Below are 52,677 nucleotides of genomic sequence, written 5' to 3'. Positions count from 1 at the left end.
GCGTCGCCCGGGCCATGGTGGAGGCGGCGCGGTGAAATTCGTCCTCGCCGCAGCAGCGGCCGGCGGGATAGCCGCAGCGGCAGCGGGCGGGTCTTCGCCGACTCCCACGCCGACGCCGACCCCCACGCCGACGCCGACCCCCACGCCGACGCCGACCCCCACGCCGACGCCGACCCCCACGCCGACGCCGACCCCCACGCCGACGCCGACCCCCACGCCGACGCCTCCCACCGGGACCGCTGCGGTGTTCACCGAGTCTGCGGCTCTTAGCGGCACGCCCGGCACCAACCTCACCGCGACGCCATCGGCCGGTCTGCACGGCGCAGTCGCGACCACGACGGTGACGGCGGATTCCACGCCTAACGGCTTTACCGGGCATACCAGCTACACGACGCCGGGTGGCGTGGTGACAGTGACGTTCGGTGGCAGCAACAATTACAATAGCAACAGCACCAGGCTCGGCCAGACCGGGGTCGTGAATGCCGATTACACGATCGCAAGCAGTACCGACCCGGCGGTTACAACGGCCGGAGGCGGGTCGTTCGAGAACTATGCCCCGGTGGTGGGGCTGCAATATTCATCCTTCGGGGTGTGGAGCCTCAACCCCTGCAACAACAATTCGAACTGCACGCCCGCTTATGCGGGCACATACGGCGGCGCCCAGCCGGGCCAGGCGCTGACCGCCACCATGCCGACGACCGGCACCGCGGCATATACTGGCGGGGCGACCGGCTATGTGATCCAGCCGGTCGCCACCAACAGCACCAACGCGGCCCAGTTTTACGGCACGTCCAGTCTGACAGCGAATTTCGCCACCGGGAACGTCACCGGGTCGATCACCGCGATCAACGCCTATAGCGTCAACAACGGTGGCTCGGGCCAGACGCTGCTCGGCACGATCAACAATATCGGCGTTTCCGGCACGATCAGCGGCTCTACCTTTGGCGGCACCGCGAGCGTGACCGGCAGCGCGGGATCGGCGTTTGACATCGCCGGCGCGACCGGGACTATGAAGGGCGGGTTCTACGGTCCGGCCGCGAACGAGGTGGCGGGCGTGTTCAACCTTTCGGGCGGCGCCAACAACACCACGCTGATGGGTTCGTTCGGCGCGAAGCAGGCGCCCTCGGATCGCCGACTGAAGGTCGATGTCGAGCCATTGGGCGCGCTGCCCAACGGGCTGAAGCTGTATGGCTGGCGCTATAGCGGCGGCGCGCATCGTTTCACGGGCGTAATGGCCCAGGATCTGCTCGCGGACGCGCGCTATGCCGATGCGGTGATCGTCGATGACTCGGGACTGATGCGCGTCGATTATGCCCGCATCGGCTATGTGCCGCCCGATTTCGCGATGATGCGCCAGGAAGGCGAGGCCGCGCTGGCGCGCTATCGTCAGTCGCGACATTGAGAATGGCGGTCGGCGGGACGCGTCCCGCCGCCGCTTCACGATGGTCGGGCGCAGCGTCATCTTGATCGTCCCTTGCCTGTTGCTGTTCACGGTGTCCGTGGCGGACGCCGCGCCGAATACCGGACCGGTCGATCCGGCCGACGCGACGTTCACCAGCAAGGTCAATGAAGCGGAGCAGATGATCGCCGCCGGACGGTTAGCGGACGCGCGGGCGCGATTGGAACAACTCGAGAAGCAACGTCCGCGCGACACGCAGACCCAGTTCCTACTGGCGCTGCTTGATCGCCAGGATAAGGATTATGAGAGCGCGATCCGACGGTTCCATCGTATCCTCGTCAATGAGCCTACCGCCGTCCGCGTGCGTCTGGAACTGGGGCGCACCTTCTTCGAGAGCGGCGATTATACCAATGCCGAGCAGCAGTTCCGGTTCGCACGGGCTGGCAAGCTGCCCGCCGCGGTGATCCACAATGTCGACAATTATCTGTTCGCGATTCGGAGCCGTAAGACCTTCACGTTCAACTTCTCGCTGGCGGTCGCGCCCGATACCAATCTCAATGCCGGTCCGGCCACCGACACGGTCTCGCTCTATGGATTACCGTTCCAGCTGTCGCAGAATGCGAAGGCGAACAGCGGGGTGGGGCTGGTCGTCGACGGCGGCGCCGAGTGGGCGCCGCGCCTGTCGAAGACGGTGAAGTTCCGGATCGGGACCCAGCTTCACCGCGCGCAATATCGCGTGACCGATTTCGACGACATGACACTGGGCTTCTATGCCGGTCCACGAGTGAATCTGCGTCGATGGGAATTCAACCTTCTCGGCAACGTCGCGCGGCGCTGGTATGGCGACCGTGTCTATACTAACATCGCAGGCGGCAATGCCGACGCAACCTATTTCCTGAACCGGCGCGTCGGAATTGGGGTCGGTCTCAATCTCTTCCATCTGCAATATGTCGCGAATCCCGACCAGAGCGGCGACGGCGGCAATGTCGCATTCAATCTCTTCTATACGCCGACGCCGGCCAGCTTCGTACGCGCCGCCGTCCAGGTCGGTCAGTTGGACGCGCGCCTGCCGGCTTATGCTAATCACTCGTACCAGCTTGGCGTCACCTATGTCCGCGAGATCGCAGGCGGGATCACGATCGGTCTCTCGCCGACCTATACGCGGATCGGCTATGACGCACCGCTCGCAGCGTTCAACGCGACCCGCATCGATCATCAATACAGCGGCCAGCTAACGCTGCTGAGTCGTCGGATCGACATTCACGGGCTCACGCCGCGCATCGCCTATACCTACACGCGCAACGACAGTTCGATTTCGCTCTACAAATTTTCCCGAAGCCGCGTCGAGATTGGGGTTACCAGCGCCTTCTGACGCGTCGCCAGCGCTCAACTAGCGCCGTCAATCAATTCGTTGATGCCAGCGGCAAGCTCATGATAGCCCTGACGTTTCATGTGGAAGCCGTCGTCAAATAGCCATCTCTCGTTGATTGCCTGGTTGACGTCAACAAATTGAACTTTCTCTATCTTGCTAGCCTGATCTGTAATCAGTTCGTTGTAACTTGCGCGGTGAAAAATCTCGTCCGGATATTTATCGAGCCTGCGGATATTTTCGAGCAGCACGATGATCTTGCACTCTTCGCTGGAATTTTCCGAGAGCCACTCCAGCGAGGCCCGCACCAAACCTTGTCGTTCCGCATGCGAATATTCCACGAAATGAAAATTGCGCACGAACCATAATGCGCGATCGCCCTGAAGGATGGATTTCACGGCGTCTTCATCGAACCTGACGATCAGACCGTCCGTGCCCCTGAAATAGTTGATCTCCATCATCCGATACAGCGACAGGATCAGTGCATCGGCGTTGCTGACAGCGGCGCGCAAGTCGGCCATGTCGGCGTGATCGAAAGCCGGAATCATCGATCGCATCGGACTCGCGCAAACCAGCTCTGGATCGTCGAGGATCAGAAACGGATCGTCCAAGCGCTTGATGATCCCGTCATTGTCCCGGTTGGTGAATTCGACGGATTGCGAGGAGCAATAAGTCGACAACTGCAACATGTCGCAGCCGCCGATCAGAACGATCCGTTGCTGGCGCAGCTTGCTGACGATCTCGTGGCTCGCGCCGATCTCGATCCAGTCGACGGCCGGATATTTATCGATCGGCGTGGCAACCGGCGGCACGACATCGATGGTCGGTCGATTGAGAAAATCATATACAAATTGCTCAATCCCCATGTTCATGATGCGGCATGAGAACACGAAGTGCTCGAGCTTATACTCCCGCAGGGTGGCAAGGGTCATGAAAAACCCGACCACGCCATAATCGCCATACTTATCCCACGCCCTGACGATCCCGGCCTTGAACCCGAAGGCGTCGAGTGACTGGTGAAATGCGTCCTTGTCCTCGTCCGTCACAATTCTGATTTTTGTGTAGTTCAGCTGGTTCGAGCGGTTGATGAGCTCGATGATGCGGTCGAAATGGGACTCGACCTCATAGTCTATGTCGATCCGTATCTCGCTCTGGCGCAGGAACTCCTCGTCGCCCTCGTCAGAATTCAGCTTGCTGTCATACCTGGCAGCGAGCAGCCGATAGTGGCTCAGCCGGGTCAGATCGCTGTCCGCCGAGCCTTGCAGATGAGTGCAATCCATCTGGGCGGCGAGCCTGGACGGGTTGTCGAGGCACATGATTCCGGGACAAGTGAAAGCGGCTTCGGCCAGAACCGAGGGATTGTCGTCGATGAGCACGACGTTTTCGGGACGAAGCTGCAAGGCGTCGATCACGTTCCTGATCGAACGGCCCTTGGAGGCGAAGCTTATGCTCGGCAGGACAAAATACTCCCAGACGCCCATCCTGCCGAGTTCGCTCTCGACCGAAGATTTCTCGTTCTTGGAGCATATCGACGAAACGATGCCGCGATGTGCCAGTGCGATCACGAGGTCGATATTGTTCTGGATCGGGGTGATCGGTTCCTCGGACAGCGTGCCTTGCCAGAATGTGTCGTCAAGGTCCCATACCACCAGCTTGACCTGGTTGTTGACGATTTGGCCAGAAGGCGCCGTCGGCTGCGTCACTCAAGAGCCCTTTCGCCTAGCCGGACTTCTTAGAATTGCGCTTGTCTCTGTCGGTTCGCCTCATTTGGCAACCCTTGCAGATCAAATCGAGGCGCGCAGCAAGCTTGAGGCGCTTCGCCTTTCCGGTAGCACGCTCCCGTTTTGGTTTGGCCGTCGGTTGCTATATCTGCTGAAGCGCGACCGCCGCAGACGGCGGGCGCCGTTGCCGCGACAACCGGCTCGCTTTCATCACGGCCAGAAATGGATTCCTTGTCAGCATGCTCCAGTCGCGTCGAAGAATTCGGTTGTGAAACGCGAACGTTCGTGAACTGGTGATGACCACGCAACACTCAACTCCCAGCGTTGCTTTTGGCCCTAATCCTAATTGTGCATCGCACCGGTTGCTTGACCTTGCTGGCGGCCTGTTCGCAAGCGTCAATCGCCTCGCGATTGTCGCGGCGCATTTCGGCAGCGTCCGCGATGGCCTGCCAAGTGCCTGGGCTGTCCGCGCGCATGATCCGGGTGCCCGCCTCCCACAAGGTCGGCTCGCCAACCATATGCCGCGCCATGCGCTCGGGCATATGCCAGTTTTCGGGTAGTGTGCGCGCCACCACGCCGGGAAGGAACGACCACAACAGGCATCCGGCCAGCATACTGCCGCCTGCGGTCCATAAGAGGCGCTCGCGCCGCTCGCGCTTTTGGTGGACCACGCCGACAAGATCGCGGATGATCCTCGCCGCTTCCTGATGGGCCTCCCGTGCTTCGCGAAGCGTTGCGCTGTCGGCCCGGCGGGATTTCTCCGCCGCCGCGTCCATCCGCGTCGCCAGCCCTTCCGGTGTCAACAGCATGGCCGGCTTTTCGGCAATGCCCGCCAGCCCTTGTGCGATGGCAGCAAGCCGTGTGTTCATCTGGCCGAGCGTGGCGCTGTAGTCTGGAACGTCTATGCTCGCCCGCTCGGCCGCCAGGTGCTCGACCGCGCGGGACATCACCGCGATCCGGCCATCTAGGCGCGCGAACGCCTGCGCGGCAGTTTCCGCTACCGGCTCTTGCTCGTTCAACAGAGATTGTTCGTCGGGCATTTCTTCCTCCTATCGGCCAATTCCAAGGCTGCGGGATTGTTCGAAAGACACATGGTCGGCGAGGTCGTGGGCCAGCTTGCGGCCCATGTCAGTGCCGATCCCGAGTTCATGGCGTCGGCCGCGCAGCAGTGATTCCACCTGCGCGTCGCGCTCAAGGCTCTTCGCCATACCCGCCATCTGACCGCCGACCTTGCGCGCGCCCCGCAAATCCCCGTCGTGTTGCAAGTCCTCGCGGTGACGCTGCAACTGCTGCCACCCTTCCACAAACTTGTCGGCACGTTGAACGGGATCGATGCGGATTTCGGCCTCAAGCTGCATCGCGCGCATTGCTGCCTGGCTACGGCCTTCCGCTGCCTCACGGACAAGCTCTGGGCTGTGCCTGAAGGCCGCACGCAAATCGGTTGAGGCATCGGGGCGGATGGCGTCCAATGCCTCTCTGGCGCGCTCCAGCGCCTCGCGCTGGTGCGGCATGGCGGCCGAGCCTGACCCGCGCATCCGCTCGATCTCATCCAGCGCCCTGGCATAGCGCTCGACCGCGCCGCGCTGTCCACCGGCGCGCATCGGTTCCTGCCGTGCCGGTTCCTGCCGCTCGGGTTGAAAATCCGCGAACATGTCCTGTTCGCGCGTCGCGGGGATCTTCGGCTTGAAATTGTCGAAGATCCCGCGCGCCTTCTCCGGAACCTTGCGGATGATCTCGGCAACGCGTTCGCGGAATGTAATCCCACGCCGCTCTGCGAACGCCTGCGCCGGATCGGCACGTTCGTAATCACTCGCCATGTCCTTGGCGCGTTCGCGCGATAGCGTGCGGACCAGCCGGGACTGATCGGCGAAGTCGTCACGGCCATAATGAAGCTCGACGCCATCCCGGTGGCGGGACAACGCGACATAGGCTCCGTGGCTGTCCATGCCGGGCGTGGCGAGGACATGGGCGCGATCTACGGTCATACCCTGCGCCTTGTGGATCGTGGCCGCATAGCCGTGATCGACATAGCCATAGTCCTTCGTGTCGAACACCACGACACGCCCATCATCGGTGCGGACGGCCATGCTCTGCGCGCTGACCTGTTCGATCGTGCCCAGCGTACCGTTCTTCACGCCAAGGCCGCGTTCGTTGCGCAGGAACATCACACGGTCGCCTGACGCGAAATGCCGCTCGCCGCGCTCGGCTTTCACCCGCACATCGTCGCCCAGCTCACCCGCGTCGCGCATCCGGCCGCGCGCGGTGTTGTTGAGGTCGCGCACCTCGTCATTGGTGTGGGTAAGGATGATGCGCGTATCGCCGGGATTGGTCTGCCGCGCCCGGTCCCAGCGATCAACAAGGTCGCCGCGCGCGTCGTCGCGTGTGGCGGCCGGATGGACCATGCCATGCTCGCCATAGTCGTGGATCGCATCGCCGGTCCTGCCGGTGGCGAGATGGCGGGTTGCATCACGCTGCCAGTCGGTGCGCTGCCGGCGAACCTCGGTAATCTCGACACCGCCATGCCGCTCATGGATCGACCGGAATGCCGCCCCCGCCTCGATCGACTGCAATTGCTGCGGATCGCCGACCAATACGACTTTCGCGCCTGCGTCGGCGGCATGGGACAGCACCCGCTCCATCTGGCGCGTGCCGACCATGCCCGCTTCGTCGATCACCAGCACGTCGCGCGCGGTGAGCAGGTCGCGGCCCTGCGCCCATCCATGTTCCATACTGGCGATGGTGCGCGAGCCGATGCCGGAGCCGTTTTCCAGACCCTCGGCGGCGATGCCGGACAGCGCCGCCCCGTGCACTGTGAACCCGGCGCCTTCCCATGCCTCGCGCGCCACACCCAGCATCGCCGACTTGCCGGTGCCGGCATAGCCAACCACGATGGCAAGATCGCTTGGGCGCGCTATATGGGAGAGAGCGGCCTTCTGATCCCCCTCGAGAATAAGGCCGTTACTCCCGGCAGCATCGATGGCTCGGTCCATCGCTGTTGTCGGGAGCCCATGCCGGTCGCGCTCCGCCATCAAGCTGGCCGCGCGCTGCAACCGCTGTTCGGCCTCGATCATCTCGCGGCTGGTCAAGCGATCTTCGCCCTGCCCGTCCCTGCCCAAGGCAACGAGATCAGGCGAGCCGCGCACTGCGCTCATCGCGGCGTCGAACTGCTCTTTGCCGTCCGAATGACTGTGAATGAACATCGCCATATCGCGGCGGGTGAATGTCGCCTGTTGGTGGGTGATCGCGTTGAGCGCGATGCGTGGTTCCGCGATGATGCGTTCGCCATTGCGCCGCGCGATCTCTCGGTGATCCTCGATCCGCTCGGATTCAAGGCCACGCTCGCCCATGCGCTGCGCCGCCGGACCAATCTTGTCCTGTGGCTCAAGATCGATGCCTTGACGTTCAAGGCTGCGATGATCGATGCGCGCGTCGATATCGAGTTCGGCCAAGCGCTCGTTGACATGATCCGCCCACCGCTCGCGCCATTGCTCGACAAGTTCGGTGCGGTTCCAGTCGCGCACCTTCGCGCCGAACCCGTCTTCGCCAACCTCGCGCATCGTGAGCATGACATGGGCATGGGGTTTGGGCTCGCCGTCCGCGCCGATGTCCCAATGCACATTGAGGTCGGCGATCATGCCGCGATCGACAAACTCTTGGGCAACAAAATCGCGGGCAAGCTCGATGCCCTGTGCATGCGTCATCTCGCGGGGAATGGCGAACTCGACTTCGCGAGAAAGCTGGGCATCCTTGCGCTTCTCGAACGCCTCGACTTCGTTCCAGAGCTTTTCGCGATCGGACAGATGCTCCGGCGCGCCCTCGGGCAGGAGCATCTCCGAATGGACGACGCCCGACTTGTTGGTGAAGTCATGGTCGCGATCGAGCCGCTCGTCATGCAGCCGCGATGCCGAGCGATAGGCGGCGGCCGCGACGGCACTGCGGCCGCTGGCGCGGCTGATGACCTTCACGCTGAAATGGTAGATCGCCATGACGGCAATCCATCTACACTTCAGCAGCGACGTCGGCACGACGTATAAGCGCGCCCTCACTCGAAAAATTCCGGTGAGGGACCGGGTAGTACCAGACTGTCCCGGCGACTCTACAGCATTACGCCCTGCCCTCTATTATCATGTCTGCATCATCTCTCAATGGAGACTTTCGATGCGCAAACCCCGTGACTTCGATTCGGAACTCAAAGCCCTTGCGGACAAGGCACGTCAACTCAAGGAACGCCGGGTGCGTCAACTCGGCGAACTGGTCGCGGCGACGGGGGCCGATGCGCTCGACACCGATCTGCTCGCCGGGGTGCTGCTCGATGCTGTCGCCACGAAGGACGCGGCGACAAAGGAGGGCTGGCGCAAGCGGGGCGTGGCGTTCTTTCAAGGCAAAGCACGAAAGCCTGCGCCGGGACCTCAACGCCAACCGGGCGGCACTCTACCGCTCGACGGCGGCGCGGCATCGGCTTGAAGCACGAAAGGCGCGGACCGACTTGCGCGAATGGGTCGTGAAACGGCGCGAGCGAACGCGGCATCTGATCGAGTTGGGTGGCCTCGTGGTGAAAGCGGGGCTGGTCGATCTGACAGACGATGACCGCGCTACGCTCTACGGCGCGTTCCTCACCGTGGCGGACATGCTGCGCGGTGATGAACGCGGCAACGCCCTCGCCCTCTGGCAGCGCAAGGGCAAGCGCGCGTTCGAGGCCGAAAAGGAAACGCCGGACGATTGATCTCCGCTTTATCGATTCGGTTGCGGCGTCCGGTCCTTGTTGCGCTTGTCGGCAACATAGCTCTGGCCGTTCGCCGTCTTCACGATCTCAAACAGGCCGGTGGCGGCAAAGAGCGCTGGGAAGTTCTTTACGCCATAGTTGCGCGGATCGATCGGGGCTTGCCGTTTGACGGCGCTCCCCGCTGCCGACATGGCCGCCCATCCATCCTCATGCGCGGAGGCATCCACAGCGCCGCGCAAGACCGTTACAAGCGCGGTGTCCTGCGCCAGGGGCTTGGCCGTTTTCGTATCGCCGGACGCTTTTTCCTTGGCCGCGGACTTCGGCTTGGCCTTGGGTTTTACCGCTGGTTCACTGGAGGTCGTGGCCTGCGCCGGACCGTCCAGGCTATCGAGAAAGAGGAAGGTCGTGCAGGCGTTGACGAATGGCGCGGGCGTCTTGCGTTCCCCAAAGCCATAAACTTCATGTCCGTTGGCTTTCAACTGCATCACCAATGGCGTGAAATCCGCGTCGCTCGATGCGAGGCAAAAGGCGTCGGGCTTCTGCGTGTAAAGCAACTCCATCGCGTCGATCACCAGCGCAATGTCGGTCGCATTCTTGCCCGTCGAATAGCTGAACTGCTGAATGGGTCGGATCGCGAAATCGTGTAGCTTGTCTTTCCAGTTCTTGAGGCCCGAACTCGCCCAATCGCCATAGGCCCGGCGAATGTTGGCCGTGCCGTATTTGGAAAGCTCGGCCAGAATCGCCGCGATGTTGCTGTGCGACACATTATCGGCGTCGATCAGCAATGCGATCCTGCGATCCGATGTGCCGCGCGGGCAATCCTCATTATCCATTGGTTCGTTCATGCCTTTCGATCTCGTCCACATCATCGCGTGGCTATCGGGATAGACTACAAGCCTGAACATCGACACGCGCAAAACATCCATTAAAGGTGCGCGCCCGAAGCAGAGCAGATGCTCGCCTCCTATGCCAACGAATCAGGAAATACTCATGTCGGAAGAAACAACCTTGAACGCGGTCGAGCTTGCGGCCGAACTCACGATCGCCTGGCTCGGCAATCAGAACAACCGGGTTGCGGCCGAAGACGTGCCGGCGTTCCTGCGCACAATGCACGCGACCGTGACCGAACTTGCGGCTGGATCGTCAGCACCGGCAGCGGGCGCAGAAGACGCGGCGCCGGTGGAAGAATTCACGCCGGCCGTCACCGCGCGCAAGTCGCTCGCGTCGAAAGATCACATCATCTCGATGATCGACGGAAAGCCTTACAAAACCCTGCGGCGGCATCTGTCGGGGCATGGTCTAACGCCGGAACAGTACCGCCAGCGCTACAATCTGAAGGCCGATTATCCGATGGTCGCGGAAAGCTATTCAGAAGCGCGCCGGGCGATGGCACATCGGATCGGGCTCGGCCAGAAGGGCCGGCAGGCAAAAGCGGCGGCGGCAGCCCCTGCCCCAGCGGCAAAGCCAAAGCGCGCGCCCCGTACCGCCAAGTCAGCCTGATTCCGCCGGCGCCGCCCGATATCGATCGGGCGGCGCCAGCCGCTACTAACAGCGCCTTCACATCGGAATACCGGGCGCGGGGGAATCGCGCTCACCAATAGCGGCGCCACCACCTCCACCAGCAGCGGTGAGAGCCTCGTGATCGGTTCGTCCGGCCTGCCGCCGGCGGCTCGCGATCTGTTGGCGCGACGTCCCTGAGCAGGCGGTCTATGCCGTAAAGCGCATTTGCGATTTCGGTCTGAACCTCCTCAATGGTGATGCCCAGTCGCTCAGCAATCTGCGCATAGGACAGGTCGTCCACGCGATGAAGCCAGAACACCTTGCGCGTGCGCTCCGGAAGCGCATCAAAAGCGCGTCGAAGGGCTTGGGGGTCGATCATCGCCGCCACCCGCGCGGACGAGGATGCCCTGTTATGCGGTGCACGTGGTCCAGCAGCGCGCGCAGCAGCGGCCGAATCTGATCGGCCGTGAACCCGCCGTCATCCGGTTCAGGCTCGCCCCAACGGGGCGGCTGATTCCATTTCCAGTAAGGCGTGAGCACCACCGCCAGTCGCCCCATGCCGGGGCACTCATGGCCCAGCCCGGTCGCGTTGGCGTAGGCCAGAGACTTGGCGACACGCAGGCCGATATGGCGCGCGCACCATTTATCCTCAAAGCCGATGTCCAGCAAATGGCCACTCAGGGCCAGTTGGGCGACGATCCCGGAATAATAGAGGGTTTCGGCGTTACTCGTGAGAATTCCGGCTTCGAGCGTCTCGAAGAAGCTCTCCGCACGATGATAGCGAACCCTGCTCAAGCTCCGCCCTTCCCTGCTGCGGCAGAGCAACGCCGGCTCGTCGTCATGCTCCCGGTGAAGTGTCGCCAATGCCTCGCTCCAAGGCGACGTCACAACGGAAACCGCAACCGGCGTTGCGGTCAGCGTCCGCAACAAGGCGCGGCGTGACGTGCGGGAAGCAACCGACGAATCATCGGGAGAGAGATTGCCTGCGGTCATGGGCCTGCCTTCCTCGTCTGCTTTCTCGAAGGCGGTCCACAACGCCCCAAGAACAATAAGCGGCACCGCTTATAGCTTGAATGGCAGGAAATAATCAATAACCGGTGCCGCTTATTCGGCTTCCGATTGAACGCACCCCATGCTTGGTTACGACGCGGGCATGGGACGACCGCCGCTCAACGTAAAATCGACCAACATTCGCCTGCCGGAGGGTCTCGGCGCGCGCATCGATAAGCTGGTCGGGCGGCAGCGCAGGGCCGCATTCATCCGCGAGGTGCTTGAGCGTGAAGTCGAGCGGTTGGAAAAGCTGGACGGGCAATCCATCCGGTCAAGCTAAGGCTGGCAGCCCAAGGCTGATCTCGACTGTGTTCCGTCCGGGCATGATGGCCGGATCGTGTGCGGATCGCTCGGTTCGCTTGTCCCGAGAGGCCGCGTTCGTGGCGCGCTGCTCATCATATGCGCAAACCGGCACTTCAGTGCCTCCCCTCTTGCGGTGCGGGAAGGTTTTGACGCAGCCTGACCTCTGGCGGGCAGATCTCCACTGATTGGAGTGAATGCCGTGAACGACTCGACCTGAACCGAACGCCCGGTCGCAAGAAGTGCGACCGAAAGGCGTTTATCGGCATGAGGTTGGGACACAGTGGGAAAGAATCTGCGGCAATCGCAATGCGCGATTTCACTACGCCGGTTTCCGCTATTCGCCGCCCCTCACCGCCAGGCGCCGCCAGCCTCCGCCGATAGTCATGCGCTCGGCCCTTGGGTGCCCTGGAACGGCTCTTGTCCGGGGCGAACGGATATCCAATGCTTATCGGTGGGAGCGCGTGCAACATCATGACGTGAAAGACAGCCCATGAGTAACCCAGACCGTATCATTCGTTTGAAGACCGTTCTCGACCGCACCGGCCTTTCCCGCTCGACCCTCTACCGCAAGATGGCCGACGGTACCTTTCCCGATAAGGTGCGGATCAGCATCCACGGCGCTGGCTGGCACGAGTCCGCCGTCAATCGCTGGATCGCCAATCCGGCGATGTACCGCGAGGATCGTGTCGGGAGCGCGGGACGTTAACCGCCGCGCCTTTCCCGATCCGATCTGAGTACGCGTGAACGACGCCGCGCGCATGATCGGCATCGTCCGCACCAAACTCTACGAGTTGATCGCGGCCGGTGAAGTCGCGGCGGTAAAGCTCGGCAAATCCACCCGCATCACCACCGCCAGCCTGCACGATCTCGTCAGGCGACAACGCGGAGCGGCATTGGCTCGGACGCCATGGGGCTGGCGTCCTTGTCCGCCTCGCGGGCATGCGATCCATGCTATCCAGCAATTTGGATCACATTCCCGCCGGTCTGCTTCGCGATCTCCTGCGATAGCAGACGCTCCCATGCCGCGAGCGCTCGACCAATCTGACGTTTGTATCTCGATTTGTTGTATTTGCGGTTCAACGCTCCAAGGCTGTGGTTGAGGACGATTTCAGCGATGTTCTCGGAAAAAACCTCCCCCATCTCATCCATCTCGTCGGACGATAGTGCCGTTCGTACCCCCTTGCGGATCGAATGCAGGGTCCAGTGCTCGACGAACTCCTCCGTCAGGCACTCCATCGCCGCCAGCGCGTTCGCGGCCAGATCGGGCATCATACTGGGATAGATGGATTCGGCGAACAGGTGCTTGCGCTTGGCGCGCGCCTCAAAGATCGGTTTACCCAACGCGCCGAGTGGCAGGACGTGGGGATCTTTATTCTTAACGCGGTCCCCCGGTATCATCCAAAGCCCGTTGCGGTACTCCGCGCTCGCTGCGCCAAGCGCCTCCATCTTGCGTGCGCCGGTCAGGATCAAAAGGCGGATGGAATCCCGCTCATCCTCGATGAGCTGATCCGAGGCACGCCAGAGCGTCGCCAGTTCGGCAATCGAGAGTTCGCGCGAGCCCTCGCCTTCCTCCCGCGTGGTAACGAGGTCGGCCGCGACGTTATGTTCGACATAGTCTTCGCGCGAACACCATGACAGGAACTGCTTCATGAGCACGAGCAACCGATTTGCGCTGCTCGCCGAACCGCGACGCTGCATGACCTTGATCGCCTCGCGCACCTCGGCCTTGGTGAAGCTCGAAATCGGCGTATCGCCATAGAGCGGGAGAACATTCTTGCCGACGAGCCGCTCATACTCCGCGAGCGATTTCAGCCCCTCCTTGGCGAGCTTTTTATGCATAACCCATTCCGCAAACACTGCGCGGACGGTGTCGGCCTGAGCACGCTTCGCCTCCGCTTCCCGCTCCGCCTGTAGCGTCCTCGGATCGTCGCCTCGATCGCGTTCATCATTGCGGTCGCGAGCGGAATCGCGCGCGTCGGCGAGCCCCATGGCAGGCCAGGTGCCAAGTTTCAGTTTGATCCGACCCTCGCCCTGCCCGCGAAGGCGAGCAGCATCGTAGAGCCAAGACTTCGCACCACCCGGCTCGATCTTCAGGTACAGGTTGTGCACAAGCTCATCGCTCACCATGCGACGGGTCAGGCCCGGCCGGATTGCATCGATCTGCGCGACAGTCATGCGCGCCGTAAGGATTTCCTTGGTGCTGTTTGCCACTTTGCCTCCTATCCCCACCTTCGGTCTGATTGACCGATCCGGGGGTTTTTCTGGGGGTTTGACAGCGGGACAGACTGGCGCTTGCTGATCTAGCTTGCAACCCATGGTTACAAGCTAAACTATTGATACAAAACCAAAATAATACCGCTTGGCGCAAGGTGGCACAGGCTGGTACATGTGAAAAAATTGTCGTTTTGCAAATTTGTAAACCGAAGGTCGCGGGTTCGATTCCTGCAACCGGCACCATCCATCCTCAGGATTCGGCCTTAAGCCATTGATCCCCTAAATTAATCAGCGCCGCAAGTTCGACACAGCATAGCGGCGGCCCGGGAATAGGCGGCCGACCTGAACGCGCGCGTGGATGCCGGCGTCGACCCGCGCGCCGAGGAACAGGAGGCGATCGACCGTGCAAACATGACGATCAGGGTGGCACACGGCCTCTACTCAGTCAGGCGCCCCTCGCTTCATTCGCACGGTATCCTGTCCCAGCAGGGGCGCGGCAAACGGATCGGGTCCCGGCGTGCGCCCATATTTGATCGGCCGCGTCACGCCGCGATAGCTGCCGAGCGCGTCATGCGCGATCGGCTCGATCAGCTCCTCGGCCAAAACCTGTGGATGATCGAACATGTCCTCAACCGGACGCGCAACGGAGCAAGGCACCTGATCGGCCAGGAGTTCCTCCCATGCCCGCGCATCACGCGTCATGAGGACTTCCTTCAGACGTGGCACGATCTCGCCGGCATGCTCGGCGCGCTTCCTGACGCTGTCGTAACGCGGGTCGTCGCCCAGCTCGGTCAGGCCGGTCAGCCGGCACAGCGCGTGCCAGAAGCGCGGCGTGTTGGCTGAAAGATAAAGATGTCCCCCGGCGGTCGGATAGAGGCCCGTAATGCCGCCTGAACGCATGTCGCGCCAAATGTCGAGCGTCTCGCCCTCCGCACAGATCAGCCGCGCCGACTGCATGGTCAGCGCGCTGCGCAGGAGGGAAATGCCGACGAACTGCCCGCGCCCGCTACGTTCTCGTTCGAACAGCGCCGAGGCGACCCCGGCGGCGACCAGCGCCGCGGCATAATAGTCCACCGGGGAACCATAGGTAAGCTCGGGTTCACATCCCGGCTTGCCCTGCAGCACGCACATGCCGGTCATCGCCTGCAGCACCTGATCATAACCGGCACGGTCACGCAGCGGCCCTTCCTCGCCATAGCCGGTCACCGCGCAATAGATCAGTCGGGGATTGCGGGCGCTGAGCTGGTCGAAATCGATCCCCAGTCGCTCGGGCACGCCGGGGCGAAAATTATGCACCAGCACGTCGGCCTCGTCTGCGAGCGCGAGCAAGGCGGCCCGGTCCGCTGCGTTCTTCAGGTCGAGCACAGCGCCCTGCTTGCTGCGATTGACGCCGAGAAAGGCACGGTTCTCGCCCTGCAGGGTGGATGGATATTGGCGCAGATTGTCGCCGCCGGGCGGCTCGACCTTGATGACGTCCGCGCCCTGGTCGGCGAGCAGGGTGCAGCCATAGGGACCGGCGATATAGGCGCTGAGGTCGAGCACCTTGACCCCGCTGAGCGGCCCGGCCGGGCCAGTGCGCCGCGCGCTGTGGAACAGCGATGGCGTGGTCATGACGAACCCTCCGGTGCGAGCATCAGCCAGGTCAGTCGCCAACTGCCGTCCGCGACGCCGCCAGCGCGGTAATAAGGCACATAGTCGATCGGCGCGCGACCCTGCGGGATCACCCGCACCGTATCGCCCGGCGCTTCCCCGGTTGCAGGAATGACGGTCAGCCATTCCTGCGTCGGCGTTTCGGGCAGGCGGATCGTCTCTTCGACCCTGAAGCCATCGATCAGGCCGGTGGCATAGACCAGCGGACCAAGAGTGACCGCGGCATAGTCGAAGTGCAGCACCTCCTGCCGCACTGGTTCGCCGCCCGGGGCTAGCGATTCCTGCACGTTGCGCGCGATGCCGCGGTGCAGGCGCGGTACCAGCGGAAGGCGCAGCGCCACGATGTCGCCGGCCTGCCAGATCCGGGCGATGCGGGCATAATGGCCGGCAATCACATCCGCCACCGCCACGCCGTTCACGGCCAATGTCGCGCCCTCGGCCCAGTCAGGAATGCGAATATCGATCGCGAAGGCCTCGGCGGGCTCCGGCGTCACCAGCAGGTCGATGGCGCCGTCGAATGGGTAGCGGGTCCGCTGCTCGATCGTCACCGCGCCGGCAATGGTCGCCAGCGTCGCCACCGACGGGCCGAGCAGGTTCACCGCGACGGCACCGTCCGCCGTCACGCCGTACGCGACCGGCGCCAGCTCCTCGAGCGCGATCGCCCCGCTCGACTTGCAGCAGCGCCAATAAGTGGTGTGAACGCGGCGGCCGTTGGGGAAGCTGTAATAGCACCAGTCCTCGCCGCCTTGGGCCTGAGCGCCGAGCAGGTCGTTATAGGCGGTGCGCTCGATTTCCTGCGCAAAGTGCGCCGCGCCGGTGATCGCCAACAGCTCGCGGTTGAGCTGGATCCACGCCATGGTGGAGCAGGTCTCGACATAGCCATAGGGGCTGAACACGCCAGCGGGATTGAACACCTCGCGCGAGCGGTGCGCGACGCCGCCCCATGGCCCGCCGCCCAGCGTCAGATGATGGTCGCGCACGTTGCGCCACAGATGCTCGACCGCGTGAAAATAGTCGTCGTCGCCCGTCGCGCGGTGCAGCTTTGCGATGCCGACCAGGTTCCACAGCAATTGATAGGCTTTGCCGGTGGCGATTTCCGAGGCGTCAGCCCCGGCCAACGCGCGTGCCAGCAACGCGTTGCGCGGTTCGCGATCGATCTGACCGAGCACGAGCCGCGCCAGGTCGAGATAATGTTGTTCGCCGGTCGCGGCGTACAGCTCGGCGGCGGGATCGATCACCACGCTCGCCGACAGGCCGAAATGATTGCCGAGATCAGTGATCGCGATCCGCCCTTCGCTGAGCGTGCGCCATACCAGATCGCCAATCCGCGCGGCGGCGTCGCGGTAGGACCGCTCCCCGGTATGGCGGGCCAGTTCGAGCAGCCCGAGCATCAGATAGCTATGAGTCCAGATGTCCCAGGTGCGCATGGCGGGAGCGCCGTCCCAGCTTTCGGGCCTGACCGGTTGCGGCCGGGTGAAACGACGCTCGGGTGCGTAATTGCCGAGATACCCATCGCTGTCCTGCAGCGCGATCAAATGATCGGCGACATGGCGGACATGGTCCAGCAGCCCCTTGTCGCCAGTGCGGATCGCAGCACGTGTCGCCGCCTGAAGCCATTTGCCGGCATGCTCGCCATACCAGTCGCCGGCGGTGTTGCAGCAGGTCTCGGCACGGTCGAACAGCGCGATCGCCGGACTCGTCTCGTCGACGATGAAATGCGACAGCCGGCCGCGATGATTGGCATCGAGTGCCGCGCCGAGCACGCCACCCAGCGCGACCGCATCGGGGGCAGCGAACGCCATCGCCCCTGACAGCGGCGTGGCAGGAGCCGTTGTGACGGCGCGGTCAGCGATCGACGACACAACGGAATCCGATCCCCGCCGAGCGGTCCTTACCGGGAGACATCAGCAGCAGCTTGCCATGCTGGTCGAGCGCGTAAGCCTGGGGGAAGTACCAGTGCGAGGTCTGGGGCTGATAGGCGCTGCCGCCGCGCAGCACCGCGCCGCGAACATGGTCGTCATGATATTCGTCAGTCCACTGCCAGACATTGCCCACCAGATCCATCACGCCGAACGGGCTCGCGCCGGCGGGATGGGCGTCGACATCGGCGGGCACCGGCATCTCCCGACCGCAGGCCGGTTCAGGCACCGCTACGGGATTCCAGTCGTTGCCCCAGGGATAGCGACGGCCGTCCGTCCCTTGCGCGGCAAATTGCCATTCCCATTCGCGCGGCAAGCGTTTTCCCGCCCACGCGGCGTAAGCGCGGGCATCCTCGATCGATACCCAGACGACCGGCTTGTTCTCCCACCCCGCCAGCGGTGCGCCATCCAGCCAGTGGCGCAGGAAATTATGCGCGTCGCTCGGACGATAACCGCTCGTATCGAGGAAAAGCTTGAACGCGGCGTTGGTGACCGGGAAACGATCGATCGCAAAGGCCGCCATGTCGAGGCGGTGGCGGTGATGACGCCGTGCGTTCGGCTCCCATGGATATTGCACGTCGACGCCCTCGGCGGCGTAACCCTCGATCACCACGCCGTGCACGGCAAAGTCGAAGGTGCCGGCGGGAATGTCGACCATGCCCTTGGGCAGTGCCCCCCGGGCGGTCGGGGTGACGGCGACCAGTTCCTGCTGCAGCGAGCGCCACGCAGCGGAATAGTCAGCGAGCGGCGTCGCTGCGTGCCCGCGCATCGTGTCGAGAAGGCCGGACAGCCATTCAGGTACCGCGCCGGTCACGGCGAGGACACCGCCGAACCCGCGCCCTTCGAGCGGCAAGGCGAACACCGCCTGGCCGTCGGCCATGCGCGGTGTCAGCGGAATACCGTTCCAGACGTCGAAATAGCGCGCGCCCTCGACATGCGGCAGCGCGATCTGCTCGCCATCGACGGCATATTCGTTGCGGTTGACGATGGTCCACAGCGTCATGCCCTCGCCCGGGAAGCGGCTCGCGAACACGCCCGCCTGGAGCGTATGTGCAAAGGGTGTCCAATCGGCGCCGACCAGCAGCGGGGCGAAGCGGCGTTGCACCGTCGCGACCCGGCGCAACGTCTCGCCGTCGCGCGGCGTCAACTGGTTCATGAAGCCGAAGACATTCTCCCAGGCATTGTAGCCGATGCCGTTGAAGAAGGCTTGTTGCAGGTCGTTGTTGCGCTCGCGGCCCCAGCGGTTCTCGATGTTGATGATGTGCCGCGGCTCGAGCCATTTCAGCTTGAGCACGACCGGGATGGTGTCGGTCGGAATGCGCTTGGCCCAGCTTTGCACATTCCACGACAGGATATGGTCGCCGGCCTGGGCGGTCGTCTCCGGTTGAAGCACGACCGAGCGGCCACGTGCGTCGCAGGCCTCGAGAAAGGCGCGCGGCACGCCGCTATAGGTGTCGCCATTGATACCGTCGGCACCGGTCGCCACGACCAGATCGGCCATCCGTTCCCAGTCGGGCTTCCCGGGCGGGCGGGTGCCATTGTCCCATGGCATGGTCGGCAGCAGTACCTTGACGCCGCGCGCATGAAAATCGTCGACCATGCCGCGCACGCCTTCTATCCCGCCGGGCAGCGCCTCGATCAGGTCGAACTGGTTGCGGTCGTCGATACCGATATTGGGGTAGATGTACCACAGCAGCACGCTGTCGACCCCGCCATAGCGCGCCACGAGATCGTCGAGATAGCGATCGACCGTATAGCGGCCGGTGTCGGGATCGTAGAGATAACGGTCCTCGGCCATCATCTGGACATGGACGAAGTTGCGCTGCGCCCAGGCCAGTTCGGGCCGGCGATAGACCGCGTCGTCGAAGCCGATGCGGATGAGATGCTCGGTGCGCCACTCGCGCAGGCCCTGCAGCCAGTCGTCGATCGCGCCGTCGACGTCGATCTTCCAGCGGCCCATATCCGCAAAGGGCCAGCCCGGCGCCTTGCCCGGCTGTGGCAGGAACGGGCCAGTCAGCGCGTGGGAGAATTTGATGTCGCTGCTGGTGCGGTGCGGAGACTGCGTCATGAAGTGCCTTGCAGGCGGGGGTCAGTGCCCCCGGGATAGGGGGTCACGCCACAATAGTCTGCCAGCGCGGCGGACCGGCCGGGGTCATCGGACGTGACGAGAAGGGTCGCAACCGCGGCGGCTGTCGGAATACTGGTCTGCGCGCCGGGGCGAGTCGTCGCCAGGGCGCCGGCGGCACTAGCCGTGCGCAGCGCCTGTGCCAGGTCATGACCGGCGGCAAGCGTCGCCGCGAGCACGCCGCAAAAGGTGTCGCCCGCCGCCGTGGTGTCGATCGGCGAAACGGCAAAGGCCGGCTGCACGAAGAATGCGCCCTCAGCCAGCGCGCAGCAGCCGCGCCCGCCCAGCGTCACGATCGCGCAGGGCACGCCGGTCGCAGCGAGACGGTCGGCGACAGATCCGCCGTCACCGACGATGCGCGCGAGCTCCTCCTCGTTGACCACGAGCATGTCGAGCGTCGCCAGCAACTCCTCCGGCAGCGGCCGCGCAGGCGCTGCATTGAGCATTACCGTCACACCAGCCGCGCGGGCGGCGACGGCAAGGGCCATCACCGTGTAGAGCGGTGTTTCCAGCTGCATCAGCAAATGACTGACCCCATCGAGCGAGGGCAGGTCGCCTGGCCGCAGCTGCGCATTAGCCCCCGGCGCGACGGTGATGGCATTTTCCCCGTCATGCGACACGGTGATCAGCGCCGCCCCGGTCGGCCTGTCCGACGTTATGACGTCGAGCATCACGCCGGCTGCGCGCAACGACGCCTCGATCATCGGCGCCAGCGTGTCGTCGCCCAACGCGACGAGCATGCGCGTCGCGCCACCTCCGGCGCGGGCACAGGCGACCGCCTGGTTGGCGCCCTTGCCGCCGGGGATGATCGCGAGGTCCTCACCGAGCACCGTCTCGCCGGGCGCCGGTATGCGCGGCGCCCGGACGACGAAATCAGCATTGGCGGATCCCGCCACCAGCACGGTGCCGTGGCGCGTGGTCATGGCAGGTCTTGCTCCCAGGTCAGAAGTCGCGATGGAAGGTCAGCGATACCGTGCGCCCGCGACCCGCGAAATAGTTCTGGTAGATATCGATCTGCGACGACGACAGGAAATAGAACTTGTTGAACAGATTCTCGACACCGAGCGAGAAGGTGCCGACATCATTGACCCGGTAGCTGCCCGTCGCATCGAACAGCGTATAGCCCTTGGTGTGCTCCTCGGTGGGTTTGCCCGCGTTGATGTTGCGACTGAAAAAGCTGGTCGCGCCGAACGAGATCGACCCCTCAGGCGTGAACTGCCAGGATATCTGCTCATTGGCCTTGTCGGGCGCGATGTTGAGCACACCGAGCGTCACGTTAAGCGGATCGGTCACGCCATTGGCAGCCGAGGTCTTGCCGACCACATGGCTGAACAGCGCGTTCAACCGCACCGTGGAGATCGGGCGGAACTCCGCCGTCACGTCGAAGCCATAGATCTTGATCGGTCGGCGGTTGAGCACATAGTCCTTGGTCACCGGATCGACCGTGAGGCTTGAGCCCAGGTCGGACTTGGACTGATAATAGGACACCCCGACGCTGCCCATCCGGCCGCGCCAGTTGAACCCGACCTCCTTGTTCTTGAAGACCACCGCCTGCAGATCGAGCAGGCCTTCGACCGTCTTGCCAGGCACGTTCACGTTGCGCAGCGGGATACCGACATTAGGCAGGGTGAAGCCTTCGCCATAGGTGGCAAAGGCCGAAAATCCGCCGCCGAAGCGGCCGATGATGCCGGCGTTGAGCAGGTCATTCTTGTACTTGAGGTTGCCGCCCTTCACCAACACGCTGTTGCGGTAATAGGTGGTCGTGTAATCATCAACCTCGACCTTGCCGTCCTCGTGGCGCCAGCCGCCGCTCAGCGTCACTGGGCCGAGATCATAGGCCAGCTGCACATAGGGGCCGAAGCTCGTATAGTTGAGCGGCGGCACCCAGATGCGATTGGTCAGGGCGAGATATTGCTGGGTCTGATCATGCACCGCGTCGACGCCGAAACGCAGTTCAAAGCCCTGCAGCAGGAAGTCGGGGCGCGTGTAGGAGGTGCGCAGCCCGTATTTCTTCGACAGGATTTCCGATTGGTCGAAGATGACGCCCGGCGAGATGCGCGGATCCTGTTTGTCGATCCCGTTATCGCCTGGGAAGCGCATCTCCTGCTTCGCGTAATAGCCCGTGGCCACGAGGCTGCCGCCGAACAACGACGTGTTGCTGTAGTTTAGAGCATATTGCTGGAACTGATTGAAATCGGGCGCGAAGAGGAGCTGGCCGGTGATGGGGTCGACCGGCGGCCCAGGCTCGGCCGTGTCGGGAATGCCGAGCGCGCGGCTGCCGGCGACATAGTGATAGTTGCCGTTGGCCTTGAGCTTGAAATAGCTTGCGACGCCCTCGATGCGCTGGGAATCGCCGTCACCGAAATTGGTGCCGACCTTCAGGAAACCGTCCCACTGCTTTGAGTCGGCTACCGAGCTCGATGCGCTGATCCCGATACGGCGGCCATGGGCGTCGTAGGTGATGCCACGCGTCACATAGGATCCTGCGGCGAAGACATCGAGCCCGCCCGATTTGTGACTGAGCGTTCCACCGATCTTCCAGATCGCGCTGTCGTCGTCGAACTGGGTGCCGAAACGGCCGGTGACGCCGAAATGGGTGCCGGGCTCGGTCGCGCGCTTCGAGATATAGTTGATGATCCCCCCTGCCGCGCCGATGCCCTCGGTCGCGGACGCCCCACCGACCACCTCGATGCGCTGGATCGTCGCCATGTCCGTGAAGGTCGCATTGCGACTGCCATCGCGCAGCGGTGTCGACTGAGGGATGCCGTCGAACATATAGAGCGCTGTTCGGCCACGCATCGTTTCGCCCAATGTATTGAGCGTCTGGTTCGATTCCGAATAGCCCGGGACGGTACGGGCCAGCACCGCGGTCGCATCCTCGGTGATGGTCAGCGATCGCTGCAGCTCAGCGGGGGAGATGACAGTGATCGCACCCGCGATCTTGTCGACCGCCTTGGGCGACCTTGTGCCGGTGACGACGACTGGCGTCGTCTCGTCGTCGACCGCGCCGGCCGCCTGGGCCGGCGTCTGCGTAGCGTCGTCCGCGGCGGCCGCACCGGATGTCAGCGGACCAGCGTAAGCGGCGGAGCACATCGTTCCGGCGAGAGCCGTGCCGAGCGCCAGGCGTGCAAGCATCTGCATGATAATCCCCTCCCTGTTCTTTTTCTTGGGGCCACCATTAGACGTGCGGGCCGGTGGGTTAAACCGGGCCCCGGCTGTGTTCAGACACGACATTTTGTGTGTTTTCAACGAGAGCGGTGACGCAACTCTTGAGGAAAACAGCACAAATACTGTGGTCCAGGCGTGTTTGGTACGCGGTCCGCTCTGGCGCGTCCCGCGCCGCTACGGCTATCATGGCCGCAACAGGGGAGATGCGACAACGATGCGCAGCAAATTGTTCGTGCCAGGCGCGCGGCCCGATTTCTTTACCAAGGCGCTGGCGAGCGACGCCGACGCCCTCTCGTTCGATCTCGAAGACTCGGTGACAGCAAGCGGCAAGAATGCAGCGCGTAGTGCGATTGCCGGGTTCCTGGCCAGCGAGGCGACACGCGCCGCGCTGGCCGCGAATGGCAAGCAGGTGATCGTGCGCGTCAACGCGCCTGGCTCGCCGCAATTTGCCGCTGATATCGCGGCAATGGCGCTCCCCGATGTCGCGCTGATCAACCTCCCCAAGCTCGAGGATCCCGAGGATGTCGTCGCCGTGGCGACGACGCTGGAACGCGCCGAGCAGGCTGCCGGCATCACACGCCCGATCCGCTTGCTGATTACCATCGAGACGCCTCGCGCATTGCGTCGGGCGGCCGAGATCGCGACGGCGCACCCCCGCGTCGCTGGCCTGCAACTGGGGCTCAACGACCTGTTCGAAGCGCTCGCGATCGATCGCCAGGCGCCCGGGAACGCCCATGCCGTGATGCTCGCCATGCGCCTCGCCAGCGGCGAGGGCGACGCGTTCGCCTATGACGGCGCCTATGCGGCCATTGCCGACGATCAGGGCTTTCGCCTTGAAGCCGAGCAGGCGCGCGCGCTCGGCTATCTCGGCAAGAGCTGCATTCATCCGCGGCAGATCGCCATTGCCAATACCGTGTTCGGCGCGCGCGCGAATGCGCTGGTCGAGGCGCGCCGGATCGTCGCCGCCGCAGACGAGGCGGCCATGATCGGACGCGGCGCTTTCAAGCTCGACGGGCGGATGATCGACCGCCCCGCGATCGAGCAGGCACGCGCGACGATCGCTATGGCGGAGAGGGAATAATGGCCTTTCCCGGTATCGTTCGGCGGTTGATCGTCCTGCTCGCTTTGTGCCTTACCGGTGTGGCATCGCCCGCGTCGGCGGACGACAGCGTCTCGCTGGTCAGGTCTTCCATCCTCCCTCCTCTCGCCGCTGGCGACGGTGCGACCATGGTGGCACTCGGCGGGCGTACCGTGATGATTGGCCGCAATGGCGCCTGGGCGCTCGCCGCGGACCGCAGTGCCTGGCAGCCGCTCGATCGATCTCACCTGCCCGCCGACCTGAAGCCGCGCATTGTCGCCAGCGATGGCCAACGCGCCGTGCTGCTCCAGGGCGATGCGCGTGCCATGAACAATGTGGCGATGCTACAGCTCGATAACGGGATGCTGTCGTTGCGGGCGCTTCCCGCGATGCCGCAATCGCTGACCGTCGCCCAGGCAGTGATGCACGGCGGTACCGTGACGATCGCCGGCCGAAGCGCCGACGGCGGCGCCCGGTTGCTCGACCTGACTCCGGACTACCGGACATGGCGCATGCGCGCTCCCTGGCCCGGCGCCGGCGCGCCGACGACCCTGACCGTGCAGAACGGCGTGCTCTACCTCACGCTGCGCAATGGGACGGCCGAGGATCTCTGGGCACTCGGCGACAAGGACGGATGGAAGGCACGCGGGCCTGCCCCCGGCCCGGTACTGGCCGGCGCGGCACGCGCGATCGGCCAGGCGCATGTCCTGTATCTCGTCTCCGACGCAAAGCGGGACACTCAGCTGTTCTCCTTCCACACCATCACTGGTGCCTGGGCGGCTTTGCCGTATCGCGCGACAGGCGGGGTCGATGCGGCGGTGGCATCGGGCAACGGCCTGGTCCTCGCCCATGCCGATGGTGGCCGGATGACCTTCGCCGTCGCAGAACTCGAGCGGCAACGCCGCGCGCTCGATCTCCTCGATTGGACGATCATCGTCGTCTATATGGCGGCAATGCTCGGGGTCGGCGGTTATATGTATCGCCGCGCCAAGCTCAACTCGACCAGCGACTTCTTCCTCGGCAGCCGGTCCATTCCCTTCTGGGCCGCCGGCGTCAGCATGTTCGCCGGCAATACCAGCTCGATCAGCTATCTCGCCATCCCGGCCAAGGCGTTCGAGACCAACTGGGACTATATGACCTCGAAGATCGTCACCGTGGTCGGATTGATGTTCGTCGCGATCTGGGTGGTGCCGGCGCTGCGGCGGCTCAACCTCGTCTCGGTGTTCAACTATCTCGAGCAGCGCTTCCATCCCGCAATCCGCATGCTCGCAAGCGCGCTGTGCATCGCGATGCATGTCGGCGGGCGGATGGGCGTGGTGCTTTTCTTGCCGGCGCTGGCGATCGGCACCATCACCGGTTTCAACGTGATCGGCTGCATCTGCATCCTCGGCGTCTGCACGATCATCTACACGGCGCTAGGCGGGATGCGCGCTGTGGTGTGGACCGACTTTATCCAGGTCATCGTGCTGATGGGCGGTGCGCTTTTCGCCATCGGCTATATCGTCTGGTCGCTCGGCTTTACCGCGATCGAGCAGGCGGCGATGGCGTCCGACAAGACCCATATGGTCAACACCAGTTTCGACTTTACCCAGCCGACCCTGTGGGGCTTCCTCATCCTCATCCTGTTCGACACCGTGCTGACCTTCCCCAAGGACCAGATCCTGATGCAGCGCGCGCTGGCGACCTCGTCGGACAAGAATGCCGGGCGTTCGATCTGGCTTTTCGCGGCGGTACTGCTGCCCGGCGGCTTCGTTTTCTACGTCATCGGCACGGTGCTGTTCGCCTATTACCAGGCGCATCCGGCTCGGCTTGATCCGCTGCTGCCGATCGATGCGGTGTTCCCCTCCTTCATTGGCATGGAGCTGCCGCACGGCGTGACCGGGCTGATCATCGCTGGCCTGTTCGCGGCGGCGATGGGAACGCTGTCGGGCACGATCAACAGCGTCGCGACCTTGCTGTCAGTCGATTTCTACGAGAAGTTCGCCAGGAATCCGACGCAGAAGAAGACCGTGCGCTTCGCCGAGTGGATGACAGTGCTGGTTGGTGTGGTTGGCATTGGGCTGGCGGTGCTGCTGTCGCAGCTCGACATCCATTCGCTGCTCGACCTGTCGATCGAGCTGTTCGGCGTGCTTGGCGGAAGCTGTGCAGGCGCCTATACGCTCGGCATGTTCACCCGCCGTGCCAACGCCGCTGGTGTCGGGATCGGCATCGTCGCGGCGTCGGCGGTCACACTTGCGGCGAGTATCTTTCAGCTCGTCCATCCCTATTTCTACCTGGCGATCGCGATCTTCGTCTCGATCGTCGTGGGTTATATCGCGAGCCTGTTTTTTCCGGCGCCCCAGCGCTCGCTCGAAGGGCTCATCGTCCCCATTGGCCGGTTCGGCCGGCGGCGCGCGCAGGAGGACGAGCCATCGACCTCCATTTCCTGAAGACCTTCGTGACGGTGGTCGATCGCGGTTCGATGGCCGCGGCGGCGCGTTCGCTTAATGTCAGCCCTTCGGCTGTCGCACAGCAGCTCCACGCGCTCGAACGGGAGCTCGGCACGCCGCTCATCGTTCGTGTCGGCCGCACCGTGCGCATGACCGAGCAGGGCGGGCGGATTCTCGGCCAGGCGCGTGAATTGCTTCGTAACGCGGCCGAGTTGCGCAACACCGCCCATGACGATGCGATCAGCGGCAATCTGCGTCTCGGCGCGTGCACGACTCCGCTCAGTGGCATGCTGCCGGACATTCTCGCCCGGCTGATCGGCAGATCCCCGGCGATCAATGTGCATATCCAGTCGGCCACTTCGGCTCAGCTCTACGCCGCAGTCGAGGCTGGCGAGCTCGATGCCGCTTTCGTGCTCGAAGCACCCTACCCGATCCCGAAGACGTGCGAATGGTGCATGCTGCGCGAAGAGGCGCTGATCATGCTGGCGCCCCGGAATCTCGCGCACCGCGATCCGCACGATCTCCTGCGCACCGAACCCCTGATTCGCTACGACCGGCATCAATGGGGCGGCCGCAGTGCCGAGGATTATCTGCGCAAGGTCGGGATCACGCCAAGGGAGCGCTTCGAACTCAACGCCCTTAACGCCATTGCCGTGATGGTAGATCGCGGCCTCGGCGTGGCGCTGGTGCCCGATTGGGCACCGCCCTGGCCGGCCGGACTTTCGCTCGCCCGGATAGCGCTGCCGACACGGGTGGTCGGACGGCGGATCGGGATCGTATGGTCGCGCGCCACCGTGCACACCCGGCTGGTCAACCTGCTGCTGGCCGAAAGCGAAGCCGCGACCGCCGATGCGACCAAGGCCCAGACCGGCGACAATGCTGCATAACACGGGATAGGCACGGCGAGCGCACCGAAGTCCCGATCAGGCTAGGGCCGGTGGGCACCCGGCGGCTGCAATGCCGACGAAGCGGTTAACCGCCAAGCATCCTGCGTTGATAGTCTCGCGGCGAAACGCCGATTTCCCTGCTGAAGGCGCGGGAGAAATTGTGCACCGTGCTGAAGCCGAGCTGAAACGCGATCTCGGAAATGCTCGCGCCCGAGTGGAGCACCAGGTCGCATGCTTTGTGCATCAGTGCGCGGTTCTTCATCGCGCGCGGGCTTTCGCCGTGAGTCTCACGGAAGAGTTTGCGAAAGTGCGAGTCACTGAGGTGCGCGGCGCGCGCCATCGATGAGAGGTCGAGGTTGATTTCGGGTTCTACGAGAATCCGTTCGGCCGCGCGGCGCAGCGCAGGCCACCGCGCGCCAGCCTTCGCCGCCAGGGGGGACAGGCCCGTTGCGATCTCGCCGATGATCTCGAGCATCAGACCCGACACGCACAACGGGCGGCGCGCGCCGCGATGCTCGGCGATCGCCCGCTTCATCAGCGCGTAGATCGCGGGACCGTTGACCACCGGAAGCTTGCCGCGCCAGCCGGCGATCGGCTGTCGTGCGAACACCGGATGCATGTCGGCATGGTCGCTAGCTGCATAGGCGGCTCCGCTTCTGACGCGCGGGCTGCGCTGCGGATCGTAGACGAGATCGAAATGCAGATAGGCGACGAACATCTTCGGCGCATGGCCGCGCATCTCGTGCAGCATACCGGGTGGAATCCAGATCAGATCCGCCGGGCCGACATCGAACATCTCGTCGCCCACCGCAAATCGACCGGTGCCGGAGACGACATAGACCAGGAGATAGTCGGCCACCACCCGCCGGGCGATGTGCCAGGCTCCGCGCCAATGCTCCAGCGCGCCCCGCACATAAGGCGAGAGCATCGCCGACAGTTCATGGCCGGCCTCGCCCTCCCCTTCGATATTGTGCGCACTCATCGGTTCAAGTTAATCGATTGGGATACATATTGCACGGCCCGGCCAAAGACGTCGGCTGCACGGTTTCCTAAAATGAAACCCAGCTGACAATGATATGTAAGGGCCTGGAGAATCATGCCTTATCCTGAACCAACGACGGAGGATGTCCTCCGCTTCGAAGCTGACGGCTTTCTGGTCGTGCGCGATGCAATCGATCCGGAGGAAATCTCGGCGCTTGAAAAGATGGGCAGGGAGATGACGCAGCGCCCGGAGGACTGGGGAAAGGACTGGGACTGGCGGCGCGGCGAGCCGCTCGACCAACGCGCCTACCGAATCGTCCAGAGCGGGGTCGACCGGCTGTTCCCCTGGCTGCCGCAATCGCGCTTCCGCGCCTGGGCCAGCCGGTTCGGCAGCGCGCTGATGCGCCAGGATATGGCGTTCTGGTATGAACAGTTTCTCGGCAAGCCGCCCGGCACTGGCGCGCCGACGCCCTGGCATCAGGATGAAGGCTATTGGGGGCGGACGCTGGAGGATTGCGGCATCACCTGCTGGACCGCCTTCCATGCTGTCGGTCCGGAAAATGGTTGCATGCACTTTGCGCGAGGCGCGCACCGAACCCTTCTCGATCATCGCAATCCTCCCGAAATGGCAAGCGACCTGCTGGTTTGCGACATTCCGCAGAACGCCGAGGTAATCGCCTGCCCGATCGAGGCCGGCAGCGTGACATTTCATCACAGCAAGATGCCGCATATGACGACAGCCAACAGCACGCCGCGATGGCGGCTGTCACTCGCGCAACATTTTCGTAACCCCGCTTGCGCAGCGCTGGCAGAGGACCATTACGACTGGCGGGTCCGCGTCAGTCAACGGTCCGGCGAGGGTTGATCGCGATCGCGGAGTACGAAGCGCTCATCTCTTCTGGTCATATGCCCTTGCAACGCGAGGTCGGCGCGCACCCGGCAACAGGACAACCGGCCGCGCCGTGCGCTTCAGCTCGAAATCGTGACCTCGTCGCCCATCCTGTCGATCCGAAGGCCGTACGCGTCGCGCAACAGGCGCGCGAAGACTTGGACGTTCGACGCCTGGAAGGTCCCGCCGATCCGGATCGCTGCGGCATTGGAATCCGCGATGACCAGCTTGTGGTCATTGTAGCGATTGAACTCGGCCGCGACGTCGGCAAGCTTTGCCTGGTCGAAACTCAGCATCCCGCCACGCCATGCTAGCCGGCCCTCGACCTGCTCCGGGCCGGCGTAGGCCGAGGGACTGCCGATGCCGGCGGCCGCGGGATTCTTCTCGGGGTCCGGCGATCTGGCGCTCGCGGGCGATTGCGAGGGTTTCCTGCCCTCGATCATGGGGGCGCGCACCGTCCCCGAGGCGCTGGCCGACTATTGCGTCGGTACCGACCAACGGGACCCGTTGCTGTCGCCGATCTATGGCGACCTGTCCGGCCTGCCGCCGATGATGCTGATGACCAGCACGCGCGACCAGTTGCTCAGCCAGACCGTGCTGGCGGATGCGGCGCTGCGCCGGGCCGGCGTCGAGGTCGATCTGCGCGTGTATGAAGGCATGCTCCACGCCTTCTGGGCATGGATCGAATGCCCGGAGACCGACATGGCGCTGGCGGCCCAGGCCGCGTTCTTCGCAAAGCATCTGCAGCCGTGACAGGTATGTCGCCGGCGACAGGTCCATCGTCGCCACCCATGCCCGACGGCACGATCGGCGGAAGGGTGCCGGCATGACCCTGCGTGTCGACCCGATGCCCGCCTCGCCCGCCGAATTGTTCGGCGACCTGCTGCGCGAAGTGCAGATACGCGGGCTCTTCGAGGACGGGAAGACCTTCGTCGATGCGATCGCGCGGCGCCCGGCGGAAGAGATCATGGCCGATTTCGCGGCAGTGCCGGCCGATATGGCGGCGATCCGTGCGTTCGTGCTCGCCAATTTCGATCTGCCCGCGTCCGCGGCGCCACATGAAAAGCCGGATGCCGCGCCGCTGCTGCCACTGCGCGACGAGATCAGGCGGCTCTGGCCGGTGCTGACCCGGCCGCCGCACGACGGCGATCGGCCCGAGGATTCGCTGCTGCCGGTGACGCGGCGCCATGTCGTGCCGGGCGGGCGTTTCCGCGAGCTTTATTATTGGGACAGCTATTTCACCATGGTCGGCCTGTTGCGCGACGGCCATGCCGCGCTGGTCGACGAGATGATCGAGATCTTCACGGCGACGCTCGAGCGTTACGGCCAGATCCCGAACGGCATGAGCAGCTATTATCTGGGGCCGCTCCCAGCCTCCGGTCTATCATCTGATGCTCGACTTGCGGCCCGTCTATGGCCGCGACGAGAAGCGCCGTCGCCTGGCGGCGATGCGCCGCGAGCATGGCTTCTGGATGCGCGGCGGCGAGGGGCTGGCGCCAGGCGAGGCCTCACGCCGCGTCGTGCGGCTTGCCGATGGCGCGCTGCTCAATCGCTATTGGGACGACCGGCAGACTCCACGCGACGAATCCTATCGCGAGGACGTGCTGATCGCCGGGGCGAGCGGCCGGCCGCTGGGCGAGGTGTACCGCGAGATCCGGGCCGGTGCCGAAAGCGGCTGGGATTTTTCCTCACGCTGGCTGGGCGACGGAACGCTCGCGTCGATCCGCACCACCTCGATCCTGCCGATCGATCTCAACAGCCTGATCTACGGACTCGAGCGCGCGATCGCGGCGATGGCGGCCGACCTCGGCGAGCAAACCGACGCTCGTCACTATGGCGATCTGGCGGGAGGGCGCGGCGCGGCGATCAACCGGCATCTTTGGTCGGCCGAAGGCGGCCATTGTGCCGATCACGACCTGGCGACGCACCAGCCGCGCCGGGAACTGACGGCGGCAGCACTTTATCCGCTGTTCGTCGGCCTCGCCTCCGACGATCGCGCCGCGGCGACCGCGAACGCCGCAGCCGGGCTGCTCGCGGCTGGCGGCCTGCGCACCACCTGCACCACCACCGCCGAGCAATGGGATGCCCCCAATGGCTGGGCGCCGCTGCAATGGGTCGCGGTCGCCGGACTGAAGCGCTACGGCCATGATACGCTGGCCGGGACGATCAGGTCCCGCTGGATCGCGATGGTCGAGGCGGCCTATCGCCGCAGCGGCTATCTGTTCGAGAAATATGATGTCGAGGCGATCAAGCCCGGGCGCGGCGGCGAATATGGCGTGCAGGAAGGCTTTGGCTGGACCAACGGCGTGACCGCCGCCTTTATCGACGAAGCCGATTGACCGGCACTCAGCCTCCAACGCGCTCCCTGTTTCGCCGATTTCATCGCCGCTCCGCGTCACAGACCCCGAAGCCGGCTATTCCTTTCGGGAAGCAAGCACCACGGCCCGCGCCTCGCTGATTTGCCAGAGGATCAATGTCGGCAATCCGATCGCCAGGTCGCGCGCGCGCTTGGCAAGCGACAAGGCCAGTGCCGTTTCCGGCGGCAGGCCGAACAGCGGCGCGGCCAGGGCATAGGCGGCCTCCTGCACGCCGATCGCGCCCGGTATCGCGAAGGCAACGCTCCGCAGCGTGAAGATCAGGCTTTCGATCGACAGCGCCGACCAGATCGAAATCTCGGCGCCCATCATCCGCAGCACGACCCAGCCGCCGACCGCGCTGACGATCCAGCCGAGGAGGTTGAGCGCAAAGGCCAGCGCCACGCGTCCGCGCTGGGCATAGGTCTCGCGCAACCTGTCGGTGATGCCGGTCATCGCGACGACCGAGCCGGGCAGGAAATGCTGGGCGACGCGTCCGGCCAGGCCGAGCGCCGGGCGTTGCGCGAAGAAGAACATCACCATCACCGCGGCCATCACGCCCGTCCCGCCAAGGATGAGCGGGCGCAGCGCAGCCGCCTCCCCACCCGCCGCGAACAGGGCGATCATCATCGTCAGGCCGAACAGAGTGAAGACGAGCTGCGCCCCCATCTCGGTCGTCATATCGACCACGAAGGACGCATAGACGCGGGACGCCGGAATGCCGGCCGTCGTCAAGGTCCGCGTGCCGACGACGATTCCGCCGATCTGCGAGAAGGGCAGCAGGTCCGATACCGCCTCCCGCACGGCGCGTGCCCAGGCGAACAGGCCGACCCGGTCGAGCGGCTCCCCCGGCGCCGCCGCCAGCCAGGCGGCTCCGAGAATCCCGAAGGTGGAGATCGAAATGGCGCAAAAGATCAGGAACCCGTCGATCCCGATCCGTCCCGCGACCGCCAGCACGGTGCCGAACCCGATCGAGCCGAAGACCCAGACCGCGGCGGCCAGCCCTGCCAGGGTCGCGAGCAGCATGCCCGCGCGTGCGAAATTGTTCAGGCGGTGTCTCCCTTGCGCCCACCCGCAAAGCGCAGCGCGAGACGCATCATCGCCGGGACGAATCGCGGCCGGATCAGCCGCTGGTCATAGGCCGCCAGGCGCCGATCATTCTCGGCGAGGCAGATCCGGGCGAGCTCCGGAAACGTCACTTCGACCCCAAGCTCCTTCGAGCCATTGAGCGTGAAGTTGTTCTCCTGCGCCTTGGTGTTGTCGTCACCCATGCCCTTGGCCATGCTGATCCGCTCGCCGATCAGGAACATCCAGACGATCAACACCTTGGCTTCGAACAAGGGCCGGCGCCACCACGGCATGTTGCGCCGCCACCAAGCGACCCAGTTCACGAAGAACAGGATGTGCCGCCCTTCCTCGCGCATCACTGGCTCGAACGTATCGACCAGTTCCTCAGGGAAGAAGCCCGAATCCTTGGCGAGCTTGAACAGGCCGAAGCCGAAGAAACTGTCGATGCATTCCGAATAGCCGGTGCGCATGAAGGCGAATTCGGGGTCGCGCGGGCGCTTGTATTCGGGTTCGGGCGCGAGGGGGATGCCATAGGCCTGCACCATGTCGGCGAGCACGATCTTGTGCCGGCTTTCCTCGAAGCCGTTCATGTCGACCGCGGCCTTGAGCAGCGGATCGCCGATCGCCTCGCCGAAGGTCTTCACGTTCATGCCCGCGCGGCCCTCGGTCGCGACGGCGATGTCCCAGATCGGCAGCGAGACGATCTTGTCGCGGGTCTCGGGTTCGAGCTTGGGCCAGTCGATCAGCGCCGGGCGATAGGGATCGTGCGTATCGAGCATGGTCTGGCAGAACAGCGCGCGATGTTCGCGGCTGCCGAGCCGGATCGGGCCGGCAGGTACCGGCTCGGGCTGGGCGAAGTGACTGAAGCCGTTGGCAATGTTCATGGCGAAGGTCTCAAGCGAAGTCAGTGAAGCTCCCCAGCGCAATCCTGTCGCGCGAGATCGCCTCGCGTGCAAGGGGGTCGATCAGGGCCGCAAGCTCGTCGCGATAGGCATAGCCGGGTGCGTGGGCGGGATAATGATCGTCGGTGGCGGGGTGCGTGTAGATCTCGGTCAGTCCCTTAGGGAGCCGATCGATCAGCCCCCGCATACGCCCCGCATCCATCGCGCCCGACCAGGCGAGCCCGAACACCTGATCCGGCACCGTCATGCCCGCCGCGCGCATCCGTCGGCGGACCAACAGTGCCCAGAGCCGGGCGACGTCAATCCCTCGTGTATCCGGCTCGATCCTTCTCAACACATCGCGTGGTTCGATCGGCGCGCGGACCGATTTCATGCCATAGCGCTTGCCCACCCTGAGGATCGCGGAAGCGATGGTGGGGTGGAGGTGGAAATGCTTGTGGGCGTTGACATGGTCGAGTGGCAGTCCGGTCGCGGCGAAGGCAGCGAACTGCGCCTCCACTTCGGCGAGAAGTTGACGCCGCGCGGTGGGACTGGCGAAGATCGTAATGCCGGCACGAACCATATCGGTGCGGAAATGCCCAGTCGTATCAACCAGTTCGGATAGCTGCTCGGGAGGGAGCGTTGGCCTGCCCTCCACCAGTACGACATGGAGGCCGACGCCGAGCTTCGGCATGGTTATGGCGCGCGCGACCGCGTCCGCGGCTGCGTCGCCGGAGACCATCAGGCTCGCGGCAGTGAGGATGCCGGTGCGATGGGCTTGCTCCACGGCCTCATTGACCGCGACAGCGGCACCGAAATCGTCGGAGGTGACAATGAGGCGCTTCACCTTAGCCCCCTCCCCTTTTTGGGAGAGGGAGAAGGATCACGCCTCTTTCCGCCGGCGCAGGAAGTCGAAGAACTCCACCCCTTCACGCAGGCGGCGCTTCATCATGTTCCAGTCGCGCAGCATCTCGGACACGATCGACCAGATCTTGGACGGGCGGAAATAGAAGCGTTTGTAGAATTCCTCGACCTTGTCGAAGATCACGCTTGCCGGCAGGTGCGGATAGCTGAGCTGAGCGATCTGGTTGCCGCCATCGGTCAGCAGATCGTTGCTGTTGTCGAACCAGCCATTCTCGGTCGCCTGCTTGTACAGGAAGGTGCCGGGATAGGGCGCCGCCAGCGAGACCTGGATCGTGTGCGGATCGATCTCCTTGGCGTAGTTGATCGTCTCCTCGATCGTCTCCTCGGTTTCGCCCGGCAGGCCGAGGATGAAGGTGCCGTGGATGACGATGCCGAGCGCGTGGCAGTCCTTGGTAAATTGCCGCGCGACATCGGTGCGCAGGCCCTTCTTGATGTTGTGCAGGATCTGCTGGTTGCCGCTCTCATAGCCGACGAGCAACAGCCGCAACCCATTGGCCTTCAGCACCTCGAGCGTCTTCTTCGGCACATTGGCCTTGGCGTTGCAGCTCCACGAAACCGGGAAGCCCTTCTTGCCGAAACCCAGCTTGCCGAGTGCGATCGCCAGTTCCTCGACGCGGGCATGATTGTCGGTCAGCGTATCGTCGTCGAAGAAGATCTCCTTGGTCTCGGGGATCTCGTTCAGGATGTACTGCACTTCCTCGATCACCTTGGGGACCGAGCGGAAGCGATAATTGTGACCGCTGATCGTCTGCGGCCACAGGCAGAAGGTGCAGCGGCTCTTGCAGCCGCGGCCGGTGTAAAAGCTGACATAAGGATGGAGGAGATAGCCGCCGAAATATTTCTCGATTGTGAGATCGCGCTTGTAGACCGGCGAGACCATGGGGAGGACGTCCATGTCCTCGATGATCGCGCGGTCCTTGTTGCGCACGAACGCGCCGTCGGGCGCACGCCAGGTGATGCCGTCCACGGTGGCGAGCGGGTTGCCCTGCGCGATCTCCAAGATGGTGAAATCATATTCCTCGCGCGCGACGAAATCGATATGCGGCGAAGCGGCGAGGCTCTTGTCGGGCTCGACCGCGACCTTGGCGCCCACAAAGCCGATCAGTATCTTCGGGTTGCGCTCCTTGATCAGGGCGGCGGTGCGGACGTCCTGGCCAAAGCTCGGCGTCGAGGTGTGGAGAATGACCAGGTCGCGCTCGTCGAACTCGTGCTTGATATCGTCCCAGCTCTGGTCGTGCGCGGGGGCGTCGATCAGCTTCGAGCCCTCGACCATCGCCGCCGGCTGGGCAAGCCAGGTGGGATACCAGAAAGACTTCACCTCGCGCTTCATCTGATAGCGCGCGCCGGCCCCTCCGTCATAGCCGTCGAACGAGGGAGCCTGAAGGAACAGCGTACGCATCATGCGAAAGTCTCCGGATCGGCCGAAACGAGGCCGTCACTCTCCATTCTAAGCCGTTGTCCGCGCCAATCAACCGAAGCAGCAAAGAAGCTTGCGACGAATATCGCGAAGGACAGGCAATCGCGCACCGGCAACAGCCACAGGGGCGCGGCCTGCGCACCCGTCCGGCGGTCGACGGTGCGGACGACAAGGGCGCGGACGACGAGCGACACCAGCGCGATCGCAAGGCCGACCATAGGCGCCGGAACGAGCGCCGCACCCAGCAGGGCGAGCGGAAACGGCATGCCGATCACTGACCCGATATAGGCGCCCGGCACGACGCCGCGCACGGTCGCGCCCCAGCGCAGTTCGTGCCGCCACAGCTCGCCAAAATTGCGCTCGACCGAGGCATGGGTGACCAACATCGGCGGTACCGCCACCTTTTTCCCAAGCGCATGGATCGCTTCGCCGATCGCATAATCGTCGGCGAGCATATCCGCGAAACGGGCGAAACCGCCGATCCGGTCGAGAGTCGCGCGCCGGATCGCGATGGTCGACCCCATACACGGCCGCGCCAGCCCGAGCGCGACGCCGAACACCGCGCCGGGCAGGAACTGATAGCTGAGCCCCGCCGCGCCGAGCCGCGACCAGAAGCCCGCATCGCCGCGGCCGAAATAGAGGCAGGTCACTGCGCCCACATCCGGCGGGTCGAGCGCGGCAAGGACCCGGGAGAGATAATCGGGCGTCGCGACCATGTCGCTGTCGCTCAGCACCAGGATCGGGTGTTCTGCCCTCGCCATCATGTTGATGAGGTTGGATACCTTGCGATTCGCGCCGTGGTTCGCAGGATCGATCACGAGGTCGATGGCGATATGCGGGTATCGGACGCGCAGCGCCTCCACCACGGGGATGGCGGGATCGTCGGCGCGCTGGACGCCGCAGAGAAGCTGGATCGGGCCGGCATGATCCTGGGCGAGGAAGCTCGCCAGGTTTTCGAAGAGGCGCGGCTCGGCGCCGTGGAGCGGCTTGAGCAGAGTTATGGCTTCGCTGCTGGAGCCGGGCAATTCTTGTCCGGCCATGAAGCGCCGGAAAACGATCGTCGCGGCGATCATATAGAGAGCGCCGATTGCGCCCAGCGCAAGCAGGGCCCAGCCGAGGATCGCAACCATCAGCATTCGGGTGAGCGTCCGCGCCGATCCATCCGATTGCCCATATCTGCCATCGCCCCTCCCTATCGCCACGCGCGCATCCTGTGTAGAGCGCGATCGAAACGCGCGGAGGCGGGGTGAGCCAGAGTTCGGATGCGGTGCTGGTCACCGGCGTGTCGGGTTTTGTCGGATCGGCGGTGGCACGGGCACTCGCCGCGCAGGGACGGCAGGTGCGCGGTCTCGTCCGAGCGACCAGCCCGCGCACCAATCTCATCGATTTTCCCGGAACGCTTGTCGAAGGCGATGCGCGCGATCCTGCGGCGATGGCCGAAGCGATGCGCGGCGTGCGCCACCTGTTCCATGTCGCTGCCGATTACAGGATCTGGGCGCCCGATCCGGAAGAGATTGTCCGCAACAACCTCGCCAGCACCCGCGCAGTGATGGAGGCGGCGCTGGCGGCCGGAATCGAGCGGCTGGTCTATACGAGCAGCGTCGCCACGCTGAAGCCCGACCCCGCAGGCCCCGCCGACGAGACCCGCGCCGCCACGCCGGAACAGGCAGTCGGCGCCTATAAGCGCAGCAAGGTCGTCGCCGAGCGGCTGGTCGAGCAAATGGTCGCCGAGCGGGGCCTGCCCGCGGTGATCGTCAATCCCTCCACCCCGATCGGTCCGCGCGACGTGCGGCCGACGCCGACCGGGCGGATCATCGTCGAGGCAGCGAACGGCAAGATGCCGGCCTATCTCGATAGCGGTCTCAACCTCGTCCATGTCGACGATGTCGCCGCCGGCCATCTGCAGGCGCTGGAGAAGGGGCGGGTCGGCGAGCACTACATCCTTGGCGGGCAGGACGTACGGTTGGCCGACATGCTCGCCGCCATCGCCGCGATCATGAAGCGCCGACCGCCCACGATCAGCCTGCCCCGCGCGCCGCTCTTCCCGCTGGCCTATGCCAATGAGGCGCTGGCGCGGATCACCGGCAAGGAGCCGTTCCTCACGGTCGACGGGCTCAAGATGGCGAAGCACCATATGTTCTTCACGTCGGCCAAGGCAGAGGCCGAATTCGGCTATCGCGCCCGGCCCTGGGAAGAAGCCGTGAGCGACGCGATTCTTTGGTTCAAAGATGCGGGGATGATCCGGTGATCGCCCTCGTCATCGGCGGATTGAGCCTCGTCATCTGGCTGGGGTTGGTCTTCGCGCATGGCGACTTCTGGCTCGCCCGCGAACGCGACACTCACCAGGTTCCAAAAGACCCGGCCGATTGGCCTGAGGTGGTCGCGATCGTCCCGGCCCGCGACGAAGCGGAGGTGATCGGCCGCGCGATCGGCAGCCTGCGTGCGCAGGACTATCCCGGCCGCTTCCGCATCATCCTGGTCGACGATTCGAGCAGCGACGGCACCGCCGACAGCGCGCGCGCGACGCAAGGCCCGCACGCGCTGGAAGTGCTGACCGGTCAGCCGCTTGCCTCCGGCTGGACCGGCAAGCTCTGGGCGGTCGCGCAGGGCGTCGAGCATGCCGGCCCGGCGCCGCGCCACCTCTGGCTGACCGATGCCGATATCGCGCACGAACCCGACACGCTCCGCACCCTGGTCGCGCGCGGCGAGGCCGGTGGACTGACACTCGTCTCGCTGATGGCCGAACTGCGCTGCACGAGCCTGGCCGAGCGCGCGCTGATTCCCGCCTTCGTCTTCTTCTTTCAGATGCTCTATCCATTCGGCCGGGTGAACCGCCCGAATGGCCCCGGCGCGGCGGCGGGCGGCTGCATGCTGGTGCGCCGGGACGCACTGGCGGCGGCCGGCGGTATCGCCGCCATCCGCACCGCATTGATCGACGATTGCACCCTGGGCGCGTTGCTCAAGAAGCAGGGCCCGATCTGGCTTGGCCTCACGCACCGTTCGCGCAGCATCCGGGCCTATGACGATGCCGGCGTGATCGCCGCGATGATCTCGCGCTCGGCCTATGCCCAGCTGGGTTATTCGCCACTGCTGCTGGTCGGCACCCTTGTCGGCCTCGCGCTGATTTATGGCGCTCCACCCGTACTGACTCTGGCAGGCACCGGTTGGGCGCAGATCGCCGGCGCGACTGCCTGGGCCCTGATGGCGATCTCGTTCCAGCCGATGCTGCGCTTCTATCGCCGTTCCCCGCTTTGGGGTGTTGCCCTGCCGCTGATCGCGGCTTTCTACGCCGGCTGCACCTTGCTATCGGCATGGCAGCATATGCGGGGACGTGGTGGAATGTGGAAAGGCCGCGCTCAGGCATCGGGGGCCCGCTGATGGAGGCCGCCGATCTCGCCTCGGGCAAGGGACATCGCGACGAGAATTTCCCCGTCGCTTCGATCCTGCTCAAACCGGAACACCGCGCCCCGGTGATGGCCTTCTACCGTTTTGCCCGCGTGGCGGACGACATCTCCGATCATGAGACGCTGCCGGCGGCAGAAAAGCTCGCGCAGCTCGGGCGGATGCGGGCCGGGCTCGACGGTAAGGCGGAGGGTGCGGCGGAGGCGCTCGCACTACGCGCGGTCATGGCCGATCGCCGGCTCGATCCCATGCATGCGCACGACCTGCTCAATGCGTTCGAGCGCGATGTGACCGTCACGCGGTATGAGGATTGGGAAGGGCTGATCGGCTATTGCCGGCTGTCGGCGATGCCGGTCGGACGCTATGTGCTCGACGTGCATGGCGAGGATCGCGCTACCTGGCCCGCATCCGACGCGCTCTGCGCGGCATTGCAGGTGATCAATCATCTCCAGGATTGCGCGAAGGATTACCGAACGCTCGACCGCGTCTATATCCCCGCCGAGACCTTCGCCGAGACAGGCGCGCGGATCGAGGACCTCGCGGCAGATCGCGCCACGCCGGCCTTGCGCGCCGCGATCGTCTCCCTCGCAGGCAAGACCCGTATGCTGCTCGACACGTCTGCCCGTTTCCCCGCCATGATCGCGGACAGACGCCTCGCTGCCGAGGTCGCGATCATCCAGCGCCTCGCGGTGAGCCTGTGCGGGCGCCTGGAGACGCGCGATCCGCTCAGCGAGCGCGTGCATCACAAGACCTGGGAGGCCGGCTTCCTCGCCGCCAGCGCTGCGGTCGGCAGCCTGTTCCGGCGCGCGGCATGAACCCGGACGCCACCCCCGCCGCCCTACAACGGCAGGTTTCGGGCAGTTCCTTCTATGCCGGCATGCGCGTGCTGCCCAAGGCCGAGCGCGAAGCGATGTATGCGATCTACGGCTTTTGCCGGTTGGTCGACGATATCGCCGACGATCAGCAAGGCAATCGCGAAGGTCGGATGCAGGCCCTCGACGCGTGGCGCGCCGATCTCGATTCGCTTTATGCGGGCGGGCCCCCGGGACAGGCGGCGCTGGTCGCCGAAGCCGTGAAACGCTTCGACCTCGACCGCGCCGATTTCGAGGCGGTGATCGACGGCATGGCAATGGACGTCGATCGCGACATCCGCTGGCCGCCCATGGCCGAGCTCGATCTCTATTGCGATCGTGTCGCTTCCGCCGTGGGGCGGCTGTCGGTGCGAATCTTCGGCATGGACGAGGCCCCGGGCATCGAGCTCGCCTATCATCTCGGCCGCGCGTTACAGCTCACCAACATCCTGCGCGACGTCGATGAGGATGCGGAGATCGGGCGGGTCTATCTCCCGGTCGAGGCGATCTCCGCCGCTGGCATTCCTCTCACCACGCCGCTCGACGTCGTCGCCGATCCGCGGATCGATTCCGCCTGCCGTTCGCTCGCTGCGACGGCGCACGAGCATTACCGGCGCGCGCACGCGGTGCTGGCGACTCGGCCGCGTGGGCATTTGATCGCGCCGCGCCTGATGGAGGCGGCCTATGCCAAAGTTCTTCAGCGGACCGAGGCGATCGGATGGAAACCGCCGCGCCACCGGGTGAAGGTGTCCAAGCTGGCGCTGCTCGGGACCGTGGCGTGGCTATGGCTGACGCGCTGAGCTTCACCCGGGCGACGATTGCCGGTGCCGGTCTGGCGGGGCTTTCCGCCGCCGTGGCGTTACGCAAGGCGGGCGTCGCGGTGTCGATTTCGGATTCAGCGGCGCAGGCAGGCGGGCGCTGTCGTTCCTATCACGATCCGCAGCTTGGCCTGACGATCGACAACGGCAATCACCTTGTCCTGTCGGGCAATCCTGCGGTCGAGCGCTTCCGATCGCTAGTGGGCGCGACGACTCCGCTGGCCGGACCCGACCATGCGGACTTCACCTTCCACGACCTGACCAGCGCGAAACGCTGGACCGTGCGGATCAATGACGGCGCGGTCCCCTGGTGGGTCGCAGTGCCGGCCCGGCGTGTACCGGGCAGCAGGATCAGCGATTACCTGCCGTTCGCGAAGCTGCTGTCGACCCGGGAGGGCCGAATCGACCAGCGCGTCGCCGCGCGTGGCCCGGTCTGGTCGCATCTGCTCGAGCCGGTGCTGCTCGCGGCGCTCAACACGGCGCCCGGCGAATCTTCGGCCAAGCTTGCCGCCTCAGTCCTGCGCGAGACGATCGCTAAAGGTGGTCGCGCGATGCGTCCCCGTGTTGCGGAGCCCAGCCTTGGCGCCGCCTTTATCGATCCTGCGCTCGCCTGGCTCGCCGACCGGGGAAGCGCGGTAACGCTCGGGCGTCGGCTTCGCGCCATTGCGGTCGATGGCGACCGCGTGACGGGCCTCGACTGGGGTGGGGGCATCGAGCCGGTCGCCGCGGACGAGGCGGTGATCCTCGCGGTGCCGCCATGGGTCGCTACCTCGCTGGTGCCCGAGTTGCACGCGCCCGACGAATTCCGCGCCATCGTCAACGGGCATTTCGCCCTGCCCGTCCCGGCCGGCGCGCCGCCGATGCTCGGGCTGTTCGGCGGGACGGCGGAATGGCTCTTCGCCTTTCCCGACCGTCTCTCGGTCACGGTCAGCGCCGCCGACCGGCTGGTCGATATGGACCGCGAGGCGCTCGCGCGGACCTTTTGGGCCGATATCTGCGCCGCGCTAGGCCTGGATACACCGATGCCGGCCTGGCAGATCGTCAAGGAGAAGCGCGCGACCTTCGCCGCCACACCCGAGCAGAATGCCAAGCGTCCGCCCGCCGCGACGCGCTGGCGCAACCTGTTCCTTGCCGGCGACTGGACGGATACCGGCCTCCCGGCCACGATCGAGGGCGCCTTGCGGTCCGGGGAAACCGTGGCGCGCCTCGCGCTTGGGCGATAGGAAGAGGCATGCACCAGAGCTTTTCCGGGATCGGGGAAACGGCGACGTCGCTCGCCACGGTCGAAGCCGTGGTCGATCGCGCGACCGACGCGCTTGCGAAATTGCAACGCGACGACGGCCATTGGGTGTTCGAACTCGAGGCCGATGCGACGATCCCGGCCGAATATATCCTGCTGCGCCATTATCTCGGCGAGCCGGTCGATGCCGCGCTCGAAGCGAAGATCGCCACCTATCTGCGCCGCATCCAGTCGGCGGAGCATCATGGCTGGGGACTGTTCCATGGCGGTGCGTTCGATGTCAGCGCCTCGGTAAAAGCCTATTACGCACTGAAGATGATCGGCGATCCGGTCGACGCGCCGCACATGGCGAAGGCCCGCGCCGCGATACTGGCGGTGGGCGGCGCGGCGGCGGTCAATGTCTTCACCCGCATTCAGCTTGCCTTGTTTGCGGCGGGCCCCTGGTCGACCGTGCCGACCATGCCGCCGGAGCTGATCCTGCTGCCGCGCTGGTTCCCGATCCATCTGTCGAAGATGTCCTATTGGGCCCGCACCGTGGTGGTGTCGTTGCTCGTGCTCGGCGCGCTCCAGCCCATCGCACGCAACGCGCTCGGGGTGAAGGTCGACGAGCTCTATACCGGTAAGGACGTCCGCCCGGGCACCAAGGCGGCCGACACCAAATGGCTGTGGACGCATGGTTTCAACGCGCTCGACCGGGTGCTCAAGGCCGGCAACGGGCTGTGGCCGAAGAAGCTGCGCGCGCGGGCGATCAAGGCCTGTGTCGATTTCGTGATCGAGCGGCTGAACGGCGAGGACGGGCTCGGCGCGATCTATCCGGCGATGGCGAACAGCGTGATGATGTTCGATTGCCTGGGCTATGCCGAGGATCACCCGGCGCGCGCGATCGCCCGCCAATCGGTCGAGAAGCTGCTCGTGATCCGGGAGGACGAAGCCTATTGCCAGCCCTGCGTCTCGCCGGTCTGGGACACCGCGCTCGCCGCGCATGCGATGCTGGAAGCAGGTGGCGAAGATGCCGAAGCGCGCGCCGGCCGCGGGCTCGACTGGCTGAAGCCGTTGCAGGTACTCGATGTGAAAGGCGACTGGGCGGAGGAGAAGCCCGATGTTCGCCCGGGCGGCTGGGCCTTCCAATACAACAACGCGCATTATCCCGATCTCGACGACACCGCCGTGGTGGTGATGGCGATGGACCGCGCCAGGGCGCGCGAAGCCCCTGAGAGAGAATGGCGCGAAGCAATCGACCGCGGCGTCGAATGGACCGTCGGCCTGCAAAGCCGCGATGGCGGCTGGGGCGCGTTCGATGCCGACAACAGCTATCACTATCTCAACAACCTGCCCTTCGCCGATCATGGCGCCCTGCTCGATCCGCCGACCTCGGACGTCAGCGCACGCTGTGTGTCGATGCTCGCGCAGCTCGGCGAGGCACGCGACAGCGATCGCATGCGCGCCGCCCTCGATTTCCTGGCGAAGGAACAGATGCCCGACGGAAGCTGGTTCGGGCGCTGGGGGGTAAACTATGTCTACGGCACCTGGTCAGTGCTGTGCGCGCTCAACGCGGCGGGTTTTGCGCCGGAGGAACCGATCGTCGCGAAAGCCGTCGACTGGCTCGCCCGGATCCAGAATGCGGACGGCGGATGGGGCGAGGGCTGCGAGAGCTACGCGCTCGATTACGCGGGTTACACCCCTGCCCCCTCGACTGCGTCGCAAACCGCCTGGGCGCTGCTGGGGCTGATGGCGGCAGGCGAAGTGGATTCGCCGACGGTCGCGCGCGGCGTGGCCTGGCTCGCGGCGAACCAGGAGGCGGATGGGCTCTGGGGGCAGGAGATGTACACCGGCGGCGGTTTCCCGCGGGTCTTCTATCTGCGCTATCACGGTTACCCGAAATATTTTCCGCTCTGGGCGATGGCGCGCTATCGCAACCTGAAGCGCTCCAACACGCGCCAGGTCGCGTACGGGATGTGACGCTGGTCGTCGCCTGCGGGCTGAAGCGCGAGGAGAGCATCATCGAACGGCCCGGCCGCGATGTGTTCGTGGTGGTCGGCGGCGGCGATGCCGCACGGCTCGATGCCGAGCTCGACGACATGGTGGAGATGTTTCCCGGAATCATTGTGTCGAGTGGGCTGGCAGGCGCTCTCGACCCGACATTGCTGCCGGGAGACGTTGTGATCGACGGTCACCGTGGGTTGGTCGCGCGACTTCAGGCCATCCTGCCGCATGCCCGGATCGGCGCCGTTGTCGGCAGCGACACCATCGTGGCGACGGCCGCGGAAAAACAGGCCCTCACCGATCGCACCGGCGCCATCGCGGTCGATATGGAAACGCACATCGCGAGACGGGTCGCCGCCCGCAGGAACCTGCCGTTCGTGGCGGTGCGGGTGATCTCGGACGATGCCGGATCCACCCTTCCTCCGGCCGCGCTGGTCGGGATGAAACCGGATGGAAGCATGGCGCTCCGCGCCGTGCTGTGGTCGCTGGCCCGCCAACCCCGCCAGCTACCCTCCCTGATCCGCACTGGCGATCAGGCCGGGCGCGCCTTCAAGAGCCTGGAGCGCACGTTCGCGGCGATCGCTGCGGGCCATTTCGACCGCATCTCGCCCGAACACCTGCCTCCCGACCCTGAGGATTACGAGGCCTGAACCACGTGTTTGGCTGCCTTGGGATTGGCGGCGCGGATGATCTCGAGTTCCCGCTCGACATGCGATGAATGCACGTTCTGCGCCGGGCGCTGGTTGCTGATATCGATGTCCGGCGCCATCGGCCCGGTCGTGCGCACGCCCTTGCGGCCGATCGCGAACATCTTGAGCGGATGGCGGATCGAATCCGTCGCGGCCGTGCCTTCGAACCCGCAATGGACCATGCAGTCGGCGCACTTTTCGTACTTTCCGACGCCATAATCGTCCCACTCGGTGCCTTCCATCAGCTCCTTGAAGCTTTTCACATAGCCTTCGCCGACCAGGTAGCACGGCTTCTGCCAGCCGAAGACGGTGCGCAGCGGCATCGACCAGGGGGTGCATTCATAGCTCTGGTTGCCGGCGAGGAAGTCGAGGAACAACGGCGAATTGGTGAAGGTCCATTTCTTGCCGCCATCGCCGCGTGCGAACACGTCGCGGAAGAACTGCTTGGTGCGGGTGCGGTTGAAGAAATGCTCCTGGTCGGCCGCCCGCTCATAGGCATAGCCGGGAGAGATGGTGATCTCGACGCCGCGCTTCTCCATCTCGTCGAAGAAACCCGCCAGCCGCTCGGACGAGGCGCCATCGAACACCGTGCAATTGACCTGGACGCGGAAACCCTTCGCCTTGGCCAGCTCGATCGCCTCGATCGCCACCTCATAGGTGCCGTCCTGGTCGACCGCATGGTCATGCATGCCCTTGTCGCCATCGAGATGGATCGACCAGGTGAAGAAGGGCGACGGCGCGTAATCGTCGATCTTCTTCTTCAGCAGCAGCGCGTTGGTGCACAGGATCACGAACTTCTTCTTCGCGATGTACCCCTTCACGATTTTCGGCATGTCGCGGTGCAGCAGCGGCTCGCCGCCCGCGATCGACACTGCGGGCGCGCCGCATTCGTCGATTGCCTCCATGCACTGGTCATAGCTCAAGCGCTGATTGAGGATCGCATCGGGATAATCGATCTTGCCGCACCCGGGGCAGGCGAGATTGCAGCGCAGCAGCGGCTCGAGCATCAGCACCAGCGGGTAACGACCACCCTTGATATGCTGCCTGACGGTGTACGCACCGATACGAACGAGCGGGGAAAGTGGCAGGCTCATGGAATCGTCCTATTCGGCCGCGGCGGCGCGCGGCATTACATCTCTCAGCTCAGGCGGAAGGCTGAACTCGATATTTTCCTCGACGCCGTCAAGCTGCGAGACCTCGATCGGGCGGAGCTGGGCCAGGGCGGCGATGACATCGTCGACAAGCTCGTCCGGCGCCGACGCACCTGCGGTGATGCCGACCGCATCCACGCCGGTTAGCCACGCCGGATCGACGCCATCGCCATCGGCCACGAGATAGCTCGGCACGCCCATCTCGACGCCGATTTCGCGCAACCGGTTGGAGTTGGAGCTGTTCTCGGCGCCGACCACGATCAGCAGCTCGCTGACCCGCGCCAGATCGCGCACGGCGGTCTGGCGGTTCTGCGTGGCGTAGCAGATGTCGGAAACGTCAGGCCCCTGAACGTCGCTGAACCGCTCGTTGAGCGCGGCGATCACGCTGCGGGTATCGTCGACGCTGAGCGTGGTCTGGGTGACATAGGCGATCGGCGTATCGATCGCGAGCGGCAGGGCTGCGACCTCGGCCTCGGTCGACACGAGATGGATCGGCGCGTCGACCTGCCCCATCGTGCCCTCGACCTCGGCATGCCCGGCATGGCCGATCAGCACGAGCGTGCGCCCGGCCTTGGCGTAGCGCCGGCCCTGCACATGGACCTTGGTGACGAGCGGGCAGGTCGCATCGAGCACCGGCAATTCGCGCAGCTTCGCCTCGTCCTGCACCGAGCGGGCGACCCCGTGCGCACTGAAGATGGTCGGTGCGCCGGCGGGAATCTCCGCCAGCTCCTCGACGAAAATCGCGCCCTTGCTGCGCAGCTTGTTTACGACATGGCGATTATGGACGATCTCGTGCCGGACATAGACCGGCGCCCCGTGGAGATCGAGGGCCCGTTCGACAATGTCGATAGCTCGTACCACCCCCGCACAGAAACCCCTCGGCTTCGCGAGGATCACCCGCAATGGAGCGCTTTTTTCAACGGTCATCAAACCCGTGTCCAGCCCCGTACTAGTTTCACACCAGCTCCCGGTTCGACGATATCCTTCGCCGTTACGGAGAGAAGATAGCGGCGCGGTAGCCGAAGAAAAAGGTGTAAAAGCGGCACGCATGTTAGGAACCCGCCGTTTCGACCGGACGATGTACGCCAAAGGGTGGATTTTGCGGCGCGGCGCCGATACATCCGCCGCGGGGCAGAACGGAACGGAACGAACATGCGAACCCTGATCCCCTCCCTGATCCTCTCGGCGCTGGTCGCGCCCGCACCAGCCGCGCTGGCCCAGGCCAACGACCCGGCGCGTGCCGCGGTACAGGCACTTTGCGACGGCCTGGTCTCGATCATGAAAGGCGGCAAGACGATGGGTCTGCGCGGCCGCGCGACGGCGATCGGTCCGGTGGTAGACCGGGTCTATGACGTGCCGTTGATGACCCGCCTGACGGTCGGCGCCGGCTGGAACGGGATCGCACCGGCGGATCAGACTGCCCTGGTCGCTGCCTTCAGGCGGATGGTGATCGGCCAATACGCCACCAATTTCGATTCCTTCTCCGGCCAGAAATTCACCGTCGACGCCAAGGTCGAGACCCGCGGGACCGACAAGCTGGTGAAGACCAGCCTCGTGCAGGCCGGCGAGGCGCCGATCCCGATCGCCTATCGCCTGCGCGCCAGCGGCGGCGGTTGGAAGATCATCGATGTCTATTACCGCAATTCGATCAGCCAGCTTGCTACCCGCCGCTCCGATTTTTCCCGGGTGCTGGCGACGGGCGGGGCAAAGGCGCTGATCCGCCATCTCGACGAACTGGCTGCCAAGGGCGGGAATTGAGCCTCGGCTTCGTCCTGCCGACGGTAGCGCTACTCAGCGCGGCGCCGGAAGAGCCCGCGGCGCTGCTCGCGCCGATCGTGCAGGTTGCACCAGCGACCGCGCCCCAATCGACCGCTCCCGAGCCCCGGACCGAGGCAGTTGCCCCGGCGCAGGCCGCCGATCCCATCCCGCTCGACCCGCTGGTCGACCCGGCCGCCGCCAAGCCGCTGGCCGCCCCGGCCGAATCACCTCCCGCGATCGAGGCAGCGCCGGTCGGGAGCATCGCGCGGACCCCGGGCGACCCGCTGGAAAACTTCAACCGGCGCATGTTCTCGGCGTTCCAGAGCACTGACCGCAAATTCATCCGGCCGGCCGCGATGGCCTACAAGCATGTCGTGCCCAAGCCTGTGCGCTCGGGCATCCGCAATGTCCTGAGCAATCTGGGCGAGCCGATCGTCTTCCTGAACGACCTGCTCCAGTTCAAGCCGGGCCGGGCGATCAGGACGCTGGTGCGTTTTGCCGCCAACTCGACCATCGGTATCGGCGGCCTGGTGGATGTCGCCGGGACGCCTGGGGTCAAGCTGCCGCACCGAAGCAACGGTTTCGGCAACACGCTGGCCTATTATGGCGTCGGGCCGGGGCCCTATCTTTTCCTCCCGTTCGTCGGCCCGACCACGCTCCGCGACCTGATCGGCGGCCAGGGCGACGGCTTCGTACTGCCGGTCGCGGTCGGCAATCCCTTCGACCGCTGGCAATTTCAGGTGCCCAGGGGCGTGCTCAGCGCGCTCGACCAGCGCGCTGAATCGGATGCCGACATGAAGGCGCTGCTCGACGGCGCGGTGGACCCCTATGCTACACTGCGGTCGGTCTATCTCCAGAACCGCGCGGCCGAGATCCAGGAACTGCACGGCCGTGGCGCGACGACACAGGGCGTCAACCCGCTCGAAGATCCGCTGAGCGACCCGGCATCGGGCGCGGCAAGCCCCTTGGATGACCCGTTGAGCGATCCTGCAAAACCCACGCCGGCCGTCGAGGCGGCCCCTGCCGGGCAAACCGCGGCTCCCGCGACCGACAAAGCCGATCCTCTCACTGATCCGGCACAGCCCTGAGCGGAACCCCGCCCGCTCTTGCTCCTGGTCAGGCTCAATTCAAAAGTCCGCAAGGCACGCGCACGGATCAAAACTGCTCTTTGATATCGTAGACACTGCAAAGGACCGCTCGTGACGGCTGAATGTCGGACGATTCTTCGTGCCCTTTTGACCGGTAACAGCGGAAAATCGCGCTCATTTCACGCCCTTTTTTCCTCTGTTATGCGTAACAGGGAAAACCGGCAGTAAGCCATTGTAAATGGATGAAGAATTCGCCGTCAAAATCCAACTTAACAGCGGAAAAAAATATTCGACCAGAAACGCTGGCGAATCGCTTTTCCAGCCGGCGTATCCCAGGCCTCTGGTTCTCAGGTCAGGACCGGTTCCGCCTCGTCTTTCTCAGCTGGCGGGCCAAGCAGGGCCGGTTCGAACACCAGCGCGCAGATCAGCGTCCAGATGAGCGAGATCATCAGGATCTTGCCCATGCTCGCCGTACCCGGATGGTGCGACAGCCACAGGCTGCCGAACGCCGTTCCCGTGGCGAGCGCGCTGAATAGCACCGCGCGGGCAAGGCTCGATTGGAGCAGCCCGGTTGCGCCGCCCCGCCACGCCATCACGAAATAGATATGGAAGGCGACGCCGACGCCGAACAGCAGCGGGAAAGCGATGATATTGGCGAAGTTGATCGGCTGGCCGATCAGCACGCAGGTGGCGAGCGTCAGGAAGATCGACAGGATCACCGGCGCCAAAGTGAACATCACTTCGCGCAGGTTGCGCAGCACCGCGAGCAGCAACAGGCTGACCAGCACGAAGGCGATCACCCCGGCCTGCACGAACGCGCCGGCCACGGTGAAGGCGGCCGCCTGCGTAGCGACCGGCAGGCCCGAGATCGCGGGTGTCACCGTCGCCACCGCGGCGCGGAAGCGCTTGATCACCTGATTGTCGTTGCCGTCGCCCTTGGGGAAGACCTGGAGCCTGGCCCGGCCATCCGGCGCGATCCAGTCGCGGACCATGTCGGCCGGCAGGCTATCGCGCGTGACCGGCTCGGCTTGCAACGCGGCACGGACCTGATCGAGCATCACCGCCAGCGGTCGCGACAGCATCGCGTTCACTTCGGCGCGCTTGGCCGGTGTGGCGGAGGCCAGCCGTTCGAATGCCGCCCCAAGGCGCCGCGCCTCTGCCGCGCCCTCCTCCGCTCCGCCTATCGCCTTCAAGCGACCTGATACCTGGCGGAGCGATGTCACCAACGCTGCATCATCGGGCGGTGGCGCGATGTCGAACGGGTTGAGCGTCAGGTCGAGCAGCACCGATGCATCCTGGATCAAGGCGAGCTTGGCAGGCTGATCCTCGGGCACGAAGCTGTCGACCGAGATCACTTGCTTCACCTCGGGCAACGCCGACAGACGCTGCGTCAGTTCCGCAGCCTTCGGACCGGGCGCAAGCACGTCGATCGTATTCGGCGTCCGGTCCGGATCGCGGGTCAGGTCGGTCAGCGCCTGCATCGACGGTGCTTTGGGATCGCGCAGGTGGAGCGGGTTGAAGTCGAAAACGACCCAGGGAAGCAACGCGATGCTCACCACCATCGACGCGCCGAACGCCCAGAGCACTGCCTTGCGGCGCCGTTCGAGGAAGCGATCCGCCGGCGCGAATTGCGCGAAGCCGACCTCGCGGCGCGGCGCGCCGGGACGCAGCAGCAGGACCAGAGCGGGCAGCAAGGTCACGCTGAACAGCAGCGCGATCACCATGCCGAGGCCAGCAATCACGCCCAGCTCGGCGATGCCGATATAGGCGGTGGGCAGGAAAGCGCCGAAACCGAGGAAGACCGCCCCCGCCGCCAGCAGCAGCGGCGCACCGAGCGCCGTCGCGGCCCCCTGCAGCGCCGCGGCGGGCGCAAGCCCGGTCACGCGTTCGGCATTATAGCGCACGCAAATCTGGATCCCGAAATCCACGCCGAGCCCGACGAACAGGGGGATGAAGGCGACCGAGATCAGGTTGAGCCGCCCGACCGCGGCCAGTCCCACCGCGAGGGTGACGACCAGCCCGAGGATGATCGTGCCGAAAATGGCTGCGACCAGCCTGACCGATCGCGTCGCGAACCACAGGGTCACCAACATGGCGCCGAGCATCACCATGCCGACCGCGCCGATATTCTCCTGCAGCGTCGCAAATTCCTCGTCAGCGAGCGGCACTTCGCCGGTCAGCCGAACCGACACGCCGTGCGCAGCATCGAGGTGCAGCGCCGCTGCCGCGGCATGGACCGCATCGCTTGCCGCCTCGCCCGGCATCAGCGCGCTGTGATCGAGCACCGGTTGGGCCAGGATCAAGCGACGCTTGGGTGGGCTGAGCGGCCCTGCCCCAGTGGCGAACAATTGCTGCCACGAGAAATAACCCGGCTTGCCATCGAGCGAGCGCTCGGTCGCATCGGCCAACGCGCGCATCGGCCGGTCGATCTGGTCGAGCGTCGCTGCTTTCGCCTCGACTCCGTCGAGCATCGTCGACAGGGCACCACTCACGCCGCGCAGCGACGGGTCGGCGGCGAGCGGCCCAAGCATCGGCTGCGCCTCGATCAAGGCCGCGGTCGCCTGGCGAACATCCTCGCGCGACCCGAACAGCAACCCTTCGCGGGCGAAGAAATCGCCACCGTCCGGCCGACGCACCAGCCTGAAATGCGCCTTGTCCGCAGCCAGGGCGACCGTCAGCTTCGCGGCGGCATCCTCGGCCAGCTCGGGTGTCTGGCCGTCGACCACCACCACCATCACGTCGCGGAGCTGGGGAAAGGCGGCTTCCATCGCCCTTTCCTGCTTGCGCCAATCGATATCGGGCGAGATCAGCGCAGCCGTATCGGTCGTCATGTCGAACCGCGCCGCCGTGAAGACGAGCGCCACGCCCGCCAGCACGAGGGACAACAGCAAGGTCAGCCAAGGACGCCGAACGCTGGCCGCGACCAGGGCGGGAATGGGCGAACGCATCCGCTCAGCGTGCCTTTGCCGGCCCGGAAGCTCCCAGGAAATAACGCATCTTCAGGCCGATCGCCTGCTCCTGCCCGTCGAAGGCGAATACCGCATCGGCCCATTTCGGTGGCCCGAGGCTGATCCGGGCGTCGTTCGAGAAACCCACGCCTTCCTTCGGGATGCCGAACAGCGCGCGATCGACCTTCTTGTTGCGGTTTTCGTCATGGAAAACCTGCGCGGCGTAGCGCCCGGCCGGCAGGCCGTGGATCGTCACCACGGTGACACCGGCGCGGGCCGGCGCGTCGCCGGCATAGGGGCAATCATCCTTCAGGAACTGCGCCTGGGGGCAGATATCGACATGAACCACGCCGGCCGAGTTCCGGACATTGTCGACCCGGATGGTGAGCGTGCCGTTCGGCGCCGGCGCCGCGGCAGCGGCCCCGAAGCCGATCAGCAAGGCGAACGAGGCACGCACCCGATTAAACGGCATCGCGCCTGGCTTCCTCGACGACGCCGCCTGAGTTGTGTCGGAGTGCCTTGAGGACGGTATCGACGATGGCATCGGCATCGAGGCCTGCTTCGGCATATTGCTTCTCGGGCTTGTCCTGGTCCTGGAAGGTGTCGGGCAGGCGCATGGTGCGGATCTTGAGGCCCGCATCGACCAGCCCGGTGTCGCTGGCGAGGGTGAGCACATGCGCGCCGAGCCCGCCGATCGACC

General features: G+C 64.9%; 45 protein-coding genes and 3 pseudogenes. 24 read left to right on the top strand and 24 right to left on the bottom strand.

Annotated elements, in window-relative coordinates:
* Both WC729_RS29925 and WC729_RS29920 read left to right on the top strand, forming a co-directional pair.
* A partial coding sequence (locus tag WC729_RS29925) for a transferrin-binding protein-like solute binding protein (RefSeq protein ID WP_372858500.1) occupies positions 1-1,402 on the top strand: 1,402 nt, incomplete at its 5' end.
* A gap of 97 nt (positions 1,403-1,499) precedes the next feature.
* Positions 1,500-2,771 carry a surface lipoprotein assembly modifier gene (locus WC729_RS29920; protein WP_372858499.1) on the top strand — a complete coding sequence of 424 codons (1,272 nt, stop codon included), beginning with the start codon at positions 1,500-1,502 and terminating at the stop codon, positions 2,769-2,771.
* A gap of 14 nt (positions 2,772-2,785) precedes the next feature.
* On the opposite strand, the gene WC729_RS29915 is transcribed toward WC729_RS29920, so the two are convergent.
* From WC729_RS29915 to traA, 3 genes are all read right to left on the bottom strand, one after another.
* The gene (locus WC729_RS29915) at positions 2,786-4,471 is read right to left on the bottom strand and encodes a hypothetical protein (RefSeq protein WP_372858497.1); all 1,686 of its coding nucleotides are present in this window, start codon (positions 4,469-4,471) and stop codon (positions 2,786-2,788) included.
* 329 nt (positions 4,472-4,800) lie between these two features.
* On the bottom strand, positions 4,801-5,529 hold the full coding sequence (locus tag WC729_RS29910; protein WP_372858496.1) for a DUF6118 family protein: 729 nt from the start codon (positions 5,527-5,529) through the stop codon (positions 4,801-4,803).
* Positions 5,530-5,538: 9 nt separating this feature from the next.
* Complete coding sequence (traA, locus tag WC729_RS29905) at positions 5,539-8,475, bottom strand: Ti-type conjugative transfer relaxase TraA (protein ID WP_372858495.1); 2,937 nt, start codon at positions 8,473-8,475, stop codon at positions 5,539-5,541.
* 172 nt (positions 8,476-8,647) lie between these two features.
* On the opposite strand from traA, the gene WC729_RS29900 reads away from it, so the two are divergent.
* Positions 8,648-8,953: a conjugal transfer protein TraD gene (locus tag WC729_RS29900; RefSeq protein WP_372858494.1), complete on the top strand. Its 306-nt coding sequence runs from the start codon at positions 8,648-8,650 to the stop codon at positions 8,951-8,953.
* Positions 8,954-8,975: 22 nt separating this feature from the next.
* Positions 8,976-9,212, top strand: a complete 237-nt coding sequence (locus WC729_RS29895; protein ID WP_372858492.1) for a conjugal transfer protein TraD — start codon at positions 8,976-8,978, stop codon at positions 9,210-9,212.
* A gap of 8 nt (positions 9,213-9,220) precedes the next feature.
* Here the strand turns inward: WC729_RS29895 and WC729_RS29890 are convergent, their stop codons facing one another.
* On the bottom strand, positions 9,221-10,057 hold the full coding sequence (locus tag WC729_RS29890; protein WP_372858491.1) for an NYN domain-containing protein: 837 nt from the start codon (positions 10,055-10,057) through the stop codon (positions 9,221-9,223).
* A 145-nt stretch (positions 10,058-10,202) separates the two neighbouring features.
* Here WC729_RS29890 and WC729_RS29885 point away from each other — a divergent pair, with 145 nt between their 5' ends.
* Entirely contained in the window at positions 10,203-10,712 is a 510-nt protein-coding gene (locus WC729_RS29885; RefSeq protein WP_372858489.1) for a MucR family transcriptional regulator, read from the top strand.
* A gap of 91 nt (positions 10,713-10,803) precedes the next feature.
* Here WC729_RS29885 and WC729_RS29880 read toward each other — a convergent pair whose 3' ends face one another.
* Together WC729_RS29880 and WC729_RS29875 are read right to left on the bottom strand one after the other, a co-directional pair.
* Positions 10,804-11,091 (bottom strand): sigma factor-like helix-turn-helix DNA-binding protein, encoded by a 288-nt coding sequence (locus WC729_RS29880; RefSeq protein ID WP_372858487.1) that lies wholly within the window; start codon positions 11,089-11,091, stop codon positions 10,804-10,806.
* Positions 11,088-11,705 carry a hypothetical protein gene (locus WC729_RS29875; protein ID WP_372858486.1) on the bottom strand — a complete coding sequence of 206 codons (618 nt, stop codon included), beginning with the start codon at positions 11,703-11,705 and terminating at the stop codon, positions 11,088-11,090. The genes WC729_RS29880 and WC729_RS29875 overlap by 4 nt, the downstream gene beginning before the upstream one ends.
* Before the next feature lie 139 nt (positions 11,706-11,844).
* Between WC729_RS29875 and WC729_RS29870 the strand changes: the two genes are divergently transcribed.
* The 3 genes and pseudogenes from WC729_RS29870 to WC729_RS29860 all read left to right on the top strand — a co-directional run.
* Positions 11,845-12,042, top strand: a complete 198-nt coding sequence (locus WC729_RS29870; RefSeq protein WP_372858484.1) for a hypothetical protein — start codon at positions 11,845-11,847, stop codon at positions 12,040-12,042.
* A 513-nt stretch (positions 12,043-12,555) separates the two neighbouring features.
* Positions 12,556-12,771: a helix-turn-helix transcriptional regulator gene (locus tag WC729_RS29865; protein ID WP_372858483.1), complete on the top strand. Its 216-nt coding sequence runs from the start codon at positions 12,556-12,558 to the stop codon at positions 12,769-12,771.
* A gap of 34 nt (positions 12,772-12,805) precedes the next feature.
* A pseudogene (locus tag WC729_RS29860) lies at positions 12,806-12,937 on the top strand (helix-turn-helix domain-containing protein); the annotation flags it as partial.
* Between the two features lie 79 nt (positions 12,938-13,016).
* Here the strand turns inward: WC729_RS29860 and WC729_RS29855 are convergent.
* The 6 genes from WC729_RS29855 to WC729_RS29830 form a co-directional block, all read right to left on the bottom strand.
* Positions 13,017-14,276, bottom strand: coding sequence for a tyrosine-type recombinase/integrase (locus WC729_RS29855; protein ID WP_372858482.1), 1,260 nt, complete (start codon positions 14,274-14,276; stop codon positions 13,017-13,019).
* A gap of 444 nt (positions 14,277-14,720) precedes the next feature.
* Positions 14,721-15,890: a CoA transferase gene (locus tag WC729_RS29850; protein ID WP_372858480.1), complete on the bottom strand. Its 1,170-nt coding sequence runs from the start codon at positions 15,888-15,890 to the stop codon at positions 14,721-14,723.
* The gene (locus WC729_RS29845) at positions 15,887-17,731 is read right to left on the bottom strand and encodes a glycoside hydrolase family 127 protein (protein WP_372858479.1); all 1,845 of its coding nucleotides are present in this window, start codon (positions 17,729-17,731) and stop codon (positions 15,887-15,889) included. The genes WC729_RS29850 and WC729_RS29845 overlap by 4 nt, the downstream gene beginning before the upstream one ends.
* A 43-nt stretch (positions 17,732-17,774) precedes the next feature.
* Complete coding sequence (locus tag WC729_RS29840; RefSeq protein WP_372858478.1) at positions 17,775-19,916, bottom strand: formylglycine-generating enzyme family protein; 2,142 nt, start codon at positions 19,914-19,916, stop codon at positions 17,775-17,777.
* Complete coding sequence (locus WC729_RS29835; RefSeq protein WP_372858477.1) at positions 19,913-20,896, bottom strand: ribokinase; 984 nt, start codon at positions 20,894-20,896, stop codon at positions 19,913-19,915. The genes WC729_RS29840 and WC729_RS29835 overlap by 4 nt, the downstream gene beginning before the upstream one ends.
* Before the next feature lie 19 nt (positions 20,897-20,915).
* On the bottom strand, positions 20,916-23,114 hold the full coding sequence (locus tag WC729_RS29830; RefSeq protein WP_372858476.1) for a TonB-dependent receptor: 2,199 nt from the start codon (positions 23,112-23,114) through the stop codon (positions 20,916-20,918).
* A 43-nt stretch (positions 23,115-23,157) separates the two neighbouring features.
* Between WC729_RS29830 and WC729_RS29825 the strand changes: the two genes are divergently transcribed.
* Genes WC729_RS29825 through WC729_RS29815 form a run of 3 tightly spaced genes read left to right on the top strand, consistent with a single transcriptional unit; the run spans position 23,158 to position 27,535 of the window.
* Complete coding sequence (locus WC729_RS29825; protein WP_372858475.1) at positions 23,158-24,222, top strand: CoA ester lyase; 1,065 nt, start codon at positions 23,158-23,160, stop codon at positions 24,220-24,222.
* The gene (locus WC729_RS29820; protein ID WP_372858474.1) at positions 24,222-26,648 is read left to right on the top strand and encodes a sodium/solute symporter; all 2,427 of its coding nucleotides are present in this window, start codon (positions 24,222-24,224) and stop codon (positions 26,646-26,648) included. The genes WC729_RS29825 and WC729_RS29820 overlap by 1 nt, the downstream gene beginning before the upstream one ends.
* Before the next feature lie 8 nt (positions 26,649-26,656).
* Positions 26,657-27,535 carry a LysR family transcriptional regulator gene (locus WC729_RS29815; RefSeq protein WP_372858473.1) on the top strand — a complete coding sequence of 293 codons (879 nt, stop codon included), beginning with the start codon at positions 26,657-26,659 and terminating at the stop codon, positions 27,533-27,535.
* Positions 27,536-27,620: 85 nt separating this feature from the next.
* Here the strand turns inward: WC729_RS29815 and WC729_RS29810 are convergent, their stop codons facing one another.
* A complete protein-coding gene (locus WC729_RS29810) occupies positions 27,621-28,448 on the bottom strand; it encodes an AraC family transcriptional regulator (protein ID WP_372858471.1) in 828 nt (275 codons plus the stop codon).
* 183 nt (positions 28,449-28,631) lie between these two features.
* Here WC729_RS29810 and WC729_RS29805 point away from each other — a divergent pair, with 183 nt between their 5' ends.
* A complete protein-coding gene (locus WC729_RS29805; protein ID WP_372858470.1) occupies positions 28,632-29,381 on the top strand; it encodes a phytanoyl-CoA dioxygenase family protein in 750 nt (249 codons plus the stop codon).
* 104 nt (positions 29,382-29,485) lie between these two features.
* Here the strand turns inward: WC729_RS29805 and WC729_RS29800 are convergent, their stop codons facing one another.
* Positions 29,486-29,701, bottom strand: coding sequence for a FecR domain-containing protein (locus tag WC729_RS29800; RefSeq protein WP_372858468.1), 216 nt, complete (start codon positions 29,699-29,701; stop codon positions 29,486-29,488).
* Positions 29,702-29,765: 64 nt separating this feature from the next.
* On the opposite strand from WC729_RS29800, the gene WC729_RS29795 reads away from it, so the two are divergent.
* From WC729_RS29795 to WC729_RS29785, 3 genes and pseudogenes are all read left to right on the top strand, one after another.
* Entirely contained in the window at positions 29,766-30,158 is a 393-nt protein-coding gene (locus tag WC729_RS29795) for an alpha/beta hydrolase (RefSeq protein ID WP_372858467.1), read from the top strand.
* Positions 30,055-30,705, top strand: a pseudogene (locus tag WC729_RS29790) (trehalase family glycosidase); the annotation flags it as partial. The gene WC729_RS29795 and the pseudogene WC729_RS29790, both read left to right, overlap by 104 nt.
* A gap of 91 nt (positions 30,706-30,796) precedes the next feature.
* Complete coding sequence (locus tag WC729_RS29785; RefSeq protein ID WP_372858466.1) at positions 30,797-31,744, top strand: trehalase family glycosidase; 948 nt, start codon at positions 30,797-30,799, stop codon at positions 31,742-31,744.
* A 75-nt stretch (positions 31,745-31,819) separates the two neighbouring features.
* On the opposite strand, the gene WC729_RS29780 is transcribed toward WC729_RS29785, so the two are convergent.
* From WC729_RS29780 to hpnI, 5 genes are read right to left on the bottom strand one after another with little or no spacing between them, the layout of a single operon-like run.
* Positions 31,820-32,785, bottom strand: a complete 966-nt coding sequence (locus WC729_RS29780) for a lysylphosphatidylglycerol synthase domain-containing protein (protein ID WP_372858464.1) — start codon at positions 32,783-32,785, stop codon at positions 31,820-31,822.
* 20 nt (positions 32,786-32,805) lie between these two features.
* A complete protein-coding gene (locus tag WC729_RS29775) occupies positions 32,806-33,711 on the bottom strand; it encodes a ferritin-like domain-containing protein (RefSeq protein ID WP_372858463.1) in 906 nt (301 codons plus the stop codon).
* A gap of 10 nt (positions 33,712-33,721) precedes the next feature.
* Complete coding sequence (hpnK, locus tag WC729_RS29770; protein WP_372858462.1) at positions 33,722-34,555, bottom strand: hopanoid biosynthesis-associated protein HpnK; 834 nt, start codon at positions 34,553-34,555, stop codon at positions 33,722-33,724.
* A 36-nt stretch (positions 34,556-34,591) separates the two neighbouring features.
* Complete coding sequence (gene hpnJ, locus WC729_RS29765) at positions 34,592-36,034, bottom strand: hopanoid biosynthesis associated radical SAM protein HpnJ (RefSeq protein WP_372858461.1); 1,443 nt, start codon at positions 36,032-36,034, stop codon at positions 34,592-34,594.
* Positions 36,031-37,251: a bacteriohopanetetrol glucosamine biosynthesis glycosyltransferase HpnI gene (gene hpnI, locus WC729_RS29760; protein WP_372858460.1), complete on the bottom strand. Its 1,221-nt coding sequence runs from the start codon at positions 37,249-37,251 to the stop codon at positions 36,031-36,033. Before hpnI ends, hpnJ begins: the two co-directional genes overlap by 4 nt.
* Positions 37,252-37,295: 44 nt before the next feature.
* Here hpnI and hpnA point away from each other — a divergent pair, with 44 nt between their 5' ends.
* The 7 genes from hpnA to WC729_RS29725 are packed head-to-tail and all read left to right on the top strand — an operon-like array spanning position 37,296 to position 44,993.
* Positions 37,296-38,297: a hopanoid-associated sugar epimerase gene (gene hpnA / locus WC729_RS29755; protein WP_372858458.1), complete on the top strand. Its 1,002-nt coding sequence runs from the start codon at positions 37,296-37,298 to the stop codon at positions 38,295-38,297.
* On the top strand, positions 38,294-39,427 hold the full coding sequence (locus WC729_RS29750; RefSeq protein ID WP_372858456.1) for a glycosyltransferase: 1,134 nt from the start codon (positions 38,294-38,296) through the stop codon (positions 39,425-39,427). The genes hpnA and WC729_RS29750 overlap by 4 nt, the downstream gene beginning before the upstream one ends.
* A complete protein-coding gene (gene hpnC / locus WC729_RS29745) occupies positions 39,427-40,266 on the top strand; it encodes a squalene synthase HpnC (protein ID WP_372858455.1) in 840 nt (279 codons plus the stop codon). The genes WC729_RS29750 and hpnC overlap by 1 nt, the downstream gene beginning before the upstream one ends.
* Complete coding sequence (gene hpnD, locus WC729_RS29740; protein ID WP_372858453.1) at positions 40,263-41,102, top strand: presqualene diphosphate synthase HpnD; 840 nt, start codon at positions 40,263-40,265, stop codon at positions 41,100-41,102. Before hpnC ends, hpnD begins: the two co-directional genes overlap by 4 nt.
* Positions 41,087-42,343 carry a hydroxysqualene dehydroxylase HpnE gene (gene hpnE, locus WC729_RS29735; RefSeq protein ID WP_372858452.1) on the top strand — a complete coding sequence of 419 codons (1,257 nt, stop codon included), beginning with the start codon at positions 41,087-41,089 and terminating at the stop codon, positions 42,341-42,343. The genes hpnD and hpnE overlap by 16 nt, the downstream gene beginning before the upstream one ends.
* Before the next feature lie 8 nt (positions 42,344-42,351).
* A complete protein-coding gene (gene shc, locus WC729_RS29730; protein WP_372858451.1) occupies positions 42,352-44,319 on the top strand; it encodes a squalene--hopene cyclase in 1,968 nt (655 codons plus the stop codon).
* The gene (locus WC729_RS29725) at positions 44,316-44,993 is read left to right on the top strand and encodes a phosphorylase (RefSeq protein ID WP_372858450.1); all 678 of its coding nucleotides are present in this window, start codon (positions 44,316-44,318) and stop codon (positions 44,991-44,993) included. The genes shc and WC729_RS29725 overlap by 4 nt, the downstream gene beginning before the upstream one ends.
* Here the strand turns inward: WC729_RS29725 and hpnH are convergent.
* Positions 44,981-46,126 carry an adenosyl-hopene transferase HpnH gene (gene hpnH / locus WC729_RS29720; protein ID WP_372858449.1) on the bottom strand — a complete coding sequence of 382 codons (1,146 nt, stop codon included), beginning with the start codon at positions 46,124-46,126 and terminating at the stop codon, positions 44,981-44,983. The two genes, WC729_RS29725 and hpnH, sit on opposite strands and share 13 nt — an antisense overlap.
* 9 nt (positions 46,127-46,135) lie before the next feature.
* Entirely contained in the window at positions 46,136-47,110 is a 975-nt protein-coding gene (ispH, locus tag WC729_RS29715) for a 4-hydroxy-3-methylbut-2-enyl diphosphate reductase (protein ID WP_372858447.1), read from the bottom strand.
* Between the two features lie 225 nt (positions 47,111-47,335).
* Here ispH and WC729_RS29710 point away from each other — a divergent pair, with 225 nt between their 5' ends.
* Positions 47,336-47,941, top strand: a complete 606-nt coding sequence (locus WC729_RS29710) for an ABC transporter substrate-binding protein (RefSeq protein ID WP_372858446.1) — start codon at positions 47,336-47,338, stop codon at positions 47,939-47,941.
* Positions 47,938-49,029: an MlaA family lipoprotein gene (locus WC729_RS29705; RefSeq protein ID WP_372858444.1), complete on the top strand. Its 1,092-nt coding sequence runs from the start codon at positions 47,938-47,940 to the stop codon at positions 49,027-49,029. The genes WC729_RS29710 and WC729_RS29705 overlap by 4 nt, the downstream gene beginning before the upstream one ends.
* Before the next feature lie 347 nt (positions 49,030-49,376).
* Here WC729_RS29705 and WC729_RS29700 read toward each other — a convergent pair whose 3' ends face one another.
* From WC729_RS29700 to WC729_RS29690, 3 genes and pseudogenes are all read right to left on the bottom strand, one after another.
* Positions 49,377-51,977 (bottom strand): MMPL family transporter, encoded by a 2,601-nt coding sequence (locus tag WC729_RS29700; RefSeq protein ID WP_372858442.1) that lies wholly within the window; start codon positions 51,975-51,977, stop codon positions 49,377-49,379.
* 4 nt (positions 51,978-51,981) lie between these two features.
* Positions 51,982-52,449 (bottom strand): DUF2141 domain-containing protein, encoded by a 468-nt coding sequence (locus WC729_RS29695; protein ID WP_372858439.1) that lies wholly within the window; start codon positions 52,447-52,449, stop codon positions 51,982-51,984.
* Positions 52,439-52,677, bottom strand: a pseudogene (locus tag WC729_RS29690) (1-deoxy-D-xylulose-5-phosphate synthase); the annotation flags it as partial. The gene WC729_RS29695 and the pseudogene WC729_RS29690, both read right to left, overlap by 11 nt.

Source organism: Sphingomonas sp. (assembly GCF_041661825.1).
In the GTDB taxonomy this organism is placed as follows: domain Bacteria; phylum Pseudomonadota; class Alphaproteobacteria; order Sphingomonadales; family Sphingomonadaceae; genus Sphingomonas.
Note: the sequence above shows the minus strand (reverse complement) of the source record. Positions and strands in the feature narration are given on the sequence as shown.

What these genes read in the sequence shown, in the direction of transcription:
- ispH (WP_372858447.1), bottom strand. Translation starts at nt 47,110, where the DNA reads ATGACCGTTGAAAAAAGCGCTCCATTGCGGGTGATCCTCGCGAAGCCG.
- hpnJ (WP_372858461.1), bottom strand. Translation starts at nt 36,034, where the DNA reads ATGATGCGTACGCTGTTCCTTCAGGCTCCCTCGTTCGACGGCTATGAC.
- WC729_RS29910 (WP_372858496.1), bottom strand. Translation starts at nt 5,529, where the DNA reads ATGCCCGACGAACAATCTCTGTTGAACGAGCAAGAGCCGGTAGCGGAA.
- hpnH (WP_372858449.1), bottom strand. Translation starts at nt 46,126, where the DNA reads ATGAGCCTGCCACTTTCCCCGCTCGTTCGTATCGGTGCGTACACCGTC.
- WC729_RS29900 (WP_372858494.1), top strand. Translation starts at nt 8,648, where the DNA reads ATGCGCAAACCCCGTGACTTCGATTCGGAACTCAAAGCCCTTGCGGAC.
- WC729_RS29880 (WP_372858487.1), bottom strand. Translation starts at nt 11,091, where the DNA reads ATGATCGACCCCCAAGCCCTTCGACGCGCTTTTGATGCGCTTCCGGAG.
- WC729_RS29700 (WP_372858442.1), bottom strand. Translation starts at nt 51,977, where the DNA reads ATGCGTTCGCCCATTCCCGCCCTGGTCGCGGCCAGCGTTCGGCGTCCT.
- WC729_RS29845 (WP_372858479.1), bottom strand. Translation starts at nt 17,731, where the DNA reads ATGGCGTTCGCTGCCCCCGATGCGGTCGCGCTGGGTGGCGTGCTCGGC.
- WC729_RS29805 (WP_372858470.1), top strand. Translation starts at nt 28,632, where the DNA reads ATGCCTTATCCTGAACCAACGACGGAGGATGTCCTCCGCTTCGAAGCT.
- WC729_RS29865 (WP_372858483.1), top strand. Translation starts at nt 12,556, where the DNA reads ATGAGTAACCCAGACCGTATCATTCGTTTGAAGACCGTTCTCGACCGC.
- hpnE (WP_372858452.1), top strand. Translation starts at nt 41,087, where the DNA reads ATGGCTGACGCGCTGAGCTTCACCCGGGCGACGATTGCCGGTGCCGGT.
- WC729_RS29870 (WP_372858484.1), top strand. Translation starts at nt 11,845, where the DNA reads ATGCTTGGTTACGACGCGGGCATGGGACGACCGCCGCTCAACGTAAAA.
- shc (WP_372858451.1), top strand. Translation starts at nt 42,352, where the DNA reads ATGCACCAGAGCTTTTCCGGGATCGGGGAAACGGCGACGTCGCTCGCC.
- hpnC (WP_372858455.1), top strand. Translation starts at nt 39,427, where the DNA reads ATGGAGGCCGCCGATCTCGCCTCGGGCAAGGGACATCGCGACGAGAAT.
- WC729_RS29835 (WP_372858477.1), bottom strand. Translation starts at nt 20,896, where the DNA reads ATGACCACGCGCCACGGCACCGTGCTGGTGGCGGGATCCGCCAATGCT.
- WC729_RS29785 (WP_372858466.1), top strand. Translation starts at nt 30,797, where the DNA reads ATGCTCGACTTGCGGCCCGTCTATGGCCGCGACGAGAAGCGCCGTCGC.
- WC729_RS29695 (WP_372858439.1), bottom strand. Translation starts at nt 52,449, where the DNA reads ATGCCGTTTAATCGGGTGCGTGCCTCGTTCGCCTTGCTGATCGGCTTC.
- traA (WP_372858495.1), bottom strand. Translation starts at nt 8,475, where the DNA reads ATGGCGATCTACCATTTCAGCGTGAAGGTCATCAGCCGCGCCAGCGGC.
- WC729_RS29850 (WP_372858480.1), bottom strand. Translation starts at nt 15,890, where the DNA reads ATGACCACGCCATCGCTGTTCCACAGCGCGCGGCGCACTGGCCCGGCC.
- WC729_RS29890 (WP_372858491.1), bottom strand. Translation starts at nt 10,057, where the DNA reads ATGAACGAACCAATGGATAATGAGGATTGCCCGCGCGGCACATCGGAT.
- WC729_RS29800 (WP_372858468.1), bottom strand. Translation starts at nt 29,701, where the DNA reads ATGCTGAGTTTCGACCAGGCAAAGCTTGCCGACGTCGCGGCCGAGTTC.
- WC729_RS29795 (WP_372858467.1), top strand. Translation starts at nt 29,766, where the DNA reads ATGCCGGCGGCCGCGGGATTCTTCTCGGGGTCCGGCGATCTGGCGCTC.
- WC729_RS29780 (WP_372858464.1), bottom strand. Translation starts at nt 32,785, where the DNA reads ATGCTGCTCGCGACCCTGGCAGGGCTGGCCGCCGCGGTCTGGGTCTTC.
- WC729_RS29775 (WP_372858463.1), bottom strand. Translation starts at nt 33,711, where the DNA reads ATGAACATTGCCAACGGCTTCAGTCACTTCGCCCAGCCCGAGCCGGTA.
- hpnD (WP_372858453.1), top strand. Translation starts at nt 40,263, where the DNA reads ATGAACCCGGACGCCACCCCCGCCGCCCTACAACGGCAGGTTTCGGGC.
- WC729_RS29710 (WP_372858446.1), top strand. Translation starts at nt 47,336, where the DNA reads ATGCGAACCCTGATCCCCTCCCTGATCCTCTCGGCGCTGGTCGCGCCC.
- WC729_RS29885 (WP_372858489.1), top strand. Translation starts at nt 10,203, where the DNA reads ATGTCGGAAGAAACAACCTTGAACGCGGTCGAGCTTGCGGCCGAACTC.
- WC729_RS29830 (WP_372858476.1), bottom strand. Translation starts at nt 23,114, where the DNA reads ATGCAGATGCTTGCACGCCTGGCGCTCGGCACGGCTCTCGCCGGAACG.
- WC729_RS29840 (WP_372858478.1), bottom strand. Translation starts at nt 19,916, where the DNA reads ATGACGCAGTCTCCGCACCGCACCAGCAGCGACATCAAATTCTCCCAC.
- WC729_RS29820 (WP_372858474.1), top strand. Translation starts at nt 24,222, where the DNA reads ATGGCCTTTCCCGGTATCGTTCGGCGGTTGATCGTCCTGCTCGCTTTG.
- WC729_RS29875 (WP_372858486.1), bottom strand. Translation starts at nt 11,705, where the DNA reads ATGACCGCAGGCAATCTCTCTCCCGATGATTCGTCGGTTGCTTCCCGC.